Genomic DNA, 56,030 nt, shown 5'->3' with positions numbered 1-56,030 from the left:
GGCCGGCCGGGACCGGTCGACCGACCGGTCCCGGCCGGTTCCCCCGGGAATGGCACTGCCCGGGGGGACGGCGCCGAGACGGCGCCGGAACCCGGTACGCTAGTGCCCGTCGGCACGCGCGGTGCCTTCGAGGGGCATTAGCTCAGTTGGTAGAGCGCTGCCTTTGCAAGGCAGATGTCAGGAGTTCGAATCTCCTATGCTCCACAGCGCCGAAAGGGCGGCTGACCTGTAGAAGGTCAGCCGCCCTTTGTCGTTCGCGGGCCCGGTCAGCACCGTGCCGGCACGTCAGTGGGGGTCCGGCCGGTCGTCCTCGGTGCCTTCGGGAGCGGGTTCTACGACCTCGCCCTCGGGGCCGGAGCCGTTCACCGGGGCGGTGGCGGCGTGGGCGCCCACCGGGTGGGACTCCGGTGCGGCCGGGGGCTCGACCAGCCACTCCGGGTTGCTGTGCCGGCGCCACCGCTGCCAGGCCACGATGCCGCTGCCGATGGCCAGCAGGCCGGCCACGGCGAGACCGGTGGCCCAGCCGTTGCACCGCTTCCTCCTGGCGTTCCGGGCCGCGAGCTCGCTGATCTCGGCCGAACTGACGTTGCCCTGCAGGGCGGTCAGTGCGGCGGCGCCGCGGGCTTGGGCCTCCTGGGCGACCGGGGTGACGGCGGCGCGGGTGCCCTCGACGGCCTGGGCGACCCTGGGGCCGACCGTGGTCCGGGCCTGGTCGGCGGCGCGGGCGGCGGAGAGACGGGCCGCCAGGGCGGCCTCCTGGGCCCGGTGGAGGGCCCTCAGTGCGTTCTGCTGGGCTTCGGGGGGCAGGCTGGCGAAGGCCTGGCCGAACTGTGGGGCGAGGTGTTTGTCGTACTGGACGCGGAGATTGTGGGCGGCCTGGGCGGTTTTCGGCCCGAGGGCGTCCAGGGCGGGCCCGAGGCGCTGCAGGGCACCGTCCGCGATGTGCGTGGCGGTGTCCCGGGTCCTGGTGGCCGTCTCACGGGCTGAGTCCGAAAAGCTCACGAGTCTCTCCTCCTGGGTGGCGTCCTATATGCACATATCCACCTGAATGCTGATCATGCATCCTTATTTGTCCATTGGCACGCCGGGTGGGCCGTACGCGGGGCCCCGGTGAGGGGCGGGGCGTGTGGGGACGGGGGCGGAGGGGATGTGGGGGAGCGCGGCCGTCGGAGGGGGGTGCGGCAGTAGGCTGGCGGTTTCGGAGGACGCGTACGGGAAGGGGACACCGCTGATGCTCCCGGACGAGCCGCGGTCGCCGGCCGGACGGTCCCCGGAGGCCGGGCCGCCCGGCTGCTACCGGCACCCGCAGGCGCCCACCGGGATCTCCTGCGCCCGGTGCGAGCGGCCGATCTGCCCGCAGTGCATGGTGACCGCCTCGGTGGGCTTCCAGTGCCCCGAGTGCGTCGGCAACGGCCACGCCGGGCGGCGGGAGGCGACCACCCGGTTCGGCGGGGCCCTGAACGCCGACGGCGGCCTGGTCACCAGGGTGCTCATCGGGATCAACGTGGCGGTCTGGCTGCTGGCCGCCTACGTGCTCGCGCCGCGGCTGGGCCACACCTGGTCGCTGTTCAGCGCCGGGCGGGACATCCTCGGCGGCCCGGCCGGCATCGCCGACGGGCCGGACCAGTGGTACCGGCTGCTGACCGCCGTCTTCCTGCACCTGCAGTGGTGGCACGTCGGGCTGAACATGCTGGTCCTGTTCTGGCTCGGCCCGCCGCTGGAGGAGGCGCTCGGCCGGCTGCGCTTCCTGGCCCTCTACCTGGTCTCCGGCCTCGGCGGCAGCACGTTCGCCTTCCTGGTGGCCGGCAACCTGATGGACTCGGTGGGAGCCTCGGGGGCGATCTTCGGGCTGATCGGCTCCACGATCGTGGTGCAGCTGCGGAACAAGGGGCCGCTCGGGCCGGCGATGGCGTTCCTGGTCTTCAACCTGATCGTCACCTTCTCGCGCCCGGGGATCGACTGGCGGGCGCACCTCGGCGGCCTGGCGCTGGGCGCGCTGACCACGGCGGGCCTGGTGTACGCCCCGCGCGAGCGGCGCGGCCTGGTCCAGGGCCTGGCGGTGGCCGGGGCGCTGGCCCTGGAGGCGGCGATGCTGTTGGTCGGGATGGCCCTCTACGGGGCGTGACGCCTCGGGCATTTGTCCACAGCGGGTGCGGGGTTGTGCACAGGCTGTGCGCCGCCCCACTTGTGGACTGTTGTTCTACGCGTGTCCTGCTGTACGGATTTCCCGCTTGCGGGAAGTCGCGCCCGGCAGCGGACGGTTTCGGTGGCGATGGTTATCCACAGGCCGGGGAGACTTTTCCCCAGTGTGGATAACCATGTGGATAAGCCTGACAGTCGGATGGTGGGGATAGCCGACCGGATCCCCGCGTAGGCATGCCTGACCGCCGCCCCGGGACGTGCGATCCGAAGCGGCGGCAACCGGCCCGGCGGGGCCTCAGGACGAGCGGGTCGTCACTTCCACTGGGTGGAGACGCCGAACCCCGCGGCGATGAAGCCGAAGCCCACCAGGATGTTCCAGTTCCGCCAGCTCTCGATGGGGTAGGTCGCGCTGGTCACGTAGTACGTGACGATCCACACCAGGCCGATCAGGAACAGTGCCAGCATCAGCGGCGCGACCCAGCCGCGGCCCGAGCTGATCTTCACCGGGGCCGTGGTCGGCGGGGTGTAGTCGGACTTCTTGCGGAGTCGAGACTTCGGCACGAGGGGATCTCCTGTCGATGCGCTGTGAGACCGCGCAGCGGTGCAGCGGGTGAGTCGGACGGCAGCCTGCTGTGGAGAACGCCCTGGGGACCGCTCCGCACACGCCACCGGCGTCCGTTAGCGTAGTGGCTCGGCGGGCCTTGAGGAGATAAGGGTACGGTGACTAATTTGTCGATTCCCCCTGAGCCGGCCCGTACCCGCCCTTCGGGTATCCGAATTGTCGGACGTGTCCTGACCTGCGCCGTGTTCGCGCTCGCCGGCCTGCTCTTCTACATCAGCGCGCAGACCGCCCGCGGCACCGACCTGCGGACCGACAACTCGCTGCTGAGCCTCGGCGACGTGATCCGCCAGCGCAGCGCCCAGAACCAGCAGGCGCAGTCCCAGCTCGCCGACCTCCAGGCCCGCGCCCAGGACCTCACCGAGCAGCAGGGCCGCAGCCCCGCCGACGCGGCACGACTGGACGGCCTGCGGCTCGGCGCCGCTCTCGAGCCGCTGCAGGGCGGCGGCCTGACCGTCACCCTCAACGACGCCCCGCCGAACGCCACCGCGCGCATCCCGGGCGTCCCCGAGCCCGGCGTCAACGACCTGGTCATCCACCAGCAGGACATCCAGGCCGTGGTCAACGCGCTGTGGCGGGGCGGCGCCGAGGGCGTGCAGGTGATGGACCAGCGGCTGATCTCCACCAGCGCCGTCCGCTGCGTCGGTAACACCCTGCTGCTCCAGGGGCGGGTCTACTCCCCGCCGTACGTGGTCAAGGCGGTCGGGAAGACGGACGGGCTGCGCTCGGCCGTCGAGGCGGACCCCACGATCCGGAACTACCTGCAGTACGTCCAGGCGTACGGACTGGGCTGGAAGGTCCAGGAGAGCGGGGACCTGACCCTGCCCGGGTACTCCGGCACCACCGAGCTGCGGTCGGCGGGCGGGCAGCAGTAGCGGACCGGCCTCGCGGGCGTGGAAGGCGGGTCTACTCTTGACCCCAGTCCGCTGCGTCGAGGGAGCACCATGTACGGGTTCATCTGGCGTCACCTCCCGGGGAACATCCTGGTGAAGGCCGTCATCTCGGTGCTCCTCGTCCTGGGGATCGTCTACCTGCTCTTCACCTACGTCTTCCCGTGGGCGGAACCGTTGCTCCCCTTCGGTGACGTCACAGTGGACGGCGGCGACGGCGCCGCGGCCGGCTGAACCGGCGGGCCCGGCACTTCCACCCAGCACCGCCACCCGGCACCGCACCCCACGGAGACCACGCGCGCATGACCACCCAGTCGACCCCGCCCCGCATCCTGGTGGTGGACAACTACGACAGCTTCGTCTTCAACCTGGTCCAGTACCTGTACCAGCTCGGCGCCACCTGCGAGGTGGTGCGCAACGACGAGGTGACCGTCGAGCACGCCGTGCGCCGCGCCGGGGCCGAGGGCTTCGACGGAGTGCTGCTATCCCCCGGGCCGGGAGCGCCGGAGGAGGCCGGGGTCTGCATCGAGATGGTGCACCACTGCGCGCGGATCGGGCTGCCGGTCTTCGGCGTCTGCCTGGGCCTGCAGTCGATCGCGGCCGCGTACGGCGCGGTGGTCGGCCGGGCGCCGGAGCTGCTGCACGGCAAGACCTCGCCCGTCGAGCACGAGGACGGCGGGGTGTTCGAGGGCCTTCCCTCGCCGCTGACCGCGACCCGCTACCACTCGCTCGCGGTCGAACCGTCCACCGTGCCGGAGGAGTTGGTGGTCACCGCGTGGACCGGCAGCGGGATCGTCATGGGCCTGAGGCACCGTGAACTGCCCGTCGAGGGAGTGCAGTTCCACCCCGAGTCGGTGCTCACCGAGGGCGGTCACCGGATGCTCGCCAACTGGCTCGCGGAGTGCGGCTACCCGCAGGCCGTGGACAGGTCGGCCGGGCTCGCCCCGGTGATCGGCCGGGGCTGAGCGGCGTGACCGCGCTGCGTCCGGAGGGGCGTTACCAGCCGGAGGCGGCCCAGTACGGCGGGTCGCAGTACGGAAGCCCGGAGTACGGAGGCCCGGAGTACGGCGGGTCGCCGTATGACGGCTCGCAGTATGACGACGGGAGCCACGGCGGCCGCGAGGGCGCGTCGCACCGCCAGGAACACCCCGTCCAGACCGCGCCCGAGGACGCCTGGGGCGTCTACGAGCAGGCCGAGGCGCCCCTCGTGGGCGGCCCCAAGTACCCCTGGCTGCCCGACCAGACCCTCCAGTTGCGGCTGCCCGGCATCGGCGCACAGACCGCCGAGCCGGTCACGCCCACCGGCGGCCGGGCCGAGCGCCGCCGGGCCGCGCAGGGCCGCACCGCGATCCGTTCGGGCAGCGGCCGGCGGCGGGCGGGCAGCCGGGGGGCCGGGCGGGTGCGGCCCAAGGAGTCGGCGGTCGTGGTGGCCGCGCGGCTCGTCGGCGAGATGTGCATAACGCTCGGCCTGGTGATGCTGCTCTTCGTCGCGTACCAGCTCTGGTGGACCAACGTGCAGGCCGACGCGGCCGCCGACGGGGCTCGCAACCGGCTGGAGCAGCAGTTCGACGCGGCCCCGCCGCCCGCCCAGCCGGGGCAGCCGGGACAGCCGGCCCCGGACCCGAACAAGCCCGAGGTGTTCGAGCCGGGCAAGGGCTTCGCCATCATCTACCTGCCCAAGCTGGGGCTGAAGTTCCCCATCGCCGAAGGCACTTCCAAGCCGGCGGTGCTCGACAAGGGGCTGGTCGGCCACTACCCCGGCACCGGCATGCCCGGCGACAAGGCGGGCAACTTCGCGCTGGCCGCGCACCGCAACACCCACGGCGAGCCGTTCCGGTACATCAACCAGCTCTCCAAGGGCGACAAGGTCGTGGTGGAGACCGCCGCCGGGTACTACACCTACGAGATCACCGGGGGCATCCCGGAGACCTCCCCCACCAACGTGAGCGTGATCAAGCCGGTGCCGAACGGCGCCGGGTACGCCGGCCCCGGCCGCTACATCACGCTGACGACCTGCACCCCGGAGTTCACCTCCAAGTTCCGCCTCATCGTCTTTGGGAAGATGATCGAGGAACGGCCGCGCAGCCAAGGCAAGCCGGCCGCGATCACGGGCGGGTAGCCGCCCGGCCGCCGGGCCCGGAGGGGGAGCACCGCAGATGCAGGACGACGAGACCGCGCAGCCGGCCGAGCCGGGGCAGGAGGCCCTCCCGCCGCCCGGTCAGCCCGCCGGGGGCCGTCGACGGAGCCGGGCGCTGGCCGCGCTCGGCGTCCTCGGCGAACTGCTGATCACCATGGGACTGGTGCTCGGCCTGTTCGTGGCCTACTCGCTGTGGTGGACCAACGTGCAGGCCGACCGCTCGGCCTCGGCGGCCGCCGACCGGCTGCGCGGCGCCTGGACCGCCGGGCCGACCGCCACCCCCTCGACCGGGCCCGGCGGCACCCCCGTCCCCGGCGCCCCGCCCGCGCCGAAGCGGTTCGCGGTCGGGGACGACGTCGGCTTCCTGCACGTCCCGGCGATGGGCGGCGACTACCAGGTGCTGATCCGGATGGGCACCTCCACCGAGGTCCTGGACGAGGGCGTGGCCGGGGTCTACGAGCAGCCGTACCAGGCCGCGATGCCCTGGGACCAGGCGGGCAACTTCGCACTGGCCGCCCACCGGGACGGCCACGGCGCCAAGTTCCACGACCTGGACGCCGTGCACAGGGGCGACGCGGTCGTCGTCGAGACCAAGGACAAGTGGTACGTCTACCGGGTCGACAGCACCCTGCCGGAGACGACCAAGTTCGACACCGGCATCGTGGCGCCCGTCCCGGCGCGCTCCGGGTACACCGGCCCCGGCCGCTACATCACCCTGACCACCTGCACGCCGGTCTACACCTCGCGGTACCGGATGGCGGTCTGGGGGAGCCTGGTGCGGGTGGACGACGTGGACGCCAAGCGCACCCCGCCGCCGGAGCTGCGCCACTCCTGAGGCCGGGGGACGGGGCCGGCACGGCTTCGGACGGGACGGAACGCCCGAGGGCCCGCCGCATTCGCTGCGGCGGGCCCTCGGGCGTCGTCCTCCGGTACTACCGCCCTTCCGGCTCCTGGTTCACCGGTTCAGTTGAACCAGGGGAAGACCGGGGGCCTAGTGGTCCCCTTTGGCGGGTGGGGTGGTGGGGTCGCCCCCTTTGGGCGGCTCGGCTGCCTTCGTGAACAGCTGGACCTGGGTGTTCGGGTCCAGCATGGTGCCGGCGCCCGGGTTGCTCATCTGGACGATCGCGTTCGGGTCCTGCGGGCCGACCACGGTGTAGCCCAGGCCGGCCTTCGAGAGCTGGGAGATGGCGTCCGACAGCTTGACGTTCTGCAGCGGCGGGACCTGGGCCTTGTCCGGTGCCTTGTAGATCGTCAGCGCGACCTTCGTGTTGGGCGCGGCCTTGGTGTTGGGCTGGACCGACTGGGAGGCGACGGTGTTGATCTTGGTCGGGTCGTTGGTCGCCGTGGTCTTCGAGGAGTCGACCTGGAGGCCGAGGCCCGTCAGCGTGGCCTCCGCGGCCTCCTTCTGGGAGCCGACCACGTTCGGGACGGTCACCTTCGTCTTGCCCTGGGAGACCGTCAGCTTGATCGGGGCGGTCGGGTCCGCGGGCCCGTTGGCCGGCGGGTCCTGGGCGGTGACGGTGTCCTGCGGAGCGGTGTCGTCGTCCTTGTACTCAGGGGTGCCGACGTTGGTGAAGCCCGCCGCCGCCAGGGCCGCCAGCGCCTGGTCCTTGGGCTTGCCGACCACGTTCGGGACCTGGGCCTTGGCCGGGCCGGAGGAGACCTGCACCGTGATGGTGGCGGTCTCGGCGACCTGGCTGCCGGACGTCGGGTTCTGGGTGCAGACCTGGTCCTTCTTGACGGCGGCGTCCGGGCAGGCGACCTTCTCGCCCTCGGTCACCACGAGCTTGGGCCCGGCCGCGGCGGCGGCGGTCTTGGCGTCGGCCACGCTCTTGCCGACCAGGTTCGGCACGGTGACCTTCGCGGCGTCCTTCTTGCCCTTGTCGCTGAACATCGCCTGGGCCACGAAGAAGGTGCCGACCAGGACCAGCACGGCGGCGACCGCCAGCACGATCCAGGAGGTGTTGCTCTTCTTCGGCTGGTCCTCGCCGCGCCGGCCGCCGCGGCCGTGGCCGTCGTCGTAGCCGTCGTTGCCGCCGCCCGGGGCGCCGGCGTAGGTCTGGCCGTAGCCGTCGTCCTGGTAGCCGCCCTGCTGGCCGTAGCCGGGCTGTCCGGAGGCCTGTGGCAGGACGGTGGTCGGGCCGCCGCCGGGCTGCTGCGGCAGCACGTTGGTCTGGCCGTACGGGTCGTGCTGCTGCGGGTAGCCGTTCTGGTCGTAGCCGTAGCCGGCCGCGCCCATGCCGTACGCGGCCTGCTGGGCGGCGGCCACCGGCAGGCCGTCGAGGAAGCGCTCGATGTCGTCGCGCATCTCGTCGGCGCTCTGGTAGCGGTAGTCCCGGTCCTTGGCGAGCGCCTTCAGCACGATCGCGTCGATCTCGGGGCGCACCTCGGGGTCGAAGACCGACGGCGGCTGCGGCTCCTCCCGGACGTGCTGGTAAGCCACCGCGACCGGCGAGTCGCCGACGAACGGCGGGCGGACGGTCAGCAGCTCGTAGAGCAGGCAGCCGGTGGAGTACAGGTCGGACCGGGCGTCGACCTGCTCGCCCTTGGCCTGCTCGGGGGAGAGGTACTGGGCGGTGCCGATGACGGCCGAGGTCTGCGTCATGGTCATCCCGGCGTCACCCATCGCGCGGGCGATGCCGAAGTCCATCACCTTGACGTTGCCCTGCCGGGTCAGCATCACGTTGGCCGGCTTGATGTCGCGGTGCACGATGCCGGCCCGGTGCGAGTACTCCAGGGCCTGGAGGATGCCGATGGTCATCTCCAGCGCGCGCTCGGGCAGCAGCCGGCGGCCGGAGTGCAGCAGTTCGCGCAGCGTGGACCCCTCGACGTACTCCATCACGATGTACGGGATGGAGATGCCGTCGATGTAGTCCTCGCCGGTGTCGTACACGGCGACGATCGCGGGGTGGTTCAGGGACGCCGCCGACTGCGCCTCGCGGCGGAAGCGGGCCTGGAACGACGGATCCCGGGCCATGTCGGCCCGGAGCGTCTTCACTGCGACGGAACGGCCGAGCCGGGTGTCATGGCCGAGGTACACCTCTGCCATGCCGCCGCGTCCGAGGACGCCGCCGAGCTCGTACCTGCCGCCTAGGCGACGAGGCTCTTCCATAGTTCCGACCCTCTCCCTCACCCGCCGGTGAGGTTGTGACGTAGGTGTCCCCGCACGCTCTGGGTGACGCCGCGCGGTCCGCCGCCGGTTCTCCGGCCGGGCCGTTCGGTGCCTCGCGGGCGGCAACGGGCACACCCGCTGCTGGCGGATACGCTACCGGTCGCACCGGATCCGGCCGGAGTCAGCCGTCGGCCGATATCAGACCGGTATCCGGACGGGGGTGTCGATCGTGACGTTCCCCTCACTGCGCACCCGGCTCGCTACTTGCCGAGTGCGGCCTGCATCACCGCCTTGGCGATCGGGGCCGCGAGCCGGCCGCCGCTGATGCCGTCGCGGTTCTGGGAGCCGTCCTCGACCACCACCGCGACCGCGACCGACTGGCCGTCCGCGCCCTTGGCCCAGGAGGTGAACCAGGCGAAGGGCAGCCCGGCGTTGTCCTCGCCGTGTTGCGCGGTGCCGGTCTTGCCGCCGACCTGCAGGCCGGGGATCTTGGCGTTCTTGCCGGTGCCGTTCTCGACCACCGAGACCATCAGGTCCTGCATCTTCTGCGCGGTGGAGGGGCTCATGGCCTGGGAGAACTGCTTCTCGGTGTGCTTGGAGATGGTGGTCAGCGAGGCAGAGCGCTCCTGGTCGACCAGGTAGGGCTGCATCAGGCTGCCGTTGTTGCAGATCGCGGCGGAGACCATGGCCATCTGCAGCGGGGTGGCGCGGGTGTCGTGCTGGCCGATGGAGTCCTGGGCGGTGCCGTCCAGGCTGGGGCTGTCGGGGAAGACGCTCTTCTCGGAGCGGACCGGGATGTCGACCGTGCTGTTGAAGCCGAACTTCTCGGCCTGCGCCCGCATCTTCTCCTTGCCCAGGTCGGCGCCGATCTTGGCGAAGACCGTGTTGCAGGACTGGTCCATCCCGGACTTGACGGTGGCGTTCTCGCAGCGCTCGTCGGGGCTCTCGTTCCTCAGCTGCGTGGTGGTGCCGGGCAGGATGTAGGGCTCGGGCGTGGTCGTGGCGTCGTCGATGCCCCCCGGGAACATGCCGTTCTCGAACGCGGCGGTCGCGGTGACCAGCTTGAAGGTCGAGCCGGGGGGGTACGTCTCCTTGAGCGCCCGGTTGAGCAGCGGCTTGTTCGGGTCGGCGTTGAGGTCGTTCCAGGCCTTGGTCGAGGCGCCGTCGAAGCCGGAGAAGCTGCCCGGGTCGAAGGACGGTGTGGAGACCATGGCGAGGATGGCGCCGGTCTTCGGGTCGATCGCGACCGCGGCGCCCTTCTTGTTGCCCATGGCGTCCCAGGCGGCCTTCTGGACCTTGGCGTTGATCGTGGTGAGGACGTCGCCGCCGCGCTTCGGCTCGCCGGTCAGCATGTCCAGGGTGTTGCGGAAGAACAGCCGGTCGTCGCTGCCGGAGAGGACGCCGTCCTCCAGCGCCTCCAGGCCGACGCTCTGGAACTGGGTGGCGTAGCCGGTGACCGGCGCCCACATCGGGCCGTCGATCCAGGAGCGCTGGTACTTGAAGCGCAGGCCGTTGACGAAGTCGGACTTCGTGACCGGCTGGCCGCTCGCGATGATGTTGCCGCGCGGATGGGCGTACCGGTCGTACAGCTGGCGCTTGTTGTTCTTGTCGGTCGCCCAGGAGTCGGCCTGGACACCCTGCACCCAGTTGGTTCGCACCATCAGGGCGAGTATCAGCACGAGGCAGAAGATCGAGACCCGGCGGATCGGCTTGTTCATCGGGCGGGTCCTCCCGGGCCCTCGGTGGCGGGGGTCGGCTCGACGCCGGGGCGGCGGGCGCTGTCGCTGATCTTCAGCAGGATCGCGACCAGCGCCCAGTTGGCGACCACGGACGAACCGCCCTGCGCGAGGAACGGCATGGTCATACCGGTCAGCGGGATCAGCCCGGTCACACCACCGGCCACGACGAACACCTGCAGCGCCATCGCCGAGGCGAGGCCGACGGCGAACAGCTTGCCGAAGGGGTCGCGGGCGGCGATCGCGGTGCGCAGGCCGCGCTGGATCAGCAGCCCGTACAGCAGGAAGATCGCCATCAGGCCGGTCAGCCCGAGCTCCTCGCCGAAGGAGCCGAGGATGAAGTCGCTCTTGGCGGCGAAGTTGATCAGCCAGGAGCGGCCCTGGCCGAGGCCGGAGCCGGTGACGCCGCCGGAGCCGAGGGCCATCAGCGACTGGCCGATCTGCTCGGTGGCACCGGGCGGCGGCTTCGGGGCGAAGGCGGCCATCGGGTCGAGCCAGGCGTTGATGCGGACCTTCACGTGGTTGGCGGTCGAGGCGACCACGACCGCGCCGCCGACGGACATCAGCAGGCCGAACAGGATCCAGCTGGTCCGCTCGGTGGCGACGTAGAGCATCACCACGAACAGGCCGAAGAAGAGGAAGGAGGTGCCGAGGTCGTTCTCGAAGATCAGGATCAGCAGGCTCAGCAGCCAGATCACCACGATCGGGCCGAGGTCGCGGCCGCGCGGCAGGTACAGGCCCATGAAGCGGCGGCTGGCCAGCGCCAGGGCGTCCCGCTTGACCATCAGGTAGCCGGCGAAGAACACCGTCAAGATGATCTTGGCGAACTCGCCGGGCTGGATCGAGAAGCTGCCCACCCGGATCCAGATCTTGGCGCCGAAGTCCTCCGCCCGGGCCGGGAAGAAGGCCGGCGCGGCGAGCAGGACCAGGGCCAGCACCATCGAGATGTAGGTGTAGCGCTGGAGCACCCGGTGGTCCTTCAGGAGGACCATCACCGCGATGAAGCCCGCGATGCCGAGGCCCGACCACATCAGCTGGTTCTGGGCCGCCGGGAAGTTGCCGCTGAGCAGCTTGCCCGCCTTGTCCAGCCGCCAGATCATCACCACCCCGAGCCCGTTCAGCAGGGTGGCGATCGGCAGCATCAGCGGGTCCGCGTACGGCGCGAAGCGGCGCACCAGCAGGTGCGCGACCAGCGCCAGGGCGCCCATGCCGAGCCCGTAGCCGAGCATGCCGGCGGGCAGCTTGGAGTCCATCGCGAGGCCGACGTTGGCGTACGCCAGGACCGGCAGCAGCACCGCGAAGAGCAGCAGGGCCAGCTCGGTGTTGCGCCGGTTGGGCGCCTCCTGAGGCGAGATGGTGGTGTTGCCCCGCCGGCGGGGGACGGCGCGGCCGGCCGACGTGCGGCGCCGGACGGACCGGCCGGTGTCTTCGCTCAGCTCGTAACTGCTCACGTGGTGACCGCTCCCTGACGGCCGGCAAGCCCGCTCGGGGCGGGCCTATGTCGGATCACGGTGGTCACTGCTTCGGGCAGGAGTTGGCCCGGCTGAGTTCGTCGTCGGTCAGCTGGGGCTGGTCGCCCTGGGCGCCGGCCGCCGGAGGCGTGGCGTTCGGCGCCGGGGCGGACGCGCTCGGGGAGGCCGGGGCGGTCGGCGTCGGCGTGGTCTGGGGGGTCGTGGTCGGGGCCGCCGCGGCCGGGCCCCGGTTCTTCTCACCCGGGGTGGGCGTGGCGGCCAGGAACGCGGCGTGGGTGGCCTGCGTCGCCTGGGCGCCCTGCGCGGGGACCGTCGTCCTGGCGGCCTTCTGGCAGAGCTGGACCCAGCCGTCGAGTTCCTGGACGGTCGACTGGGCGTCCTTCAGGCTGCCGACCGAGATGGTCTTGCTCACGTGGGCGCGCTGGTCCTGCGGCAGCCACTTGAGCTGGACGCCGCTGTACGAGTCGTGCACCGAGGACAGGCTCAGGCCGGCCAGGTTCTGGTTGATGCCCTGGTAGACCGCGACGTGGTCGCCGTCCTCGCCGATGTAGTACTGGTCCTGGGTCCACTGGTAGCCGAAGTAGCCGGCGCCGCCGAGCAGGCCGAGCGCGACCAGGACCGCCACCGAGATGGTCATGCCCCGGCGCCTGCGCTTCGGGGCGGGCTCCTCGTCGAAGTCCTCGGTGCCGTACACCGAGGGCTCGGCGGAGCCGTAGCCGTGCTCGCCCTCGTAGCCCTCGGCCGGGCCGAAGCCGCCCGGTCCGCCCTCGTAGCCCTCGGCGGGGCCGAAGGCGCCCTGCGGGCCGCGGCCGAGGCCGGCGGCGCGGCCGGCCGGGGTGTCCGCGATCGAGCGGTCGGCGGCGGCCGAGGACGGCGGGGCGTCGGCGACCGCGCCGACGACCACCGGGACGTCGCTGAACCGGCCGCTCGTGGTGTCCGTGGCGCCGACGTCGATGACGTCCGCCACGATGCAGGTGATGTTGTCCGGACCGCCGCCGCGCAGGGCGAGCTGGATCAGCTCCTGCACGGTCTGCTCGGGCGCGTAGAAGCTGCCGAGGGTGTCCTGGAGGGTCTGGTGGCTGACCGGGCCGGAGAGGCCGTCGGAGCAGATCATGTAGCGGTCGCCGGCCCGGACCTCGCGGATCGACAGGTCGGGCTCGACCTGGCCGCGGCCGTCCAGCGCCCGCATCAGCAGCGAGCGCTGGGGGTGGGTCTCGGCCTCCTCGGGCGTGATCCGGCCCTCGTCGACCAGGCGCTGCACCCAGGTGTGGTCCTGGGTGATCTGCACCAGCGCACCGTCGCGCAGCAGGTACGCGCGGGAGTCGCCGACGTGGACCATGCCCATCCGCTGGCCGGTCCAGAGCATGGCGGTGAGGGTGCAGCCCATGCCCTCCAGCTGCGGATCCTCCTCGACCATCTGCCGGAGCCGGTCGTTGGCGCCCTGGACGGCGTCGCCCAGCAGGGTCAGCAGGTCGGCGCCCGGCACGTCCTCGTCCAGCCGGACGATCGAGCCGAGCACCTCGGAGGAAGCGACCTCGCCGGCCGCGGCGCCACCCATGCCGTCGGCCACGGCAAGCAGCCGCGGCCCGGCGTAGCCGGAGTCCTCGTTCCCCTCCCGGATCAGTCCCTTGTGGGAGCCGGCGGCGAAGCGCAGCACCAGGGTCATGCGACCTGTGCCCCCCTCTGGGTCATGGACGGGATGCTGTCCCTCATGCGCTACTACTTCCGCAGTTCGATGACGGTCCTGCCGATACGGATCGGCGTGCCCGGCTGGAGCGGGGTGGGCGCGGTCAGGCGCTGCCGGTCCAGATAGGTGCCGTTGGTGGAGCCTAGATCCTCGACCGTCCACTGCCCAGTCTGATCCGGATAGATCCTGGCATGCCGGGAGGACGCGTAGTCGTCGTCCAGCACGATGGTGGAGTCGTGCGCACGGCCGAGCGTGATGGTCTGCCCCTGCAGTGCCACGGTGGTCCCGGCCAGCGAGCCCTGCACCACGACGAGCTGGGTCGGGGCGCCGCGACGGCGTCCGCCGCCGCCCTGGGTCTGGCCCGTCGCCGTCGTCGCCGCGGCCGTGGCCGGGGAAGGCGCGGGGCGGCCCGTGGCCGCGGGAGCCGCGCCGCCGCCGGCCGTGGCGCCCGCGCCGCGACGGGAGGAGCGCGGGTTCACCTTGGTGCCGAAGAGGTCGCTGCGGATCACCTGGATCGCGACGATGACGAACAGCCACAGCACGGCCAGGAAGCCCAGCCGCATGACCGTGAGGGTCAGTTCTGACATGGCCGTCCCGCCAGTCGGTGCGCGAGGCGCGCGAACAATTCGGTCACTACCCTTCGACCTGCCGGTAGACGATGGTGGTGGAACCCACGACGATTCGCGAGCCGTCGCGGAGCGTAGCGCGCTGGGTGTGCTGCCCGTCCACCACGATGCCGTTGGTGGAGCCCAGGTCGAGCACCATCGAAGGGGTTCCGGGCCGGATCTCGGCGTGCTTGCGGGAGACCCCGGGGTCGTCGATCCGCACGTCCGCCTCGGTCGAGCGGCCGAGCACGCAGGCCGAACCGGTGATCTGGTGCCGGGCGCCGTTCACCTCGATCCAGCGGCGGAGCGAGGCACCGCCGTGGCCGGCGCCGGGGAAGGCCCGGACGTTGCCGCCGGCGGGCGCGGGCGGGCCCGGGGGCATCGCGGGGGGCGCGGCCGGCGGCGGGGGCGCGTTGTACGGGCCGGCGCCGGCCTGCTGCCACGGTGCGCCGGGGGCAGGGGCGGCCGGCGGGCGGTCGTAGCCGGGCTGCTGCGGCGGGGCGTACTGCTGGGGCTCCTCGGCGGCGAGGGTGCGGCTGCGCACCCGGTACAGACCGGTGTCCAGGTCGTCGGCCTTCTCCAGGTTCACCTGGAGCGGGCCCATGAAGGAGTACCGCTGGGCCTCCGCGTACTCGCGGACCATGCCGGCGAGCTCGGTGCCGAGCTGCCCGGAGTAGGGGCTGAGGCGCTCGTGGTCGTGGGGGCTCAGCTCGACGATGAAGTCGTTCGGCACGACGGTGCGGTCGCGGTTCCAGATGCTCGCGTTGTTGTCGCACTCGCGCTGCAGCGCACCGGCGATCTCCACGGGCTGGACCTCGGACTTGAACACCTTGGCGAAGGTGCCGTTGACGAGACCCTCGAGCCGCTGCTCGAACTTCTTCAGCACTCCCATGGGGCACCCCCTTCCAGGGTTCGTTCGCCTGCCTGCCGGCCGGATCCCGGTGGGGAGACGGTCGCGCCTACTTGCGGTACTTCCGTACTGATCGTATCCACGCCGGGCCCTTCCGTACGGTTCCCGGAGCGTGTGGTGCCCGGGGGTGGGCTCGGACACACAGGGTGACGCATCCCGGGTGCGGGACGCCAGGTGTGCCCGTCGGAGCGCTGCCCGCCCTTCGCGCACGCGTTCGTCGAGCGCCCGTTCGGATGCGGTCGGTCCCGCCCGACCACGGATTCGGAGCTGCCCTCCCGGCCGTGCTAATGTTTTCCACGTCGGAAGGGCCGCCCGGAAGGGAGGCCGGTCCAAGGAAACGCGAAGGCCTCACGGTACCGAGCGGTTCCGGAGATCGGTCGGCAACGAGGACAACACCCATGCGCGGGTGGCGGAATAGGCAGACGCGCTGGATTCAGGTTCCAGTGCCCGAAAGGGCGTGGGGGTTCAACTCCCCCCTCGCGCACAGCGAAGCCCCGCAGATCTACGGATCTGCGGGGCTTTCTCGTTGTTCCCTGACCCCTTGTCCTGCGCCTCCTCGCCGGGGTCGGGGGCGGTCAGGAGGGGGTGGCGGGCAGGTCGGCGCGGACCTCGAAGCCGCCGTCCTGGGTCGGGCCGGCGGTGAGGGAGCCGCCCAGCAGCTGGGCGCGCTCGCGCAGGCCGACCAGGCCGTGGCCGCCGCCCGGGAGGGTCTCGGCCGGGTGGCCCGGCGGAGCCTCGTTGCGCACCTCGACCCGCAGCCGGCGCCCCTTCGCCCGGACCTTCACGTGCACCGCCGCCGCCGGGGCGTACTTGGTGATGTTGGTGAGAGCCTCCTGCACCGTGCGGTAGGCGGCCCGCTCCACCGCCTCCGGCCACGGGCGGTCGCCGGGGCTCAGCTCGGCGTCGGCGGCCAGGCCGCTCTCCGCGATCAACCGGGGCAGGTCGGCCAGCCGGGGCTGCGGGGCGAGCGGGGCGTCCGGCGGCCCGCCGGTGGTGCCGCGCAGCACCCCGACCATCTGGCGCAGCTCGTCCAGGGTCCGGACGGACAGCTCGCGGATGGTGCGGGCGGTGGTCACCGCGGCCGGGTCGGCCGTGCTGACCTGGAGCGCGCCGGCCTGGATGCTGATCAGGCTGACCTGGTGCGAGACCACGTCGTGCATCTCCCGGGCCAGTCGGCCGCGCTCGCTGATCAGCACCCGCTCGGCCAGCAGCCGGCTCTCCCGCTCCTGGCCGCGGGTCAGTTCGTCCAGGCGGGCGGCCAGCTCCCGGCGGGTGCGGGAGAGCAGGCCGGTGGCGGCCGGGCCGGCGGCCAGCATCACGTCCTGGATGGCGTCCAGCGCGGTGTTCCGGCTGAGGTCGACGACCGGGGACGGCAGCGGCCAGTGGAAGAAGGTGACCAGGGTGAACAGGGTCGCGCAGGGGAACAGCACCCTGGCGCCGGCCCGTTCGGTGGCCAACGTGTAGACGGCGGTGATCGGGGCCAGCCAGATCGCCTCCACCCAGGTGCCGGGCATGGTGACCAACAGCACCGTCACCGGGAAGCGGCGGCGCCAGAACAGCGCGACGGCGGCCAGCGTGGAGAGCGTCATCTGCCACCAGGTGGCGTCCCGGGCCACCAGCGCGGCGTCCACCAGGGAGTAGAGGACGGGCAGCAGCAGCATCAGCCAGGGGGCGGTGCACCAGGCCGGCAGCCGCCGGGACAGCAGGCGGTCGGTGGCCGTCATGCCCCGTCGCCGGGCTTGGGTCGGACCAGGCCGGCCCGGTGGGCGAGGACCGCGGCCTGCACCCGGTTGGCGGCGCCCAGCTTGCCCAGGATCGCGCTGATGTGGTCCTTGACCGTGCCGGTGCCGAGGAAGAGCCGGTCGGCGATCTCGGCGTTGGACAGGCCCTCGCCGAGCAGCGCCAGGACGTCGAGCTCCCGGCCGGTGAGGGTGCGGGCGAGCGCGGTGGCCTCGGCGTCCGGGCCGCCGCCGTCCACGTAGCCGCCGATCACCGTGCGGGTGACGGTCGGGGAGAGGATGTTGCCGCCCGCCGCGAGCACCCGGACGGCGTGCACCAGCTGTTCGGGGGCGGTGTCCTTGAGCAGGAAGCCGGTCGCTCCGGCGCGCAGTGCGGTGCCGATGAACTCGTCGGTGTCGAAGGTGGTGAGCATCGCCACGGCGGGCGGGTCGGGCAGGGCGCGCAGGCGGCGCAGCACGGAGATGCCGTCGAGGTCCGGCATCCGGATGTCGAGCAGCACCACGTGCGGGCGCAGCCGCTGGACGTGCTCCTCGGCCTGCCCGCCGGAGCAGTCGCCGACCACCTCCAGGTCGGGGGCGGAGCCGACGATCAGGCCGAGGCCGGAGCGGACCAGGATCTCGTCGTCGACGATCAGCACGCGGGTGGTGGTGATGGTGCCTCCTCGGTTCGGGGCGGCCGGGTGGGGGCGGTCCGCGTGGGTCGTTTCGAGGGTAGGGGTAGCCGGGGCGGGGCGCCGAACGCCCGGGGGCCCGGCAACCCCGCCGTTCGGCGGGGGTGGGAATCCGCTACCCGGTTCACGCAATTCTCAGGCTTGGTGGGGAACCATGGAGTTGGCTGACTCTTTCCGGCCCGGCCGCCACCTGGGCGGACGTCCGAGCGGGAGTCGCCGGTCAGTCCGTCGGGCCCGTGCGGGCGCTCGGCGCCGGGCCGTTCGCGGATGCGCCCCACCATCTGATCGTTTGGAATTGAGCTGTGTCGTCCACTGTGAAGTCGGAGCCGTCCGCCACGTCCAGCGGGCCCCGGCCCGTCGGCGTGCTCGACCGCTGGCGTCCGCGGGCCGCCGTGGCCTCCGTCTGGTACCTGCGGCTGATCGCGCTGCTGAATGTGGCCACCGTGCTGCTGGTGCCCTTCCGTGACCAGGTCAGCGAGCACAACGAGGGTGAGTACTTCACCCCGTACCTGATGACCTCGGGCTTGGCCAGCGCCGTGCTGTCGGTCTTCCTCGCCGTCGCGATGCGGCGGCGCAAGCGGGCCGCGTGGATCTTCAACGCGGCGCTCGGCGGGGCGTTCGCGCTGCTCTACCTGGCGGGCATGCTGGTGCCGGACGAGCGGTTCAACAAGCACCCGCTCAACTACATCTCCACCGTCCTGACCTGCCTGTTCGTGCTGGCGCTGCTGATCGGGCGCAAGGAGTTCACGTCCAAGGGCGACAGCTCCAACCCGAAGACCGCGGCGGCCACCTTCGTCGGCGGCCTGGTGTTCGGCGGCGGCGTCGGCGCGCTGCTCGTCTGGGCGACCAACGAGCTGTCCGGCGCGGGCTTCTGGGACCTCTTCCGGTACTCGGTCGGCCGGATGATCACCATCACCCCGTCCGTGCACCTGCGCTCCGTGATCAACGCGCCGACCTGGGTGAACGCCGCGATCAACGCGATGGGCGCGGCGCTCTTCCTGCTGGTGCTGTACGTGGCCTTCCGCAGCCCCCGGGGCAAGGAACTGCTCAACCCGGAGGACGAGGCCAAACTGCGCGGGCTGCTGGACAAGCAGGGCGAGCGGGACTCGCTGGGCTACTTCGCGCTGCGCCGGGACAAGGCGGTGATCTTCTCGCCGAGCGGCAAGGCGGCGGTCACCTACCGGGTGATCGGCGGGGTCTCGCTCGCCTCGGGCGACCCGATCGGCGACCCGGAGGCCTGGCCGGGCGCGATCGACGCCTGGCTGTCCGAGACGCGTGAGCACGCCTGGGCGCCGGCCGTGATGGGCGCCTCCGAGGAGGCCGGCGTGATCTACGCCCGGCACGGCCTGGACGCGCTGGAGCTGGGCGACGAGGCGATCGTCGAGCTGGACGAGTTCTCGCTGGACGGCCGCGCGATGCGGGTGGTCCGGCAGGCGTACAACCGGGTCAAGCGGGCCGGGTACACGGTGCGGATCCGCCGCCACGAGAACATCTCCGAGGCGGAGATGGCCGCGCTGGTGGCCAAGGCCGACGAGTGGCGCGACGGGGCGACCGAGCGCGGCTTCTCGATGGCGCTCGGCCGGCTCGGCGACCCGGGCGACGGCCGCTGCGTGATGCTCGAGTGCAGCGACGGGGAGGGCGAGCTCAAGGCACTGCTGAGCTTCGTCCCGTGGGGCCCCGACGGGCTCTCGCTGGACCTGATGCGCCGGGCCCGGGACACCGAGAACGGCCTGATGGAGTTCATGGTGATCGAGCTCCTGCAGCGCGCCGAGGAAGTGGGACTGAAGCGGGTGTCGTTGAACTTCGCGATGTTCCGATCCGTTTTCGAGCGCGGTTCGCGGCTGGGGGCCGGCCCGGTGCTGCGGCTGTGGCGTTCCGTCCTCGGATTCTTCTCGCGCTGGTGGCAGATCGAGTCGCTGTACCGCGCCAATGCCAAGTACCGGCCGATCTGGGAGCCGCGGTACCTGCTGTTCGAGAAGAGCAGCGAGATCCCGCGGATCGGCATCGCGAGCGCGCGCGCCGAGGGTTTCATCGTCGCGCCGAGCCTTCCCGCCCTGTTCCGACGCCGGCACGCCCGGGCCGCCGTGGTGGCGCCCCGGGTGCCGGTGGCGGCCCGGGACGGGAAGGGGTAGCCCTCCGTCGGGGGGCGGAGGGGGCCGACGGCCGGATGGGGGTCCGGTGGGGGATCTTTCTCCCCCCTGAGGATGACCCTTATCCCCATCCATGCCGATGTGCCCTTTGTTAAGAGGCTTCTAATGTTGGAGTAGACGAAAGTTCGGGGATTCAGGAGAAAACGGTTGTGATTCACAGGACCCACGCGGGGGGCGTGCGAAAGGGGCCGCTGGCGGTAGCCAGAACGGCCGCTCTCGCCGAGTGGGGAACGTTGTTCGCGACGGTCCGCGAAACGGTGGTGCGAAAGAAGTTCGCCGCCGCTCCGCTGGCCACGCTGGCGACGTCTCTGATCCTGCTGTTCAGCATCGTCCAGCACGTGCCGGGCGGTGAGCGTTTCGTCAGTCACATCGGGGTGGTGCGGGCGGCGTTGCCGTTGGAGGTCTCGCTGCTGCGGACCCCGCTGTCGCTGTACGTCCCGGCGCTGGACCTGCCGGTCTGGGGGGCGCTGGCCCAGGTGTTCGTGGTCTTCGCGATCGCCGAGATCGTGCTCGGCCGGCGGCTGACCCTGGTGGTGGCCTACGCCTGCACCCTGGCGGGCACGATGTTCGCCCGGTTCGGGGTGGCGATGGGGCCGGGCCACCTGTTCGGCTTCCCGAAGTGGGTCGCCTACGTGCGGGACACCGGGCCGTCGGCCGCGGTGGTGGCGCTGGCGATCTGCATCGCGTTCCGCTGCCGGGCCTGGTTCACCGCCGGCCTGGTGGTGACCCTGATGATCGGCGAGGCGGTCGTGCTGCCGAACCTGGCCGGCCTGGAGCACGTGGTCGCGGTGATCACCGCGCTGCTGATCGCCGTCTCGGTCGAGGTCTTCGGGGACTTCTGGCCGCGGGTGCTGGCCGGGGTCGGCGCCGCCACCTCGGTGGCCACGGCCGCCTCCCGGGAGGTCGCGGTGGAGGCCCGGCGGCGCCGGTCGGCGGGGGCCGTCATCCCCTGAGGGGCACCGGATCCGGCCTGACGGCCGGGGTACGGGCAGCCGCCCGTACCCCGGCCGTCACGCGTGCGGGAGGGGGAGCTCGAACCAGACGACCTTCCCCACCGCCTTGCGGGCGGTGCCCCAGCGCTCGGCGAGCTTGGTGACCAGGGTGAGGCCGCGGCCGGTCTCGCCGAGCTGCTCGGCCGGCTCCAGCGAGGGCAGGTTGTGGTTGTCGTCGCTGACCTCGACCAGCAGCTTGTCCACCCGGATCAGCTGGAGGCGGACCCGGTCTCGAGCGACCCGGACGGCGTTCGTCACCAGCTCGCTCACCAGGAGCTCGGTGGTGTCGCTGAGCGCCTCCAGGTGCCAGCCGGCCAGCTGCTCGCGGACCAGCGCGCGGGCCCGGCGGACCTCGCGGTGGTCCACGGTGAGGTCCCAGGTGGCGACCTCGGAGGGTGCGACCCCGTCGAAGCGGGCCACCAGCAGGGCGACGTCGTCCTTGCGGTCGTCCGTGTGCAGCCGCCGCAGCACCTCGTCGCAGGCCTGCTCGGGGCTCTGCTGCGGATCGATCAGGTTGCCGCAGAGCGCGGCCAGGCCCGCCCCTATGTCCCCGCCCCGGACCTCGACCAGGCCGTCGGTGCACAGCACCAGCATCGAGCCGTCCGAGACGTCGATGGTCTTGGCGACGAACGGCACCCCGCCGACGCCGATCGGGGCGCCGGCCGGGATCTCCAGCAGCTCGCCGGTGCCGTCCGGGTGCACCAGGACGGGCGGGACGTGGCCGGCGCTGGCCAGCTCGCAGGTCCGGTTGATCGGGTCGTAGACCGCGTACAGGCAGGTCGCGAGGTGGTCGTCGCCGAGCTTGTGGGCCAGGTTGTCCAGGTGGCGCAGCAGCTGGCCGGGCGGCAGGTCCAGGGCGGCGAGGGTCTGCATCGCGGTGCGGAAGCGGCCCATCGCGGCCGCCGAGTGCAGGCCGTGGCCCATCACGTCGCCGACCACCAGGGCGACCCGGCTGCCGGGCAGCTGGATGGCGTCGAACCAGTCGCCGCCGACCTCGGCCTTGGGGTCACCGGGCAGGTAGCGGTGGGCGATCTGCACGCCGGGGATCTGCGGCGGGCGGGTCGGGATCATCGAGCGCTGCAGGGTGGTGGCGACCCTCGCCTCGGCGCGGTGCAGCCGGGCGTTGTCCAGCGACAGCGCGGCGCGGACGGCCAGCTCCTTGAGCGTCGCGGCGTCGCTCTCGTCGAACGGGGCGCGGTCGGGCAGCCGGAGCAGCTTGAGGATGCCCAGCACGGTGCCGCGGGCGGAGAGCGGGACGACCAGCATCGAGCGGCCGGAGACCACCGGGGCCAGCCGGACGCCGCCGAGCGCGATCGCGTAGTCGACCGCGACGTCCGCGCTGATCACCGGGACCAGCACCGGCTGGTTCAGCTGCAGGGCCATCCCGGGCGGAGTGCGGCGGGGCATGCTGACCAGCGAGCCCTCGGCGAGCACGTGGTCCCAGGCGCCGCCGGTCTCGTTGCAGACCAGGGCGACCCGGCGCAGCATGGTGTCGTCGTCGGGGCGGGAGACCGGCAGCTCGGAGTCCGAGATCAGCCCGTCCACCAGGTCCACGCAGGCGAAGTCGGCGACCCGGGGGACCAGCACCTGGCACAGCTCGTGGGCGGTGAAGCCGAGGTCCAGGGTGGTGCCGACCTTGCCGCCGACCTCGTTCAGCAGGGCCAGCTGCTCGCCGGCCTGGCCGTTGGTGAGGAACGGGCTGAGCCGGCCGGGCGGCGGGGCCCCGGGGCCCGCGGGGGCGGGGACGGGCAGGGGGCCGGGCGGGGCCTGGTCGGCACGCGGCGGGTGGCCATCGGCGGACGACTCGATGGCGGCTCGGTCGATGGCGGCTCCTCCTGTGGTGGGTGGGGGCACGTCCCGGCCGGAGGCCGGGGGAGGGACGGACGGGCCGCCGGCCGCCGCGGCGCCGCTGACGGCGGCGACGGGCCGGGCGGTGGGCCGGGCGGCCGACGGGGCGCCGCTGACCGTGGCGGACAGGGCGGCGGCCTGGACAGCGGATTGGGCGGTGGCCGGGGGAACTGGCCGCTCGGCGGCCTCGCGCGGGCCTGGCAGCGGGGCGGCCGGGCGGCGGCCGGGAGCGGTCTGGGCGGGCTGCGGCGGCGGGCCGACCCGGGCGGCGCGCTGCTGGGGCGTCGGGTAGCGGCGGCCGAGGCCGGCGGCCGCGTGCGCCGTCCCGCCCTGGGCGTCGGCGGGCAGCACCGGCAGCACGGTGACGGCGTCGAGCCGGAGGGCGGGCAGCCCGCCGTGTTCGACCGCCGCCAGCAGCGGCGCGCGCAGGGCGGCGGGGAGCAGCCGGGCCAGCGGCTCGGGGAGCCGGCCGGCGGGCGCGGTGAGCGTCGCGGTCAGCCCGTGGAAGCCGCCCCGGGCGGCGGAGGCGGCGGCGAAGGGCAGCAGCCGCTCGCCGAGCGCCAGCCGGGGGCCGGTGGTGCGCAGCGGGCGCGCGTCGGCGGCCAGCGCGAGCAGCCCGCCGGACGGGCCGGACAGCGGGTACGCCCACCAGAGGACGTCGCGCTGGTGCTCCTCGCGGTCGGTGACGGTCAGCCGGCCGGCCCAGGGGCGGCCGGCCGAGGTCAGTTCGGCGAGGGTGTCGAAGGCGTCGCAGGGGCGGCGGACGGAGCAGCGGCCGAGCGCCCGCGACTCCACGGCGGGCAGCAGGCCGGAGGCCGGGCGGTCGTGGGCGACCTCGGCGCGGTGCCCGAACAGCTCCTCGGCGGCCCGGCTCCACTGCGCGATCCGGCCGGACCGGTCGACCAGGACGAGGGCGAGCCGGACGAGGGCGGCCACCCCCGTCGGATGGTCGCCCGGTGCGGCCCCGTCGGCCGCCGGACGCGGTGTGGAGTTGGACTCGGCCACCATGGATTCGGTCTGCTCCCGCCTGGCCGCCGCGCCTCGGGGCGGCCGTCGCTCCGGAGGAAGGGACGCTGTGCGGATACCAGCGAAGCACGGACGGGGGCGGGCTCGTCACCGAAACGGGGAGATTCCTCAGTATCGGTTGCGTGTCGCGCGGTGCGCGCCGGTCGACGCCCCCGGTTCACCCGGTCGGGGCTTTCGCGCACGGCGGTAGGGTGGCAGGCCGGGCCGCCCGTACGGGGCCCGCAGGACGCAGCCGGCCGGACGAGACAGAGGCGACAAGTGAGCGCGCAGAGCCCCGCCCGCTGGACGGACCCGGAACGGCAGGAGCTGGAGGAGCGGGTCGCCGCCGCCGAGCTCGCCTGGCTCAGCATGGACGTGGACGTGCAGACGCTGCGGGTCGAGATCGACAACTTCGCCCTGATCCACCACCAGCTGCTCGGCCCGCTCTACGCCCGGCTGGATGAGCTGGACGCGCTGGTCGCCGAGGCCGTCGCGGCCCGCACCGGCCGCCCCGAGGACCTGCGCCGGGCCGCCGAGGCGCGCCGGCAGGTCGAGGAACTGCCGGACCTGGACGCGCTGTTCGACTCCGTACGGGAGCAGTCCGGGCAGGGGCAGGAGGCGGCCCCGCCGCCCGCCGCACCGACCAGGGTGCGGCCCGGCAAGGACGCCCAGCGGGTCTACCGCGAGCTGGTCCGCCGCGCCCACCCCGACCTCACCACCGACCCGGGCGAGCAGCGGCGCCGGGCCGCCTTCCTGGTCCGGGTCAACGAGGCCTACGCGTACGGGGACGCCGCCGCGCTGGAGGGCCTGGCCGCCGAGTGGTCCACCGCGCCGGAGGCCGCGCCCGCCGTCGACTCCCCCGACCGGTCGGACTGGCTGCGCCGCCGGCTGGACTGGCTGACCGCCAAGATCGCCGAGACCGCCACCGAGCAGGTCCGGCTGGAACAGACCCCGATGGGCGAACTGCTCGCCCTCGCCCCGCAGGACCCGGACCGGCTGCTGGAGCAGCTCGCCGAGGAACTGCTGGCCAAGGCCGCCGAACGGCAGGCCGAGCTGGAGCGGCTGCTCGGCGGCCACGCGCCGGCCGACGGCCGGGTGTCCGCGGACGGCCGCGCACCGGCGTCGGTGGGCGACAATGGCACGGACCCGAACCTCCCCCAGCCTCCGGCCGGGAGGCACCCCGATGCCCAGGAGAGCCACACGATGTTCGCGCAGATCCCCACCGCCGACGCCGCCGCCGTGCCCGCCGACGCCGCCCTGCTGGACGTGCGCGAGCAGGACGAGTGGGACGCCGGCCACGTGGACGGCGCGCTGCACATCCCGCTGGGCGAGGTGATCGCCCGGCTCGGTGAGCTGCCCGACGACAAGCTGTACGTGCTCTGCCGGGTCGGCGGCCGCTCCGCACAGGTCGTCCAGTACCTGGTCCAGCAGGGCCGGGACGCGGTGAACGTGGACGGCGGGATGTACGCCTGGCAGAGCGCCGGCCGTCCGATGGTGAGCAGCACCGGCCAGGAGGCCTTCGTCCTCTAGCGGCGGCCCCGGGTAGCGGCGGACCCTCCCCCGGGGCGGATCCGCCCAGGCCACCGGCCTGGGACGGAAGGGCCCGCGGCGCCCGCCGCCCGGTAGGGCAGGATGGGCGCGCGCGAGCGCGCCGGTACCGGGCCGGCCCCAGCCCGCGCGCCGGGCTGGGGGAGGCCATGACGGAGACCACGGACCGGTCGGACCCGGGGCGGGTCTGGTCGGGGCCCGCGCGGCTCGTCCTCGGCCTCGCCGGGGTGGTGCTGGTCGGGGGCACCGGGCTGTTCCTGGGCGCCGTGTTCCTGCACGTCGCGCCCGCCAACTCGCTGTCCCGGCAGTACCGCGCCGAGATCGACGGCATCGTCTACCCGGAGTTCGAGCAGAACTGGAAGCTGTTCGCGCCCAATCCGCTGCAGCAGAACGTCAGCCTGGACGCCCAGGTGCGCACCGTCGCGCCCGGCGGGGCCACCCGGACCCACGACTGGACCGGGCTGACCGCGCGGGACATCGCGGCGATACGGGGCAACCCGGCGCCCAGCCACGTCGACCAGAACCTGCTGCGCCGCGCCTGGGACCTCTACGACGGCTCGCACGACCCGCAGGACGAGGCGTCGGCCACCCCGCGCGGCAAGCTGGCCGAGCAGTACCTCAAACGGATCGCCCTGCAGCGGATCGGCCGGACGGCGGACGCCGAGCGGATCCTGGAGATCCGGTTCCGGGTGACCACGGCCACCGTCCCGCCGCCGGCCTGGAGCGGTGAGGCCGCGCCGCTGGAGCCCAGGGTGCGGGAGCTGCCGTGGTGGCCGGTGTCGGACGAGGACTACCGGGGGCTGCTCGGATGAGCGGGGTGTCGGAGCAGGCCCCGGGGCCGGACGGGGCGCTGCTCCCGGACGGCGTCCCCCGGCAGGCCGGGGCCGGGCAGCCGCCCGTACCCGGGCCGCCCGTCCCGGGGCCGCGGCGGGCGGGGGCGGCGGGACTGTTCGGGCAGGCCGCGGCGGTCTTCACCGGGCGGGTGCTCGGGCGTCACCAGGCCGCGGTGGTGCGGGTCGGGTTCGGGCTCGTCTGGCTCGTCTACCTGCTCCGCGAGTGGCCCAACCGGCGGGTGCTGTACGGCGACCGCTCCCCGCTGTCGATGGAGCTCGCCGAACGGCTGCTGGGCGACGACGGCGCGTTCACCGTGCTGCCGTGGTTCGGCGGGCGCCTCTGGTTCGAGCTGGTCTACCACCTGGCGGTGCTGGCGGCGCTCGCCGTGCTGCTGGGCTGGCGGACCAGGGCGAGCACGGTGCTGTTCCTGGTCACCGTGCTGTCGCTGCAGAACCGCGACGTCTTCCTCGGCGACGGCGGCGACAACGTCGTCCACCTGATGGCGGTCTACCTGGTCTTCACCCGCTGCGCCCGGGTGTGGTCGCTGGACGCCCGGCGGGCCCGGCTCGGGCGGACCGGGTGGACCCGGTGGACGGGATGGACCCAGTGGACGGGGGTGGCGCTCTGGGCCGTCCTCGGGGCCGCCCTGGCCGTCAGCCAGGCCGGCGACTTCTCCGGACACAGCCTCACCTGGACCGGCCGGACCTTCCCGTACCTCGGCTGGGCGCCGCTGTTCTGGGGGCTCTGGGCGGTGGCCGCGCTCTGGTGGGTGCTCGGGCGGCTGCGGCCGGACGGCGAGCCGCGGGCGGTACTCGACGCGCTGGCGACCATGGTGCACAACTGCGCGATGCTGGTGATCGCCGTCGAGGTGGTGCTGATCTACGCCACGGCCGGCTGGTACAAGGTGCAGGGCACCCGCTGGCAGGACGGCACCGCGCTGTACTACCCGCTGCACCTGGACTACTTCACCCCCTGGCCCGGGCTGTCCGCGCTGGTCGGCTCGGCGCTGCTGCCGGTCTTCCTGGTCTCCTACGGCACGGTGGTCGTGCAGGTGGCCTTCCCGTTCACCCTGCTGAACCGGCGGGTCAAGAACGTGCTGCTGGCCGTCATGATGCTGGAACACGCGGCGATCGCGGTGGTGCTCGGGCTGCCGGTGTTCTCGCTCGCGATGATCGCGGCGGACGCGGTGTTCCTGCCGACCGGCGCCCTGCTGTGGCCGGCGGCGCGAGTGCGCCGGATCGTTGCCCGCCCGACCCGGCGCAGGCCCGCACCCTAGGATGTCGATATGTCCTGGTTCGACGCGCTTCGTGACACCGCGCGGACCGGACTCACCCTCGACCGGGCGCTCACCGACCCCAAACGGGCCGCGCGCGGAGCGGTCGCCGTGGCGCTCGTGCTCTTCCCGACGCTCGCACTCAGCGGGGTCGCACTCGCCACCTCCGCCGCGATGGGCGCCTTCATCGCAGGCTCCGCCACCTTCCAGCGCAGCTTCCGGCCCCGGGCCAGCCTCGCCGTCGCGGCCGGGACCGGACTCGGGATCAGTACCTTCCTCGGCTACCTGGCCGCCGGCGTGCCCGGCCTGTTCCCGGTGCTGCTCGCGGTGTGGGCGTTCGGCGCCGGCCTCGCCTGGGCGATCGGGCCCACCGCCGGGGTGGTCGCGACCAACACCGTCTCGGTGATGCTGATCGTCGTCCAGCTGCCCGTCAGCGCGACCGCCGCGCTCGGCCACGGACTGGTCGCCGCCCTCGGCGGCGTCGCCCAAGCCGTCGTCATCACCGTCTGGCCGATCGGGAGCTGGACCGCCCAGCGGGACGCCCTCGCCGACACCTACGCCGAACTCGCCGACTACGCCCGCCGGTTGCGGCAGGACCCGACCGCGCACGTCGACCCGGCGCCGTTCATGACCGCCCGGCACGCCGCCGCGCTCACCCCCTGGCAGGACCGACACCGGCCCCCCGAACTGCGCGGCCTGCGCGGCCTCGCCGAACGGATCCGGCCCACCCTCGCCGCCCTCGCCGACCCCAGGATCGGCGCCCCCGAGGAAGGCCCGGAACGCGACCGGGCCCGGGAGGTGCTGGCCGCCGCCGCCGAGGTCATGGACGCCCTCGCCCGGGCGATCCGCACCGGCGACCCCGTCCGGCTCCCCCGGTCCGCCCCCTCGCTCACCCTGGTGCGGCCGGACGACGACGGCCCCCGGCTGCAGGGCGCCGCCAGGCGCTCCGCCCGGCGGCTCGGCGGCCTGCTGCGCAAGGCCGCGGACGCCCTGGACCGCGGCGACGAGGACACCATCACCACGCCCGTGGTCGGAGCCGGCGGAGCGCTGCACAAGCCGTCGATCGTCCGGATGCTGCCCGTCGCGCTGCGGACCGTACGACGCCAGCTGCAGCCGCGGTCGGCCGTCTTCCAGCACGCCGTCCGGCTCACCGCCGTGGTCACCGTCGCCTATCTGCTGGCCCGGATCGCCGGGTTCCACCACGGGTACTGGGCGCCGATGACCGCCGCGATGGTGATGCGGCCGGACTTCGCGCAGACGTACAGCCGGGGTGTCGCCCGGCTGACCGGGACGGTCGTCGGGGTCGCCGTCTCGACGCTGGTGGTGCAGCTGGCCCACCCCGGGGAGTGGGTGCTGGCAGGGCTCGCGGTGGCCTGCATCGGCGGGTCGTACCTGGCGTTCCGGACCGGGTACGCGCTGACCACGGTCGGGATCTCCACCTACGTGGTGTTCCTGCTCGGACTGCAGGAGGGCAACCCGCTGGTGACCGCCGTCGAACGGGTCGGGCTCACGCTGCTCGGCGGGTCGATCGCGCTCGTCACGTACGCGCTGTTCCCGACCTGGCAGACCGCCAGGCTCGGGGAACGGCTCGCCGAATGGCTGGCCGCGGCCGGGCGGTACGCGGCGGCCGTGGTCGCCTGCTACGAGCAGCCGGCGGCGCCCCGCGACCGGGCCGTGCGGAGCGCGCTGCTGGACTCGCGGGAGGCGCGCTCCGAGCTCATCCAGGCCATGCAGCGCGCCGACGCCGAACCGGGGCGGCACGCGTCCGGGCTGGCCGGGGTGAGCCGGCGCCAGATCGACCGGGCCCGGGCGGCAGTCGGCCACCTCGGACGGGCGGCGGTCCTGCTGGAGGCCCACCTGCCGGCGGCGGACGCCGAACCGGTGCCCGGGACGGGCGAGTACGCGGAGGAGCTGCGGCTGGCCACGGCGCTCGCGGGCGCCGCCCTGCTGACCGGACAGCCGGTGGAGTTCGGGGCGGTGCGGGACGCCCAGGCGCGGTTGGAGGAACGGCTGGCGAAGGCGCCGCCGGGGGTGCAGCGGGACGTGGTGCGGGCGGGCACGCGGCTGATCGAGCAGGCGTTGCGGGACCTGGAGCGGGCGCTGCGGGGGAGCGCGGAGGGGCCGCCGCCGGGGAGGGTGGGAGAGTGAACGCCATGGACGACACCGTGGACGGGCCCGTGGACAGGCTCGTGGACAGGCTCGTGGACGAGGACGAGGTGGTGCGGGCGTGGCGGGCCGCCGAGCGGCAGCCGGGGGCGGTGCTGCTGGACGGCTTCCACGCGCTGAAGCACGCGCTGCGCTTCGGCGGTGACGTCCGGCGGGTGCTGACCGCCGACCGGGCCGCCCTGCGGGCGCTGGCCGCCGAGCTGGCCGGGGACGTCGCCCCGGCGGTGGACGCGCTCGCCGTGGAGCTGCCGGAGGCGGTGCTGCGGACCCTGGCACCCCGGCTGCACCCGACCGGGGTGATCGCGCTCGCCGTCCGGCCCACCCCCGAAGCCAACCTGGCCGCGCTGGCCGGGCGGCCGCGCCGGGCTCCGGTGGTGCTGCTGGAGAACCCGCGCAACCTGGGCAACGTCGGGGCGGTGATCCGGCTGGCGGCCGGGTTCGGCGCCACCGGGGTGGTCACCACCGGCGACCTGGACCCGTGGCACCCCACCGTGCTGCGCGGCAGCGCGGGCCTGCACTTCGCCACCGCCGTGGAGCGGCTGACCCTGCCGCGGCTGCCCGCCGGGCCGCTGTACGTGCTCGACCCGGAGGGCGCCGACATCCGGGACCTGCCGTTCCCGGACGACGCGCTGCTCGCCTTCGGCACCGAGCGGCACGGCGTCTCGGCGGAGCTCAAGGCACGCGCCGACCGGCTGGTGGCGGTGCCGATGCAGCCGGGGGTGTCCAGCTTCAACCTGGCGACCAGCGTGGCGATGGGCCTCTTCCACTGGATGTCCGGCAAGCGCTGAGGCCCGCCCGGGCGCCGGGGCGCCGTGCCCCGGGCGGGCCGGGGGCGTCAGCCGAAGAGCCGGCGCCAGGTGTCCTTGCCGGGGATGCCGTCGGCCTCGCTGCCGCGCCAGCCCTGGGCGAGCTGGAAGGCCTGGACGGCCCGGCGGTCGCTCTCCGTCCAGCGCGGGCCGGGCCCGACGCCGTACGGGGCGCCGAAGCCCTTGCGGACCAGCTGCTCGCCGAGCTGCCGGACGTGGTCGTCGTCCCGGCCCGGGCCGAAGTACTGCGCCCCCGGGAAGTCGGGGGCGGCGGGCGGCGGCGGGGCCGGCGCGGCGCCGGCGTCGATGTCGCGGCCCTTGCCGTTGACCAGGTAGTCCCAGGTGCCTTTGCCGGGGATGCCGTCGGCCTCGCTGCCGCGCCAGCCCTGGGCGAGCTGGAAGGCCTGGGTGGCCTTGCGGTCGGCCTCGCCCCAGCGCGGGCCGGGGCCCTCGGAGTAGAAGCGGGCGCCGCCGCGCTTCACCAGCATCTGGCCGAGCTTGGTGACGTACGCGTTGTCGGCGCCCGGGCCGAACTTGTCGGCGCCGGGGAAGGCCGTCGAGGAGGCGCCGCCGTCGTTGCTCGCGGCGGACAGGCCGGTGTAGCGGTACGGGACGTAGGAGCCGGAGTTGTTCCAGTACGCGTACGGGGTGGAGCGCTTCTTGGCGCCGGGGGAGGTCTGCTCGTAGGCGACGTACCGGGTGCGGGAGGAGTCCGTCCAGCCGCCGAAGAGCGTCACGTGTGAACCGCCCTGCGGGTTGGCCGGGTTGTTGTAGATCAGCACGTCGCCGGGCTGGAGGTCGGTCTTGCCGATCCGCTCGGCGACGTCCGGCAGGGTCCAGGTGGTCTGGTTGCTGTCCAGGCCCCAGGCCATCGAGACGAAGCCGGAGCAGTCCTGGCGGTAGCCGTCCGACCAGTAGCGGCTCATGCTGTAGGGCACGCGCTGGTCGACCCAGCCCTGCGCACGCCGGATGATCTGCGCCCGGGTGACCGGCTGGGCGGTGGCGTGCGGGGCGGCGAAGGTGCGGGCCCCGGGGGCCTCGCCGTAGAGGTCGCCGGCCTCGCCCTGTGGGGTCTCCGACGGCTGCGCGGTGCTGCTGCCGCCCGGGGTGGGGCTGGGCGCGGTGACCGCGACGGCCGTACCGGCGGCGCCGGCGGCGGCCGTCCCGCCGCCCACCGCGGTGCCCACGGCGGCCACCAGCACGGCGGCCCGGCGGCGGATGCTGCGGGCCGCGGCGTGGCCGCCCTCGTGGACCGGCGCGGCCCGCAGCCGGGCGTGGCGGCGGGCACGGCAGCCCCCGCATATGCAGTCGTCCGCCGGTTCGACGTCGTCGAACTCCATCAGCGGCGACAGGGGGTCGGTCAGGGTCATGCTCCGCCTCTTTCCTGCGGTCTCTCCGGGTCACGGCCTGACGGCGTGACAGGACCGGCCTTTCCGGGCCGGCTCCGCGGGTCATCGGGACCAAAGTCCCAAAGCGGGCGGAGTGCGGCGCGGCGGATTGAGCCGGGAGGGTGACGACCGTTCGGCTCGTGGGCGTGGCGCGGGCGGGCCGGAGCAGTTAGTGCGGACCCGTCCGGACCTGACCCCCGATCAGCGCGGGATGGCGGGCGAGTACTCGGGATCGGTCCAGGTCAGAGGGGTTGCGTCGGCGAGTTCGACCACGCCGGTGACGGCCAGTTCGACCATCCGCTCGGCGCCCGGGACGGCCTGCCGGGCCTGCTCGGACCAGTCGGTGCGGGCCTCGCCGGTGACCAGCAGCGCCCCGCCGGTCTCCCAGTCGGGCAGCAGCAGTCCGGCCCGCGGGTCCAGCTCCAGGTTGCCGAGGGTCATGAACATGCTGTTGCCGGGGTACTCCGGCCAGCGCAGCCGGTCCGGCGCCACCGCCTCCAGGACGCCGGGGAAACCGCCGCGGTGGGAGGCGTCCACGCTGCCGTCCGGCCCGGCGGTGGCGATGAAGAAGGTGTCCGCGGTGGCCGCGGCCAGGCGCTGCGCGGTGGTCAGCCGCGGCCCCGCGGCGACCGTACGGGCGGGGCCGGCGGCCGGGCGGTCCAGCGGGGTGCGGCGCTGGATGTACTTCGGGCAGTTGGCGACCACCTCGTCGGCGCTGATCAGCAGCCCGCCCCGGCCGTCCGGGGCGCAGCCGCCGTTGAGCCGCATCCGGCGCCGGCCGGCCGGGTCCAGGGCGATGGTGCCGACCCGGGCCGGGCGGTCCAGCGCCTCGGCCAGCGGGTCGGCCGTGGCCGGGCGGGCGGCGACCGCCATGGTCCGCTCGTCCGCGGCCCGCAGGAAGCCGGCCGGTCCGGCCAGCTGGGTGGCCCAGAGCCGGCCGTCCGGGTCGGCGGCGCCGACGACCAGCATCCGGCGCTCGGCCAGGAAGCGGGCGGCGACCGCGGGGATGGTGTCGCGGATCGACCGGCCGGCGTGGTCGGCCCGCTCGGTCCGGCCGGCCCGGGCCTGGGCGGCCCGCTCGCCGGCGTGGTACGGCGTGCTGACGGTGGTCATGGGCGGCTCCCCCTTCCGGGGCTGGTCGGACTCGGTCGGCCGGATCCGGTCGGATTCGGCCGACCGGTCTCTCGGTATCGGCGGGGGTGCGGCCGGTCGGGGCCGGCCGGGTTGCGGCGACGGTCGGGCAGAGGCCTAGAAGAAGCCGCAGGTCGGGGCGCCGACGGTGGGCGCGGCGGCCTCGGTCTCGTCCAGGCCGCTGCGGGTGTAGATCTCCAGCCGGATGCCGTCCGGGTCGGTGAAGAAGATGCCGCCGGAGGCGGAGCCCTCTCTGTGCGGGACGACGCCGTCGTGGGCGAAGCCGGCGCCCAGTTCGCGCAGCAGCCGTTCGGCGGCGCGGATCTCGTCGAGGCTCTCGACCTCGAAGGAGAGGTGGTGCAGGCCGGGGTTCGCGGTGGGGAAGGTGCCGGTGCTCTGCTGCCAGAGGGTCACCACCAGGCGGCCGTCGCGGCCGAGGAGGGCGTAGCGGCGCTCGGGGTCGGTGCCCTCCTGGGTGACCTGGAGGCCGAGGACGGCGCGGTAGAAGTCGATCGAGCGGGCCAGGTCGGTGACGTTCAGGCCGACGTGGCCGGTCTGCAGGGTGCGGAGCAGGGTGGTGTCGGACATGCCTGGTCACTCCTGGGGCTGGGGCGTCCGGCCGGGCTTCTGCCTAACCGATACTCATGAGAGTAGGAGTTAGGTGATGCAGCGTCAACCACTATGTGCGGGCGAAGCGGTTAGGTGCTCGGGCGGGAACGCGCGCCGACCGGGAACGCGACGGCCCCGCCGGACCGGACGGTCCGACGGGGCTCGGTGGGGACGCGCGTGGGTGGGAGCCGGGGGCTACGCCCACTCCCAGCGGATGCCGATGTGGCCCGGCTGCTGGTCCGGGGCCAGGACGTGTGCGCTGGCCGAGGCGCCGATCCACAGCTGCTCGCGGCGGTGGTCGACGTCGGCGCCGGGCTCGCGGTCGTAGCGCTCGCAGTGCGCCGGGACGGACGCCGGGTCGAAGTGCACCTGGAGCACGTACTCGCGCACCGGGGTGGCGAAGCGGCGGCTGTACTCCATCGTGGGGCCGCCGGGCGGGATCTCCACCTCGTACTCGAAGACCGTGCTGTCGCCGAGCGCCAGCGGGCGGTCCAGCATCAGCTCGCCGACGGTCAGGCCGACCTCCGGGCGGCGGCGCACCCGTCCCAGCCGGCCGTGCCGCACCGCGGTGATCTCCGGGCAGCCGGTGGCCTCCTCGTCGGCCTTGTGCACGACCAGGCAGCGGCTGACGCCGCCGACGGTGGCGCGCACCACCTGGCGCATCCGCAGCAGGTTGGCGCGCCGCTCGGCGTCCACGTAGTAGGAGTCGTGGATGCTCAGGCGCTCCAGCTCGCCGGCCGGCGGGGCGTCCAGCTCGGCGAAGATCGAGGCGATCTCCTGCTCGCCCGGCCAGACGTCCTCCAGCCCGAGGTGGCAGGTGTTGGCGGCGGCGGCCCAGCGGCCGCGCGGGCGGGGCGGGCCGAGCAGCGAGGAGAGCGCGCTGTGCGGCAGGCCGAGCAGTTCCTCCAGCAGGTGGACGGCGCGCAGCGAGCTGGCGCGTTCGGGCTGGCTGCGGCCGCGACGCCAGTAACTCAGCGTCGTGACACTGACCCTGACGCCCCGTTGGGCGAGGGCGGCGCGGATCCGGTCCAGGCTGAGGCCGCTGGCCTCGATGGCCAGGTGGAGGGTGTCCGCGAAGCCGCCGACCGGGGCGAGCCGGGCGGCGGGTGATGCCGGGGTCGGTGCCGGACCGGGCGCGGGCGGCCCGGGACGCTCCGGGTGCGCTCCGACCAGCCGCAGCCGCGCGGCGTCCTGAGGCTGCTGTGCGACCATGCGATGACCCTCCCCACCAGGTGAGTTCGGTGGGACCGGACCGACTCCGGGGCGCGCCGCGAGCGGCTTCACCGAGCTTTGGGGAACCCTATGCACGGTCGAGAGGCTACGTCATCAGTCGTGCGTATGACAGTGGTCACGGCAGGTCGACCGGATGGTTATCGATCTTGAAACAGTCCGGAAACACGGGGCTCGTCCGGGCCCCCGGATCCGGGGGCGGTCCGCCGGACGCGACACCGCCGGGGCGGGCCATGACGGCGCCGCCCCGGCGGGGGTATCGGTGGTGCTGCCGGGTGCTACCCGGTGCTACCGGCCCGGTGGTCAGCCGACGTTCACCGCGACGTCGTCGATCACGAAGCTGGTCTGCTGCGACGAGTCCTCGGTGCCGGTGAACTTGATGGTCACGGTCTGGCCGGCGAAGGAGGTCAGGTCCAGGGTCCGCTGCACGTAGCCGGGGGCGGCGTTCACGTTGGAGTAGGTCGCCAGCGTGGTGCTGTTGGCCTGGACGGTCAGCTTGTCGTACGCGGTGGTGCCGCTCTCCGCGGTGTCGATGTGCAGCCAGAAGGTCAGCTTGGCGGAGGTGCAGCCGGCCGGGATGGAGACGGACTGCGACATGGTGTCGGTGTGGGCCGAGCCGTAGCCGTCCATCCAGGCCTTCCAGCTGCCCGTGTGGGCGGCCTGGGAGGAGCTGTTGTCGACGATGCCGCTGGAGGCGGTCCACGGCGAGGCGGAGCCGGTCTCGAAGCCGCCGTTGTTGACCAGCTGGGCGGCGGTGCAGCCGCCGGGGGGCGGGGTGGTGCTGCCGCCGCCGAGCAGGGCGGTGGTCAGCGCGTCGGCGACCGGGGAGCCCCAGCCGGTGACCTGGTCGTAGCCGGCCTTGGCGGAGAAGTCCTGGTTTGCGCCGGTGGTCACGTCGTGGAAGGTGCTGCCGTAGCTGCTGCTGTTCGCGACCGAGTACAGCCGCGGGCTCGCCTCGCCGAGGGCCGGCTGCCCGGCGGCCTTGGCCTTCTGGTTGAACTGGGCCGCGTAGCCGGACCACAGCGGCGCGGCCGCGCTGGTGCCGCCGTAGACCTGCCAGCCGCCGGCCGTGTAGATCGCGAAGCCGCTCTGCGGGTCGGCGTTGGAGGCGACGTCCGGGACGGTGCGCATGGTGCCGTTGACGCCGGTGCCGGTCTGCCAGCTCGGCTTGCTGAACACGGTGGAGACGCCGCCGCCGGCGGTGCTCCAGGCGCTCTCCGAGGAGTAGCCGTTGCCGCTGCCGACCTTCAGGTTGGTGCCGCCGACACCGGTCTGGTGCGGGCTGGAGGCCGGGAAGTCGACGGCCTTGACGGTCGAGCCGCTGGTGGAGCGGGTGCAGTCGCGCGAGCCGTCGTCACCGGAGGCGGAGAAGATCGAGATGCCCTGGGCGGCGGCCTGCTTGAAGGCGTTGTCGACGGCCGTCATCGAGGCGGCGGTGGTGTCGGGCTCGCAGGAGCCCCAGGAGATCGAGATGACCGAGGCCCGGTTGTCGGCCACGATCTTGTTGGCCATGTCGATCTCGCCCTGGTCGCTGTTCGGGGCCTCGTAGACCAGCTGGGTGGCCTTGGGCGCCGCGCCGCGGACGATCTCGCTGTCCAGCTCGACCTCGCCCTGGCCCTGGCCGGGGGCGGAGTCGTAGCCGGCGCCGTCCACCGAGACGGTGGAGACGGCCGGGCCGGTCAGGCCGTACTGCGAGTCGTAGGTGGTCAGGTTCGAGGACTGGTAGCCGTCGAACTCCCACAGCGCGACGGTGGTGCCGGTGCCGTCCGCGCCGGTCTTGTTCAGGTTGTACGCGCCGGTGTACTGGGCCGGGGCCATGCCGCTCGGGCTGGCGGTGGCGGCGTTCGGGGCGATCGAGCCGGGGGCGGCGGCGGGCTGGGCCAGGCGGTTCTTGCGCACCGCGTGGTTGTCCAGGCCGCTGACGCCCTGGACCACGGCGGCCAGGTCGGACGGGATCGAGGCGGCGGCGTCGTTCGCGAAGAAGGCGCGCTGCAGCTGCGGGTCGACGTAGGAGCTCTCGTGGGTGCCGAAGGCCTGCGAGATCTGGGCGGCGGTGCCGCGGGCGTTGACGACCTGGCGGTTGGCGCTGACGTCGGAGACGGTCAGGCCCTGCTGGGCCAGGTAGGTCCTGACCTGGTCGACGTCGGCCTGGGTCGGCCCGAACCGGGCGGTGAACTGCTCCGGCGTCAGGTAGCGGCCGTACTCGGGGGCGCCGGGGGTGGTCACCGCGGCGAGGAAGCGGTCCAGGGCGTCGGCGTTGCGCAGCTTCAGGTTGACGGACACCGAGATCTGCTGCTCGGAGGGGACGTCACCCTTCTTCTCCGAGTGGGACACCGCGGGGTTCACGGTGTTCGGCAGGGAGACGCGCGGGGTGGCGTTCGGGGCGGCGGCCTGTGCGGTGGAGACGCCGAGCGAGACGGCGGTCAGCGGCAGCACGGCTATCGCCGCGGCGAGAGCGAGGGAACGGGGGCGCACGGGATCCTCCTCCGGCCGGCTGTGGGGGCCGGCAAGGGGCCAGGCGTTCCGGGGTCGAGAACGCTGGCTAGAACATGACAGAACCCGTGTGCGAAGTGGCTCATGGCCAGGCAATTCGTTGCTAAAAAACAGTCAACTGTGGAGGCCGGGAAACTCCCGGATTCCATACAGTGAATGAACGGAATTCGGGGGCCGGTCCATACCAATCGGCGCTGCCGGACGCGGACGTAGAATCGGGTGGAGCCGAGGGAGAACGATGACTGACGTGATGCCAGACCCGAGGGATCCACGACCGCTGACCGGCGAACCACTCGCGCTCGACCTGCTCAACACGCGCTGGGCCGGGACGCCCGTCAACGACCTGCTCACCGGAGTCGACGGGTACCGCGTCTGGCTCTCCTCCGCCGGGCTGGGCGGGCGCTGCGCGGCCGACGAGGCGGGGCTGGCGGCCATCCGGCAGGCCCGCGAGGCGATCCACCTGGCGGCCCAGGACGCCCGCGAGCAGGGCGAGTTGGGCGCTGCGGCGCGGGACGGACTGGACGCGGTGCTGGCGCACGGTCGGATCCGCCGGACGGCTGGGCCGGGCGGCCCCGAGGACCTGGCCGAGGCCGACCAGCCGCAGTGGCTGGCGCCCTGGCTGGCCGCGGACGACTTCCTCACGCTGCTCGGACAGGGCGCGCAGCGGGTCAAGCAGTGCGCGCACGAGGCGTGCATCCTGCATTTCTTCGACGCCTCGCAGAACGGGCGCCGGCGGTGGTGCCGGATGGCGGTGTGCGGGAATCGCGCGAAGGCGGCGCGGCACTACGTGAAGGCGCGGGGTTAACCGACGACCGAACGATGGTTCGGTGCTTCGGTGTTCGAACCGCGAGGTCCGGGCGGGTGCGCCGGTGAGGGCACGCCCGCCCGGAACGACGGTCAGGCGGGGGTGCCGAGCCAGCTGGTGAGGGCGGCGCGGAGTTCGCCCTGGCCGGGGTCGACGGCGGCCCAGGCGACGTAGCCGTCCGGGCGGATCAGCAGGACGGTGTCGCGCAGCTTGCCGTGCGGATCGGCCGGGGCGGCGGAGACCATCCGGTCGGCCCAGGGCGCGGCGGCGGCCAGTTCGTCGTTGCTGACGAGGACGAACCTCCCGGCGCGCAGCGCCTCGTAGAGCCGCGCGGGGGCGGGCGGAGCGCCCTCGGCGGGCTTGCTCAGGGCGGTCAGCCGCAGGTCCGGGACGCGCTTGCCGACCTGCGGGTGGGCCTCCTTGGGCGCCGGGTAGGAGATGCCGATGCCGGAGACCAGCCGGGCGCCGCGCTCGCTGACCACGTCGAGGTGGCTGCCCAGCGCGGTGAGCGCCCCGCGCAGGGCGCGGGTGGGGGCGGACTCGGCGAGGGCGAGCCGGATCAGTGCACCCGAGGTGCGCAGGACCGTCTTCCCGACCGGGTGCCGCTCCGTCTGGTAGGTGTCCAGTAGCGCGTCGGTGGCCCGGCCGCGCACGGTGGCGGCGAGCTTCCAGGAGAGGTTGGCGGCGTCCTGCAGGCCGGTGTTCATGCCCTGGCCGCCGGCCGGGGAGTGGCAGTGGGCGGCGTCGCCGGCCAGGAAGACCCGGCCGGAGCGGTAGTTGGGCGCCTGGCGCTCGTCGCTGTGGAAGGTGGAGCTCCACCGCACCTCGTGCAGGCCGTAGTCCTCGTCGAGGACGGACCGCAGGAGGGCGGTGAGCTGCTCGGGCGTCGGGGCGGTGCCGTCCGGGAAGCGCTCGTTGCGGTCCCAGGCGATGACCCGGTACCAGCCGTCGCCGAACGGGGCGATGAAGGCGAAACCGGTCCCGCCCGCGCCGACGGTGATCGCCTCGGCGGGCTCGCGCTCCAGCCGGACGTCGGCCAGCACCACGGAGTCGACCACCGACTCGCCGGGGAACGGGATGCCGAGCAGGTCGCGGACGGCGGAGCGGACGCCGTCGGTGCCGACCGCGTAGGCGGCGCGGTGGGTGCGCCCGTCGGCGGTCTCCAGCGTCACGCCCTCGGCGTCCTGGCGCAGCCCGGTCACCTCGGCGCCGCGCACCAGGGTCGCGCCGGCCTTCTCCGCGCGTTCCAGGAGCAGCCGTTCGACGTTGTACTGCGGCGTGATCAGGACGAACGGGAAGCGGGTGGGCAGCGAGCCGAGGTCGACGGCGAAGCGGTCGAACATCCTCAGCGCGGCGAGCGGCCGGCCGGTGGCGATCAACTCGTCGGCCAGGCCCCGGGCGTCCAGCAGCTCCAGGCTGCGGGCGTGCACGGCGAAGGCCCGGGTGAGGTTGGACTCGGCGGCCCGCTTCTCCAGGACGGTGACGCCGACCCCGGCGGCGGCGAGGTCGCCGGCCAGCAGCAGCCCGGTCGGTCCGGCACCGACGATCAGGACGTCGGTTTCGGTCGTCGGCTTCACGGTCATGTATCAGCTCCCGTTGTTCGGAGGGTGGTCGGACGCCGTTCCCGGCGTTCTCCCAGCCTCCATCATCGCGGGCCCGGTGGGAGCTGTGAACCGCCGGGCCCCGGCGGTGGGTGACCGCCGGGGCCCGGGGTGTCGCTGCGCGGGCTCGGCCGGGCCGGTTCGCGGGCTCGGCCGGCGCCGGGGACGGGGGCTCAGCCGTGCCGGCGGACCTCCACCGTACGGAACCGGTTGGCGACGAACGCGCCGTCGCAATAGGCCGAGTTGGCAGCCGGGTTGGCGCCGGTGCCGTGCAGGTCCGAGAAGGCGGCGGTCTGGTTCGGGTAGACGCCGCCGGTCAGGTTGAGGGAGAGCGAGACGCCGGAGTCCAGCGCGGCCTCGACCAGCAGCGCCTCCACCTCGGGCGAGGTGGTGTAGCCGGAGGCCGTCATGGCGCCCTTCTCGCGGACCGTGGTGCGCAGCAACTCGATGCCGGCGGCGGTGGATTCGACGGCGACGGCGAAGGAGACCGGGCCGAAGCACTCGCTGCGGAAGACGGCGCGGTCGTCCGGCTTGTCGGCGTCCAGTTTGACCAGGGCGGGGGTGCGGACGGTCGCGCCGGGGAAGTCCGGCGAGGTCACCGCGCGCGGGGCGAGGACGAGTTCGCCGTACTCGCCGCCGGCCGCGGCGGCGGAGCGCTGCAGCACGCCGGGGTTGACGACGGCGCCGAGGATGGCGGCGGCGCGGGCGTCGTCGGAGAGCAGGCCCTGGATCGCGCCGGCGAGGTCGCCGACCACCTCGTCGAAGGACTTGTCGCCCTGGTCGGTGGCGATGCCGCCGCGCGGGATCAGGACGTTCTGCGGGGTGGTGCACATCTGGCCGCTGTAGAGCGAGAGCGCGAAGGCCAGGTTGCCCAGCATGCCCCGGTAGTCGTCGGTGGAGTCGATGACGACGGCGTTGACGCCGGCCTTCTCGGTGTAGACCTGCGCCTGCTTGGCGTTCTCCTCCAGCCAGTCGCCGAAGGCGGTGGAGCCGGTGTAGTCGATCATCTTGATCTCGGGGCGGACGGCGAGGGTCTGGGCGACGGTGCCGCCCTCGTGCTCGGCGGCCAGGCAGACCAGGTTGGCGTCGAAGCCGGCCTCGGCCAGCACCTCGCGGGCGGTCCGGACGGTCAGCGCGAGCGGCAGCACGGCCCGCGGGTGCGGCTTGACCAGCACCGGGTTGCCGGTGGCCAGGGAGGCGAACAGGCCGGGGTAGCCGTTCCAGGTGGGGAAGGTGTTGCAGCCGATCAGCAGCGCGAGGCCGCGCGGGACGACGGTGAACTCCTTGGTCATCACCAGCGGCTCGCGCTTGCCCTGCGGCTTGGTCCAGCCGGCCCGCCGCGGCAGGCGGGTCTGCTCGGCGTACGCGTAGGCGACGGCCTCCAGGCCGCGGTCCTGGGCGTGCGGGCCGCCGGCCTGGAAGGCCATGCCGTAGGCCTGGCCGGTGGTGTGCATGACGGCCTGGGCGAACTCGTGGGAGCGGGCGTTGATCCGGTGCAGGATCTCCAGGCAGACGGCGGCGCGCTCGAGCGGGGAGGCGGCGGCCCAGCCGGGGCGGGCGGCGGTGAGCGCGGCGATCAGGGCGTCCGGGTCGGCGTGCGGGTAGGTGATGCCCAGCTCGACGCCGTACGGGGAGGCCTCGCCGCCGACCTGGTCGCCGTCGGTGGGCTGGCCCGGCAGGGCGAAGGGCGCACCGAGCAGGGCGTCGAAGGCGGCCTTGCCGTCCGCCGGGCCGTTCTCGCCGTAGGCCTTCGGGAACTCGGGGTAGGGCGACCAGTAGTCGCGCTTGGCGGCGGCGTCTAGCGCGGCGTCCAGGGTGGCCTGGTGGCGTTCGACCAGCTCGCTGACGAGGGGGTGGGTGACCGCTGCGGACATCTGTGCGCTCCTCAGAGGGGAGGACGGGACACGTCACAGAGTAACCGAACGATCGGTCGGCTCAAGAGGGTGCGGCGGGGGGATCGCGCCGGAACGGACGGAGGGCGCGTCCGCGGCGGACGCGCCCTCCGGGGCTCGGGTGCTCCGGGTCTACGGCACGCCCAGCTCGAACAGCACGTACCCGGCGTACCAGCCGGAGGCGACCGCGCCGGTGCCCAGCACCGCGGCCAGCACCGGCCAGCTCAGCTTGCGCATCCCGACCGCGAGCGCGATCAGCAGGGGGAACGCGGGCAGCAGGTAGCGCGAGGTGTTGCCGAAGATGCCGAGGCTGCCGAGCACCGACACGATCGTGGCCAGCGTGTACGCGGTCAGCACCAGCGGCGGCCGCAGCCGGACCATCAGCACGATCAGCACCGGCAGGGAGAGCACGATCAGGGTGGCGAGGAGATCCGGCACCAGGAAGGCGAACGGGTAGTCGCTGCGGCCCAGCAGCACACCGCGGATCGCGTGCCAGGTGCCCTGGCCTCCGTCGAAGTAGTGCAGCCAGGCGTCGTGCTGCAGCCGGAAGTAGCCGCCCCACTCGCCGGTGCGCCAGCCCACCCAGCCGACGTAGCCGAGCAGGCCCAGCGGGGCCGTCACCATCGCGGCGAGCGGGCGCAGCACGCCGCTCTCCCGGCGGTACAGCTCGACCAGCGCGGCCAGGCCCACCGCGCCGATCAGCGCCGCCGCCGTCGGCCGGTTCAGCCCGGCGACCAGGGTGATCACCCCGGCCGCGACCCACTGCCTGGTCATCACGCAGTAGCAGGCCCAGGCGGCCAGCGCGACGAAGGTGGAGTCCGAGTAGACCGCCCACTCGGCGCCCGAGCCCGGGGCGATCGCCCAGATCCCGGCCGCGATCACACCGGCCCGCACGTCCCCCGACAGCTTCTCCACCACGGCGTAGATCCCGGCGGCGGCGAACAGCGAGGCCACCACCGAGACCAGCATCCCGGCGCCGTACAGGCCGAGGCCGGTGACGTTCGAGGTCAGCCGCATCAGGCCCGGGTAGAGCGGGAAGAAGGCGGCCGAGTTCTGCTCGATGTTGAAGCCCTCCGGCCCCGCGATCGGGACCAGCGCCGGGTGGTAGCCGAACTGGGCCACCTGCTGGTACCACCAGCCGTCCCAGCTGCCCAGCACGTCCCACGGGTTGGCGCCGCCGCCGAACCGGGCCGGCTTCTTCGCGTAGCCGCCGGCGAAGGAGAGCAGCTTCATGAAGACGGTGAAGCCGACCAGCTTCAGCACGGCGTAGCACCACACGGCCGGGCCGAACCGGACCACCAGCGCGCGGGCCCGCTCCTTCCGGCTGGGCGAGGCGCCCTCCGGATCCCCGCCAAGCCGGTCGGGCACGTCGGAGGCGACTGCCGGTATTGCGTTCATCAGCCGTGGACCCCAGCCTGCTGGACGTGGACGGATCGTCCGCAGATTCTAGGGCCCGTCTTCAAACTCCCGCCTGCGGGGCGACGCCGGGAATTTGAAGACGGGCCCAAGGGCCTGCACCCCACGGCCGGGGTGGGCCGGCCGGACCCGACCGCGTACCGCGCGGGGCGGGCGGGGATACTCAGGGGATGGCCGATCACACCACGCGCACCGCCTACACCGTGGAGTCACTGCTCGCGGTGACCGTCGACGTGTTCAACGAGCGCGGCTACGACGGCACCTCGATGGAGGACCTGTCCCGGGCCGCCGGGATCTCCAAGTCCTCCATCTACCACCACGTGCGCGGCAAGGAGGAACTCCTCCGGCTGGCCGTGGGGCGGGCACTGGACGGGCTGTTCGCGATCCTGGCCGAGCCGGCCGCCGTCGAGGGCCCGGCGGTGGAGCGGCTGGAGCACGTGGTGCGGCGCACCGCCGAGGTGCTGCTCGCGGAACTGCCGTACGTCACGCTGCTGCTGCGGGTGCGCGGCAACACGGCCACCGAGCAGTGGGCGCTGGAGCGCCGGCGGGACTTCGACCACCAGGTCGCCGAGCTGCTGCGGGCGGCGGTCGCGGACGGCGCGCTGCGCGTGGACGTGGAGCCGCGGCTGGCGACCCGGCTGCTGTTCGGGATGATCAACTCGATCGTGGAGTGGTACCGGCCGGGGCTCAGGGGCGCCGACGGCGTCGCGGACGCGGTGGTGCACCTGGCCTTCGACGGGCTGCGGGCGCGGTAGCCGGTAGTCGTTCGCTGGTCGCCGTCGGGGGCCGGCGGCGCTCTGGCAGGGCGGCAGGGGCCCGTCAGTCCGGGGGGACCTGGTCGGTCTCCTCGAAGACCAGCATGGTGCGGGTGCCGAGCACCTGGGGGATGGACTGGATGCGGTTGAGCACGAGCTCCCGCAGCACCCGGTTGTCGGCGGTGTGCACCAGCAGCAGGACGTCGAAGTCCCCGCCGACCAGGGCGATGTGCGCGACCCCCGGCAGCTCCAGCAGCTGCTCGCGGACCGTGCGCCAGGAGTTCTGGACGATCTTCAGGGTGATGTACGCGGACGCGGTCTGACCGGCCCGTTCGTGGTCCACCCGGGCGGTGAAGCCGCGGATGATGCCGTCCTCGACCATCCTGGAGATCCGGGCGTACGCGTTGGCCCGGGACACGTGCACCCGCTCGGCCACCGAGCGGATGGAGGCGCGGCCGTCCTGCTGCAGCAGCCGCAGGATCGACCGGTCGACCCGGTCGAGTCTGGACACCTGTTCAGCCGACATGACCCCCCACCCTCAGCGATTGGACGTACTGCCACCAGTCGACCGCCACTCGGACCGAATGTCCACCACCTTGTCACGCTTCTGGTCAAGATGAACAGACGACCGAACAATCGGTAGGGAGCCCCCGCAACCCCTGGAGGTGCCCCGAGATGACCGTTCTCGACCACAGACACCACACGGGCGTGCCAGGTTGGCTGCCCGGGGCCACCGCCCCGCGCACCGACCCCGCCCCCCTGCTCCCGGACCCCTCCCCCGTCCGGGTGCTCGGCACCCCCGCGCTGGAGAAGTACGACCCCGCGCTGCTGCGCGAGCTCTACCGCCGCCTGGTGGTCGGCCGCCGCTACAACCAGCAGGCGACCACCCTGACCAAGCAGGGCCGCCTCGCCGTCTACCCCGCGTCCACCGGCCAGGAGGCCTGCCAGATCGCCGCCGCCCTGGTGCTCGGCGAACACGACTGGCTGTTCCCCAGCTACCGCGACACCCTCGCCGTGGTCTCCCGGGGCATCGACCCCCTGGAGGCGCTGACCCTGCTGCGCGGCAACGCCCACACCGGCTACGACCCACGCGCCGGCCGCACCGCCCCGCTCTGCACCCCGCTCGCCACCCAGGCCCCGCACGCCGTCGGGCTCGCCCACGCCGCCCGGCTCAGCGGCGATCCGACGGTCGCCCTGGCGCTGCTCGGCGACGGCGGCACCAGCGAGGGCGACTTCCACGAGGCGCTCAACTTCGCGGCCGTCCTCAACGCGCCGGTGGTCTTCCTCGTGCAGAACAACGGCTACGCGATCTCCGTCCCGCTCAGCGCCCAGTCCGCCGCGCCCAGCCTGGCCCACAAGGCCGTCGGCTACGGCATGCCGGGCCGGCTCGTCGACGGCAACGACGCGCCCGCCGTGCACTCGGTGCTCACCGAAGCGGTCGAGCGGGCCCGCGGCGGCGGCGGCCCCACCCTGGTCGAGGCGCTGACCTACCGGATCGAGGCGCACACCAACGCCGACGACGCCACCCGCTACCGCACCGAACCCGAGGTGGACGCCTGGCGCGACCACGACCCGGTCCTGCTGATGGAACGCGCACTGCGCGAACTCGGCGTGCTCGACGACCGGCTGGTGCAGGACGCGGCGGACGAGGCGGAGGCGCTGGCCGCCCGGATGCGCGCCGAGTTCCACACCGAACCGGACCTCGACCCGATGACGCTGTTCGCCCACGTCTACGCCGAACCCACCCCGCAACTGCGGGAACAGGCCGCCCAGTTGTCCGCCGAGCTGGCCGCCGAGGCCGAGGTGCAGCACTGATGCCCACGGTAGTCTCCCCCCGTACCGCCTCCATGGCGCAGGCGCTCAACTCCGCGCTGCGGGACGCCATGCGCGAGGACCCGGCGGTGCACGTCCTCGGCGAGGACGTCGGCGCGCTCGGCGGCGTCTTCCGGATCACCGACGGCCTGACCGCCGACTTCGGCCCGGACCGCTGCCTGGACACCCCGCTCGCCGAGGCCGGCATCCTGGGCACCGCGATCGGCATGGCGATGTACGGGCTGCGCCCGGTCGTCGAGATGCAGTTCGACGCGTTCGCGTACCCGGCGCTGGAACAGCTGTTCTCGCACGTCGCCAAGATGCGCAACCGCACGGCGGGCCGGCTCCCGCTGCCGATCACCGTGCGCATCCCCTACGGCGGCGGCATCGGCGGGGTCGAACACCACAGCGACGCCTCCGAGGCGTACTACACCAGCACCCCCGGCCTGCACGTCGTCACCCCGGCGACGGTGGCCGACGCGTACGGGCTGCTGCGCGCCTCGATCGCCTCCGACGACCCGGTGGTCTTCCTCGAGCCCAAGCGGCTCTACTGGGGCAAGGCCGAGTTCGACCCGGCGGCGCCCGTCGAGCCGATCGGCAAGGCGGTGCTGCGGCGCACCGGGACGTCCGCCGTCCTGATCACCTACGGCCCCTCGCTGCCGGTCTGCCTGGAGGCGGCCGAGACGGCCAAGGCCGAAGGCTGGGACCTCGCCGTGCTGGACCTGCGCACCCTCGTGCCGTTCGACGACGAGACGGTCTGCCGGGTGGTGCGCTCGCTCGGCCGGGCCGTCGTGGTGCACGAGGCGAGCGGCTTCGGCGGCACCGGCGCGGAGATCGCCGCCCGGGTCACCGAGCGCTGCTTCCACCACCTGGCCGCGCCCGTCCTGCGGGTCACCGGCTTCGACGTCCCGTACCCGCCGCCGATGCTGGAACACCACCACCTGCCCGGGGTGGACCGGATCCTGGACGCCGTCGCCCGGCTGCAGTGGGAGGACCGAGCGTGATGCCCGTCGTGCGGGAGTTCCGGCTGCCCGACCTCGGTGAGGGACTCACCGGGGCGGAAGTGGTGCGCTGGATGGTCGAGGTCGGCGACGTGATCGCGGTCGACCAGCCGGTGGTGGAGGTCGAGACCGCCAAGGCCGTGGTGGAGGTGCCCTGCCCGTACGGCGGGGTGGTCACCGCGCGGTACGGCGAGGAGGGCGAGGAGATCGCCGTGGGCGCGCCGCTGGTCACGGTCGCGGTGGCGCCGGCGGAGGGGTTCTCGGGAGGGCTCCCGGACGGGATCTCGGACGGTCTTTCGGACGGGCGCTCGTCCGCGGTGGGCGAGACCGTCGAACGGCCGCTGGTCGGGTACGGCGTCGCGGAGACCGGGAAGGGCGGGCGGCGGCGCCGGGTCGGGGCGGGTGCTTCGGGTGCCGCGGGTTCTTCGGCTGCGGGCGCTTCAGGTGCTTCGGCGGTGGGCGCTCCGGTCGCGGTCGTGTCGGTGGCCGCCGGGCCGGCGGTGGTGCCGGTGATCTCGCCGCTGGTGCGGCGGCTGGCCCGGGAACAGGGCGTCGACCTGGCCGCGCTGGCCGGCAGCGGGCCGGACGGGCTGATCATGCGGGCGGACGTCGAACGGGCGGTCGCGGCGAAGGTGGCCGCGCCGGTGGCGCCGGTGGCGCCCGCGGCGGTCCGGCCGCCGGCCGTGCAGGAGGGCGTCGTTCCGCTGCGCGGGCTGCGCAAGGCGGTGGCCGAGAAGCTCAGCCGCAGCCACCGGGAGATCCCGGCGGCGACCTGCTGGGTGGACGCCGACGCCACCGAACTGATGGCGCTGCGACGGCAGTTGAACGCCACACCGGGCCCGAAGGTGAGCGTGCTGGCGCTGCTGTCGCGGATCTGCACGGTCGCGCTGGCACGCTTCCCCGAGCTCAACTCCTCGGTGACCGAGGACGGTTCCGGGATCGTCCGGCACTCGGCGGTGCACCTGGGCTTCGCGGCGCAGGGCGAGCGCGGGCTGGTCGTCCCGGTGGTGCGGGACGCGCAGGCCCGCAGCACCGAGCAGCTCGGCGAGGAGCTGGGCAGGTTGACCGAGGCAGCACGCAGTGGCGCGCTCACGCCGGCCGAACTGACCGGCGGCACCTTCACGTTGAACAACTACGGGGTGTTCGGAGTGGACGGTTCCACCCCGATCCTCAACCACCCGGAGGCGGCGATGCTCGGGGTCGGCCGGATCGTCGCCAAACCGTGGGTGCACGACGGGCAGTTGGCGGTGCGCGAGGTGACGCAGCTGTCGTTCACCTTCGACCACCGGGTGTGCGACGGCGGGACGGCGGGCGGCTTCCTGCGGTTCGTCGCGGACTGCGTGGAGCAGCCGGGCATGCTGCTGCGGCAGCTCTGAGCGAACCCGCCGTGAGCAGGACGCGGTTGCCCTGAGTGGACGGGGGGCCACCCAGGGCGACCGCGATCGAGTGAGAGTAGCGCGTTACCGGGCCGGGTGTCCGGGCTTCGCGTGATTTGTCGGATGAGCAGTTCGGCCGTGCCACGCTGCCTAGGCGTCAGCAGAGACAAGCCAGGTGGTGGCGCAGGGCGGTCGGAGGCGAAACGATTCTCTTGGGTACTCGAAACGTAGCGGTGAAGTCCCGCAGAACACTTCTGGTCCGCACCGGGCACGGCTCGGCGGGGGCCACCTCCGTCCCGGGGCTGCCGGAGCTCCCGCCGACGGCTCCGGCGGACGCGGCAGATGCGGCGGAGCTCCCGCCGACGGCGGCTCCGCCGTCGGTGCCCGACGCGGCCGGGGCTCCTGGCGCGGCGCCCGCCCGTCCGGTGATCCCGGCCATGCCGTCGGAGCCGCCGGCCGTCCCGGCGCCGAGCTACCCGGAGGCGGCCCATCCGGAGGCGGTCTCGACCACCGGCACCTCACCCGCCTTCCGGCCGCTGTTCACCGACGCTCCCGGTCTCAACTGGTCCGGGCCCGGGGACAGTTGGAGCGAGGCCTGGGCCGCGCAGACGCCCGCCGGGCAGCACCCGGCCGCCCTGCCGCCCGCCCTGCCGCCCGCCCTGCCGCCCGCCCTGCCGCCCGCACCGCCGTCGGCGCCGCCGAGCATGCCGCCGCCCACCGGGCAGGCCGTACCCGACGCCGAACTCCCCCTCACCGCACGGGACGTCGAGCTGATCCGGGCCAGCCTCGCCGCCGTCGAGCCGGTCGCCGACCGGGCCACCGCGCACTTCTACGCGCTGCTCTTCCTGCACCACCCCGAGGTCCGCTCGCTCTTCCCGGCCGCCATGGACGTCCAGCGCGACCGGCTGTTCCGCACCCTGCTGTCCGCCGCGCGCGGCGCCGAGGACCCGGTGGCCCTGCGCGCCGGGCTGAGCGCGCTCGGCCGCGGCCACCGCCGGTACGGCACGCTGACCGGCCACTACGCCCCGGTGGGGGAGTGCCTGGTGCAGGCGCTGGCCCGGTACGCGGGCGGCCGCTGGGACGCCGACACCGAACTGGCCTGGCGCCGCGCCTACCGGCTGATCTCCTCGACCATGATCGAAGCCTCCGAGGAGGCCGCCCGCACCTCGCCGCCCTGGTGGCAGGGCGAGGTCGTCCGGCACGAGCGCCGCACCCGGGACGTCGCGGTGATCACCGTCCGGCCGGACCAGGCGTACCCGTTCCGGGCCGGGCAGTACACCAGCCTGGAGACGCCCTGGTGGCCGCGGGTCTGGCGGCACTACTCCTTCGCCTCCGCGCCCCGCCCCGACGGGCTGCTGACCTTCCACGTCAAGGCCGTGCCGGCGGGCTGGGTGAGCAACGCGCTGGTCCACCGGGCCGCGCCCGGGGACGTGCTGCGGCTGGGCCCGGCAGCCGGCGCGATGACCGTCGACCACACCGGCGGCCCGGACCTGCTCTGCCTCGGCGGCGGCACCGGCATCGCGCCGATCCACGCACTGGTCGAGGAAGCCGCCGGACACGGCGCGCCCGGCCGCCGCGTCGAGGTGTTCTACGGCGCCCGCCGCGCCGCCGACCTGTACGCGCTGGACGGCCTGCGCGAGCTGGCCCGCCGCCACCCCTGGCTGACGGTGCGGCCGGTGCTGTCCGGCACCGGCCCCGCCGAAGGCGCCCTGACCGGCGAACTCCCCGAGGTGGTCGGCCGGTTCGGCCCGTGGGCGGGGCGTGAGGCGGTGCTCAGCGGACCGCCCGCGATGGTGCGCCGCGGCGTCGGGGTGCTGTTGCGGTCGGGCGTGCCGGCCGAGCGGATCCGGCACGACCTGGTCGGCGACCTGGCCGCCGGATGATCACCCGAGATCGGGCGCGAGCAGCGCCCGGATGCCCTCGATGTTGGCCGCCAGGTACGCCCGCAGCCGTGGCGGTACGACGTTGACCGAGGTGACGCCCTCGCGGGTGAACGGCAGCCGCACCACCTCGTACTCGCCGTTGGGCTCCGTCACCTCGGGCCCGTGCCGTCGGCTGAGGTCCATCGAGGCGAGCCGGCAGACGAAGAAGTGCTGCACCTTGACGCCGTGCGGGTGCAGCGGGGTGCCGTCGTCGTGGAAGGGGTGGCTGATGGTGTCGACGAAGGCGGGCACCACGTCCACGACCTTGCCGCCCAACTCCTCGTCCACCTCGCGGTGCAACGCCTCGACCACCGTCCGGTCGCCGCGCTCGACCCCGCCGCCGGGCGTGATCCAGTACGGGTGCGGCGCGCCCGGCCGGACCCGGCGGATCAGCACGATCGAGGCCGGGCCGTACGGATCGTCCGGGTCCAGCTCCAGCAGGATCGCCCGCGCGGTGCGCTTGACCACCGGGCGCGGTGGCGGGATTCGGTTCTCGGGGCCCATGGCCACCTCCGGGGCTGGCGCGTTGTGCGGGAGTCTCCCGCGCGGAGAAAGGGTCGAAACACGGGAAATGGACCGAAACGCCGACCTGGTCGGCCACGTCCGCCCGGGGTCTCGCCGTGCGCGACGAAGACCCGGGCAGAAAGAGAGGTACTGGCGCCATGCAGCACACCACCGTCCAGAGCCACCTGGTGATGAGCCTCGTGGTCTCGCACGAGCTCTCCTTCCGCATCCTGGCGGACCTGACGTACCAGGCCGACGACCCGTACGCCGTCCGGCTCACCTTCCACGTGCCCGGCGACGCCCCGGTCACCTGGTACTTCGCGCGGGAACTGCTGGTCGACGGGATCAGCGGGCCCGCCGGCGAGGGTGACGTCCACATCCACCCGGCCGGCGAGGACCCCTCGGAAATCCGCGTCATGCTGCGCGCCCCCGACGGCGACGCCCTGCTGCAGGCCTCCTCGACGCCGCTGACCGCCTTCCTGGCCCGCACCGAGCAGCTGCTGCCGATGGGGCAGGAACTCGCCGCGCGGGAACTCGACGCCCAGCTCGCGGACATCCTCAGCGGGCGCGAGAACGCGGGGTGATCGGCCGGCTTTCGAAGGAGGCTTCCGAGCGCGGCCTCCGAACGCAGCTTGCGGAGCACGACGAAGGCCCGCACCCGGACGTTCCACCGGGTACGGGCCTCGCGCGCGGGCGGGCACGACAGCCGTCAGTCGTCGTCCAGGGCCAGGTGCAGGCCCCACGCCACCAGGCTGATGATCAGCGAACCGATCAGTGCCGAAACGAAGTTGGTCACATGGAAGTCCAACTCCAGCCGCCCCGACGCCCATGAGGTCAGCAGCAGCATCAGGGCGTTGATCACGAAGGTGATCAGGCCCAGCGTGAGGATGAACAGCGGGAACGAGAACAGCTTGACCACCGGCTTGATCAGCCAGTTGACGACGCCGAAGACGACGGCGACGCCGAGCACCGTGAGTGCCTTGTGCTGCCAGTCGGCGTTCCCCTGGGCGAGCTGGATGCCGCTGACGATCCAGGCGGCGACCCAGATGGCCGCCGCGTTGATCAGTGTCTTGATGACGAAACCCTTCATGGCGCCCAAGCCTGGCAGCACCACAGCCCCGGGGGAACCACCACACGGCGGGTTGGTGTTGAATGCCCCTGGTCCCGGAGGCGGACGGATGGGGAAGGACGGCGGCGGTGAAGCTCTTCCGGCTGGACGAACTGGACACCGAGCGCGCGGCCAACGACGGCGCGTACCTGCGGTTCCTGCGCGAACCGCGGATGTCCGCCGGACTGTACGCGCTCTCCCCCGGCGACACCGACCCGCAGACCGCGCACCACCAGGACGAGATCTACCAGGTGATCAGCGGCCGGGCCGAACTCACCGTCGGCGCCGAGACCGCGACCGTCGGACGCGGCACCGTCGTGTACGTCCCGGCCGGCACCCCGCACCGGTTCCACCACGTCACCGAGGAACTGCGCGTCCTGGTGGTCTTCTCCCCGCCGGAGGACTGACCGCAAAGGCGGGGGTTCGAGGACGGGCCTTAGGGTCGTCCGCATGACCCGCAGCCTCACCGAAGAACTCTGGGCCTCGATCGAGCCGATCTACGGCGAGATCCTCGCCCACCCCTTCCTCGCCGGCCTCACCGACGGCACCCTGCCGCGCGAGGCCTTCCGCCACTTCGTCGTCCAGGACTCGCACTACCTGCGCGACTACGCCCGCGCCCTCGCCGTCTGCGCCGCCAAGGCCCCCGGCGAGGACGACGTCCGCGCCTTCGCCGACGACGCGGTCGGCGCGCTGGCCGCCGAGCAGGGCATGCACGCCGAGTTCCTGACCGCCTTCGGCGGCACCGCCGAACAGGCCGCCGCCGAACCGGTCCTGCCCACCACCCGCGCCTACACCAGCTACCTGCTGGCCACCGTCTACGGCGGCTCCTTCGCCGAGGCGGTCGGCGCCGTCCTGCCCTGCTACTGGATCTACGCCCGGGTCGGCGGGGCACTGCTCGCCCAGGGCTCCCCCGACCCGCTCTACGCCAAGTGGATCGCCACCTACGGCGACGAGGCGTTCCAGTCCGTGGTGCGCCGGGTGCTCGCCCTCACCGACCGGCTCGGCGAGGAGATCTCCCCCGCCGAACGCCGCAAGGTGGTCGAGCACTTCGGCACCACCTCGCGGTACGAGTGGATGTTCTGGGACGCCGCCTGGCGCGGCGAACGCTGGCCGGTCTGACCGGCCGCGGACCGCTCACGGACCGGCTGGCGGGCGGCTTCTCAGGGGGCTCCCCGCAGATCCGCAGGGGGTCTTCCCGAGGGTCGGGCTCCGGGTGATCTCGGGGTTCTCTCCGGGCCGTTGGCCCTCGTTCCGGCACTCGGGCCCCCGTACGATCGACATATCGAAAGCAAGCGGGATGCGGCACCGGACGGCGGCCGGCCCTTGGGGAGAAGAGGAACGGACATGGCTGAGCTCTGGAAGTCACTGCCCTCGTGGGTGCGCAACATCGTCATCCCGGTGCTGGTCCTGGTGCTGGCCTGGAACGTCGTCGCCTTCGTCTTCGGCGTCGTCGGCGCACTGCTGGGAATCGCGATCAAGCTGCTGGTGGTGGTCGGCATCGCCGCCGCCGTGGTGATCCTGGTGAAGAAGGCCGCCAAGAGCTGACCGCGCACCGAACCGCCGTCCTGAGGCCCGGCCCCCCACGAAGGGGGAGCCGGGCCTCGGCCGTGCCCGGACCGCGATGTGTCCCGGTCGGGGAGACGGTCTGGACCTGCGGGGATCGGCTCGCTACGGTGTTGGGCGTCATGTGCAGGCAACACCGCCTGTGACGCGGGAGCTCGGAGCACCGGGCTGAGAGGGCGCTGACCGGGACGTCGACGGACGGACCGACGGCTGCGTCGACCGCAGGAACCTGGACCGGGTAATGCCGGCGTAGGGAGTAGAGGTCAGATGACCACGTTCGAAGCACAGCCGCAGTCTGCCCGGAGCACCCCCAGCAGCGAGCGCAGCGGATATCCGACGCCCGCCTGGCGCAAGGCCTACCGCGAGGGATCGCGCCCCGACCTGCGCGTCCCGTACCGCGAGGTGCAGCTCACCAACGGCCGGACCGTGCCGCTGTACGACACCGCCGGCCCGTACACCGACCCGTCGTACGAGCCCGACGTGCGGCGCGGCCTGCCCGCGATGCGCGACCCCTGGATCCGGCAGCGCGGCGACGTCGAGGAGTACGACGGCCGCGAGCCGCGGCCCGAGGACGACGGGATCAAGCACACCTCGCCGCGCGGCGGCAACCTGCGCAACCTGGACGCCGTCTTCCCCGGCCGCCCGCGTCGCCCGCTGCGCGGCCGCGGCGGCGCGGCCGTCAGCCAACTCGCTTACGCCAAGCGGGGCGTGGTGACGCCGGAGATGGAGTTCGTGGCGCTCCGCGAGGGCCTGGCGCCCGAGTTCGTGCGTGCCGAGGTGGCCCGCGGCCGGGCGGTCATCCCGGTCAACGTGAACCACCCGGAGGTGGAGCCGGCCGTCATCGGCACCAACTTCCTGGTGAAGATCAACGCCAACATCGGCAACTCGGCGGTCACCTCCTCGATCGAGGAGGAGGTGGAGAAGATGACCTGGGCCACCCGCTGGGGCGCCGACACCGTCATGGACCTCTCCACCGGCCGCAACATCCACACCACCCGCGAGTGGATCCTGCGCAACTCCCCCGTGCCGATCGGCACCGTGCCGCTCTACCAGGCCCTGGAGAAGGTGGACGGCAAGGCCGAGGAGCTGAGCTGGGAGGTCTACCGGGACACCGTCATCGAGCAGTGCGAGCAGGGCGTCGACTACATGACAGTCCACGCCGGCGTGCTGCTGCGCTACGTACCGCTCACCGCCCGCCGCAAGACCGGCATCGTCTCGCGCGGCGGTTCGATCATGGCCGCCTGGTGCCTGGCGCACCACCAGGAGAACTTCCTCTACACCAACTTCGAGGAACTGTGCGACATCCTGGCCTCCTACGACGTCACCTTCTCGCTCGGTGACGGCCTGCGTCCCGGCTCGATCGCGGACGCCAACGACGAGGCGCAGTTCGCCGAACTGCAGACCCTGGGGGAGCTCGGCCGGATCGCCCGCGAGCGCGACGTCCAGGTGATGATCGAGGGCCCGGGCCACGTTCCGATGCACAAGATCAAGGAGAACATGGACCTCCAGAAGGAGATCTGCGACGAGGCGCCGTTCTACACCCTCGGCCCGCTCACCACGGACGTCGCGCCCGGCTACGACCACATCACCTCGGGCATCGGCGCCGCGATGATCGCCTGGTGGGGCACCGCGATGCTCTGCTACGTCACGCCCAAGGAGCACCTGGGCCTGCCCAACCGGGACGACGTCAAGACCGGCGTGATCACCTACAAGATCGCCGCCCACGCCGCCGACCTGGCCAAGGGCCACCCCGGCGCCCAGGCCTGGGACGACGCCCTGTCCGACGCCCGCTTCGAGTTCCGCTGGGAGGACCAGTTCAACCTGGCCCTCGACCCGGAGACCGCCCGGGAGTTCCACGACGAGACCCTCCCCGCCGAGCCCGCCAAGACGGCGCACTTCTGCTCCATGTGCGGGCCGAAGTTCTGCTCGATGAAGATCAGCAAAAGCATCAATGAGAAGTTCGGCCAGGGCGCATCCTCGCCGGAGTACGACGAGGCCGCTGTCGAGGGTATGAAGGCCATGTCCGACGAGTTCAAGGCCCAGGGCAACAAGGTCTACCTGCCGATGGCGGACTGACCGTACGCACTGTTCTCGGTGGGGCCAGGAGCACCATTCAGCTCCTGGCCCCCCGAGCTGCGTCACCTGTCCTGGGAGGTGGAGGGGGCTTCCCAGGGCAGGCCTCCTGGCGACGCCTCGCCACGGATCGCGGCAGGGCTGGTCTGAAGGACTCAACCGCCGTAGAGGTAGAAGCCGGCCATCTCGTCCTTCCTGTCCGTCATCTCGCGGATGCCCGTGTCGGCAGCGTCGAACAGTCTGGCAACACCCACCATCACGTTGTGGAAGTGACGGATGTGGATGCGGTCGATGCCATCAAGAGTCGGATCACCGCTGTTGCGGACTGGGTAGCGGAAGTGCTCGGAACTGGGGTCCATGCCATGCAGCTGGAGGAGCACACGCTCTGTGTTGACCAGCTCCGCTTGATCGTCGCCAGGGAACGAGCGTTCCAGAAGCGGCCGAGCCCTGCGCCACAGGACCTCGATGCTGTGACTCCGCATCAGCTCGTGCGGCTCATCGAGGTAGACGCTCGCTAGCTCGATCAAGGTCTTGAGATGAAGCTCGACGTAGTGCCGCCAGCACATCACGAACGGATAGATCAACGTGTCTTGATCCCGTCCGCTGGACACAACCTGGTCTGCGATGATCTCGGCGGCATTCGCGTAACCGCGGAGGTAGCCAAGCCAGCGGTCCTGACCGAAGTCGAGACAGGCAACCGCCTGCCAGTCGGGCTCCTCACGTAGGAGATCAGCCTCCGCGTGAGGCCATGCTGGCGGATCCGTGAAGGTCATCATCTCGTCAGGCTCGTCCATGCGTGTGAGTCTCCTCGGACCCCAAGAACGGCGCACCCGATTTCACGGCCGATCTGCCGCAGTGAGGTGCCGCTTGGGAACAACGCTCGCACGCCCGAGAGCCCTTCACGGTAGGCACCACTAGATGACTGATGCCAAGGGCTCGCCGCCGCGCATGACATGAAGCGAGGGAGTCCAAAGATCGGTTGTGACGCCTGATCTGGACTCCCTCGCGA

Annotated in this window: 47 protein-coding genes and 2 tRNA genes; 26 read left to right on the top strand and 23 right to left on the bottom strand. The window is 73.2% G+C overall.

All coding sequences use genetic code 11. The annotated features are described in order from the left end of the window. Window positions 1-131 precede the first annotated feature (131 nt). Window positions 132-204, top strand: a tRNA-Ala gene (locus AC0B61_RS31175). An 81-nt stretch (window positions 205-285) separates the two neighbouring features. Here AC0B61_RS31175 and AC0B61_RS31170 read toward each other — a convergent pair. Further along, a complete protein-coding gene (locus AC0B61_RS31170) occupies window positions 286-1,002 on the bottom strand; it encodes a DUF5324 family protein (protein WP_471744893.1) in 717 nt (238 codons plus the stop codon). 229 nt (window positions 1,003-1,231) lie between these two features. Between AC0B61_RS31170 and AC0B61_RS31165 the strand changes: the two genes are divergently transcribed. Beyond that, entirely contained in the window at window positions 1,232-2,125 is an 894-nt protein-coding gene (locus tag AC0B61_RS31165) for a rhomboid family intramembrane serine protease (protein WP_471744891.1), read from the top strand. A 329-nt stretch (window positions 2,126-2,454) separates the two neighbouring features. Here AC0B61_RS31165 and crgA read toward each other — a convergent pair whose 3' ends face one another. Then, a complete protein-coding gene (gene crgA, locus AC0B61_RS31160) occupies window positions 2,455-2,703 on the bottom strand; it encodes a cell division protein CrgA (RefSeq protein WP_471744890.1) in 249 nt (82 codons plus the stop codon). 174 nt (window positions 2,704-2,877) lie between these two features. Here crgA and AC0B61_RS31155 point away from each other — a divergent pair, with 174 nt between their 5' ends. The 5 genes from AC0B61_RS31155 (at window position 2,878) to AC0B61_RS31135 (ending at window position 6,623) form a co-directional block, all read left to right on the top strand. Beyond that, window positions 2,878-3,636 carry a DUF881 domain-containing protein gene (locus AC0B61_RS31155; RefSeq protein ID WP_471744922.1) on the top strand — a complete coding sequence of 253 codons (759 nt, stop codon included), beginning with the start codon at window positions 2,878-2,880 and terminating at the stop codon, window positions 3,634-3,636. Between the two features lie 69 nt (window positions 3,637-3,705). Continuing rightward, the gene (locus AC0B61_RS31150; protein ID WP_471744888.1) at window positions 3,706-3,885 is read left to right on the top strand and encodes a hypothetical protein; all 180 of its coding nucleotides are present in this window, start codon (window positions 3,706-3,708) and stop codon (window positions 3,883-3,885) included. A 68-nt stretch (window positions 3,886-3,953) separates the two neighbouring features. Continuing rightward, window positions 3,954-4,616 carry an aminodeoxychorismate/anthranilate synthase component II gene (locus AC0B61_RS31145; protein ID WP_471744886.1) on the top strand — a complete coding sequence of 221 codons (663 nt, stop codon included), beginning with the start codon at window positions 3,954-3,956 and terminating at the stop codon, window positions 4,614-4,616. A gap of 5 nt (window positions 4,617-4,621) precedes the next feature. After that, window positions 4,622-5,770, top strand: coding sequence for a class E sortase (locus tag AC0B61_RS31140; RefSeq protein WP_471744884.1), 1,149 nt, complete (start codon window positions 4,622-4,624; stop codon window positions 5,768-5,770). Between the two features lie 37 nt (window positions 5,771-5,807). Continuing rightward, window positions 5,808-6,623: a class E sortase gene (locus tag AC0B61_RS31135; protein WP_471744883.1), complete on the top strand. Its 816-nt coding sequence runs from the start codon at window positions 5,808-5,810 to the stop codon at window positions 6,621-6,623. Window positions 6,624-6,779: 156 nt separating this feature from the next. Here AC0B61_RS31135 and pknB read toward each other — a convergent pair whose 3' ends face one another. The 6 genes from pknB to AC0B61_RS31105 all read right to left on the bottom strand — a co-directional run bounded on the left by pknB (window position 6,780) and on the right by AC0B61_RS31105 (window position 15,292). Beyond that, window positions 6,780-8,900: a Stk1 family PASTA domain-containing Ser/Thr kinase gene (pknB, locus tag AC0B61_RS31130; RefSeq protein WP_471744881.1), complete on the bottom strand. Its 2,121-nt coding sequence runs from the start codon at window positions 8,898-8,900 to the stop codon at window positions 6,780-6,782. Window positions 8,901-9,160: 260 nt separating this feature from the next. Next, window positions 9,161-10,618 (bottom strand): peptidoglycan D,D-transpeptidase FtsI family protein, encoded by a 1,458-nt coding sequence (locus AC0B61_RS31125; protein WP_471744879.1) that lies wholly within the window; start codon window positions 10,616-10,618, stop codon window positions 9,161-9,163. Beyond that, window positions 10,615-11,991, bottom strand: coding sequence for an FtsW/RodA/SpoVE family cell cycle protein (locus tag AC0B61_RS31120; protein WP_471744920.1), 1,377 nt, complete (start codon window positions 11,989-11,991; stop codon window positions 10,615-10,617). Before AC0B61_RS31120 ends, AC0B61_RS31125 begins: the two co-directional genes overlap by 4 nt. Before the next feature lie 160 nt (window positions 11,992-12,151). Beyond that, window positions 12,152-13,774, bottom strand: a complete 1,623-nt coding sequence (locus tag AC0B61_RS31115) for a PP2C family protein-serine/threonine phosphatase (RefSeq protein ID WP_471744877.1) — start codon at window positions 13,772-13,774, stop codon at window positions 12,152-12,154. A gap of 53 nt (window positions 13,775-13,827) precedes the next feature. After that, a complete protein-coding gene (locus tag AC0B61_RS31110; protein WP_471744875.1) occupies window positions 13,828-14,382 on the bottom strand; it encodes an FHA domain-containing protein FhaB/FipA in 555 nt (184 codons plus the stop codon). Between the two features lie 46 nt (window positions 14,383-14,428). Further along, window positions 14,429-15,292 carry an FhaA domain-containing protein gene (locus tag AC0B61_RS31105; RefSeq protein WP_471744873.1) on the bottom strand — a complete coding sequence of 288 codons (864 nt, stop codon included), beginning with the start codon at window positions 15,290-15,292 and terminating at the stop codon, window positions 14,429-14,431. A 418-nt stretch (window positions 15,293-15,710) separates the two neighbouring features. On the opposite strand from AC0B61_RS31105, the gene AC0B61_RS31100 reads away from it, so the two are divergent. After that, a tRNA-Leu gene (locus AC0B61_RS31100) sits at window positions 15,711-15,794 on the top strand. Window positions 15,795-15,885: 91 nt separating this feature from the next. Here AC0B61_RS31100 and AC0B61_RS31095 read toward each other — a convergent pair. After that, window positions 15,886-17,034, bottom strand: coding sequence for a sensor histidine kinase (locus tag AC0B61_RS31095; RefSeq protein WP_471744871.1), 1,149 nt, complete (start codon window positions 17,032-17,034; stop codon window positions 15,886-15,888). Next, on the bottom strand, window positions 17,031-17,681 hold the full coding sequence (locus AC0B61_RS31090) for a response regulator (protein ID WP_471744918.1): 651 nt from the start codon (window positions 17,679-17,681) through the stop codon (window positions 17,031-17,033). The genes AC0B61_RS31095 and AC0B61_RS31090 overlap by 4 nt, the downstream gene beginning before the upstream one ends. A gap of 341 nt (window positions 17,682-18,022) precedes the next feature. On the opposite strand from AC0B61_RS31090, the gene AC0B61_RS31085 reads away from it, so the two are divergent. Continuing rightward, window positions 18,023-19,852 (top strand): phosphatidylglycerol lysyltransferase domain-containing protein, encoded by a 1,830-nt coding sequence (locus AC0B61_RS31085; RefSeq protein ID WP_471744869.1) that lies wholly within the window; start codon window positions 18,023-18,025, stop codon window positions 19,850-19,852. A 275-nt stretch (window positions 19,853-20,127) separates the two neighbouring features. Beyond that, on the top strand, window positions 20,128-20,823 hold the full coding sequence (locus AC0B61_RS31080) for a hypothetical protein (protein ID WP_471744867.1): 696 nt from the start codon (window positions 20,128-20,130) through the stop codon (window positions 20,821-20,823). A gap of 57 nt (window positions 20,824-20,880) precedes the next feature. Here the strand turns inward: AC0B61_RS31080 and AC0B61_RS31075 are convergent, their stop codons facing one another. Beyond that, complete coding sequence (locus AC0B61_RS31075) at window positions 20,881-23,718, bottom strand: SpoIIE family protein phosphatase (RefSeq protein WP_471744865.1); 2,838 nt, start codon at window positions 23,716-23,718, stop codon at window positions 20,881-20,883. Between the two features lie 276 nt (window positions 23,719-23,994). Here AC0B61_RS31075 and AC0B61_RS31070 point away from each other — a divergent pair, with 276 nt between their 5' ends. From AC0B61_RS31070 to AC0B61_RS31050, 5 genes are all read left to right on the top strand, one after another. Continuing rightward, a complete protein-coding gene (locus AC0B61_RS31070; protein ID WP_471744863.1) occupies window positions 23,995-25,245 on the top strand; it encodes a rhodanese-like domain-containing protein in 1,251 nt (416 codons plus the stop codon). 167 nt (window positions 25,246-25,412) lie between these two features. Further along, window positions 25,413-26,075, top strand: a complete 663-nt coding sequence (locus AC0B61_RS31065; protein ID WP_471744861.1) for a DUF5819 family protein — start codon at window positions 25,413-25,415, stop codon at window positions 26,073-26,075. After that, window positions 26,072-27,373 (top strand): HTTM domain-containing protein, encoded by a 1,302-nt coding sequence (locus AC0B61_RS31060; protein WP_471744860.1) that lies wholly within the window; start codon window positions 26,072-26,074, stop codon window positions 27,371-27,373. Before AC0B61_RS31065 ends, AC0B61_RS31060 begins: the two co-directional genes overlap by 4 nt. 9 nt (window positions 27,374-27,382) lie before the next feature. Further along, window positions 27,383-29,518, top strand: coding sequence for an FUSC family protein (locus tag AC0B61_RS31055; protein WP_471744858.1), 2,136 nt, complete (start codon window positions 27,383-27,385; stop codon window positions 29,516-29,518). A gap of 5 nt (window positions 29,519-29,523) precedes the next feature. Continuing rightward, on the top strand, window positions 29,524-30,324 hold the full coding sequence (locus AC0B61_RS31050; RefSeq protein WP_471744856.1) for a TrmH family RNA methyltransferase: 801 nt from the start codon (window positions 29,524-29,526) through the stop codon (window positions 30,322-30,324). 47 nt (window positions 30,325-30,371) lie between these two features. Here the strand turns inward: AC0B61_RS31050 and AC0B61_RS31045 are convergent, their stop codons facing one another. From AC0B61_RS31045 to AC0B61_RS31025, 5 genes are all read right to left on the bottom strand, one after another. Next, a complete protein-coding gene (locus AC0B61_RS31045) occupies window positions 30,372-31,712 on the bottom strand; it encodes a peptidoglycan-binding protein (protein ID WP_471744854.1) in 1,341 nt (446 codons plus the stop codon). Between the two features lie 219 nt (window positions 31,713-31,931). Continuing rightward, entirely contained in the window at window positions 31,932-32,843 is a 912-nt protein-coding gene (locus tag AC0B61_RS31040; protein ID WP_471744852.1) for a pyridoxamine 5'-phosphate oxidase family protein, read from the bottom strand. A 135-nt stretch (window positions 32,844-32,978) separates the two neighbouring features. After that, a complete protein-coding gene (locus AC0B61_RS31035) occupies window positions 32,979-33,449 on the bottom strand; it encodes a VOC family protein (RefSeq protein WP_471744850.1) in 471 nt (156 codons plus the stop codon). 216 nt (window positions 33,450-33,665) lie between these two features. Beyond that, complete coding sequence (locus AC0B61_RS31030; RefSeq protein WP_471744848.1) at window positions 33,666-34,682, bottom strand: XRE family transcriptional regulator; 1,017 nt, start codon at window positions 34,680-34,682, stop codon at window positions 33,666-33,668. A 321-nt stretch (window positions 34,683-35,003) separates the two neighbouring features. After that, a complete protein-coding gene (locus AC0B61_RS31025; protein WP_471744847.1) occupies window positions 35,004-37,175 on the bottom strand; it encodes a S53 family peptidase in 2,172 nt (723 codons plus the stop codon). A 256-nt stretch (window positions 37,176-37,431) separates the two neighbouring features. On the opposite strand from AC0B61_RS31025, the gene AC0B61_RS31020 reads away from it, so the two are divergent. Beyond that, window positions 37,432-37,998 carry a CGNR zinc finger domain-containing protein gene (locus tag AC0B61_RS31020; RefSeq protein WP_471744845.1) on the top strand — a complete coding sequence of 189 codons (567 nt, stop codon included), beginning with the start codon at window positions 37,432-37,434 and terminating at the stop codon, window positions 37,996-37,998. 92 nt (window positions 37,999-38,090) lie between these two features. Here AC0B61_RS31020 and AC0B61_RS31015 read toward each other — a convergent pair whose 3' ends face one another. The 3 genes from AC0B61_RS31015 to AC0B61_RS31005 form a co-directional block, all read right to left on the bottom strand. Continuing rightward, entirely contained in the window at window positions 38,091-39,581 is a 1,491-nt protein-coding gene (locus tag AC0B61_RS31015; protein ID WP_471744843.1) for an FAD-dependent monooxygenase, read from the bottom strand. 191 nt (window positions 39,582-39,772) lie between these two features. Beyond that, complete coding sequence (gene paaN, locus AC0B61_RS31010; protein WP_471744841.1) at window positions 39,773-41,473, bottom strand: phenylacetic acid degradation protein PaaN; 1,701 nt, start codon at window positions 41,471-41,473, stop codon at window positions 39,773-39,775. Between the two features lie 150 nt (window positions 41,474-41,623). Continuing rightward, window positions 41,624-42,889: a hypothetical protein gene (locus AC0B61_RS31005; RefSeq protein ID WP_471744839.1), complete on the bottom strand. Its 1,266-nt coding sequence runs from the start codon at window positions 42,887-42,889 to the stop codon at window positions 41,624-41,626. A gap of 188 nt (window positions 42,890-43,077) precedes the next feature. Here AC0B61_RS31005 and AC0B61_RS31000 point away from each other — a divergent pair, with 188 nt between their 5' ends. Then, window positions 43,078-43,662 (top strand): TetR/AcrR family transcriptional regulator, encoded by a 585-nt coding sequence (locus AC0B61_RS31000; protein WP_471744837.1) that lies wholly within the window; start codon window positions 43,078-43,080, stop codon window positions 43,660-43,662. Window positions 43,663-43,726: 64 nt separating this feature from the next. Here AC0B61_RS31000 and AC0B61_RS30995 read toward each other — a convergent pair whose 3' ends face one another. Next, entirely contained in the window at window positions 43,727-44,188 is a 462-nt protein-coding gene (locus AC0B61_RS30995) for an Lrp/AsnC family transcriptional regulator (protein ID WP_471744835.1), read from the bottom strand. A gap of 149 nt (window positions 44,189-44,337) precedes the next feature. Here AC0B61_RS30995 and AC0B61_RS30990 point away from each other — a divergent pair, with 149 nt between their 5' ends. The 4 genes from AC0B61_RS30990 to AC0B61_RS30975 all read left to right on the top strand — a co-directional run bounded on the left by AC0B61_RS30990 (window position 44,338) and on the right by AC0B61_RS30975 (window position 49,734). Then, window positions 44,338-45,477, top strand: a complete 1,140-nt coding sequence (locus AC0B61_RS30990) for a thiamine pyrophosphate-dependent dehydrogenase E1 component subunit alpha (RefSeq protein ID WP_471744833.1) — start codon at window positions 44,338-44,340, stop codon at window positions 45,475-45,477. Then, on the top strand, window positions 45,477-46,478 hold the full coding sequence (locus AC0B61_RS30985) for an alpha-ketoacid dehydrogenase subunit beta (protein ID WP_471744831.1): 1,002 nt from the start codon (window positions 45,477-45,479) through the stop codon (window positions 46,476-46,478). Before AC0B61_RS30990 ends, AC0B61_RS30985 begins: the two co-directional genes overlap by 1 nt. Then, on the top strand, window positions 46,478-47,851 hold the full coding sequence (locus AC0B61_RS30980; RefSeq protein WP_471744829.1) for a dihydrolipoamide acetyltransferase family protein: 1,374 nt from the start codon (window positions 46,478-46,480) through the stop codon (window positions 47,849-47,851). Before AC0B61_RS30985 ends, AC0B61_RS30980 begins: the two co-directional genes overlap by 1 nt. A 437-nt stretch (window positions 47,852-48,288) precedes the next feature. After that, on the top strand, window positions 48,289-49,734 hold the full coding sequence (locus tag AC0B61_RS30975) for a globin domain-containing protein (RefSeq protein WP_471744827.1): 1,446 nt from the start codon (window positions 48,289-48,291) through the stop codon (window positions 49,732-49,734). Here AC0B61_RS30975 and AC0B61_RS30970 read toward each other — a convergent pair whose 3' ends face one another. Further along, entirely contained in the window at window positions 49,735-50,277 is a 543-nt protein-coding gene (locus AC0B61_RS30970; RefSeq protein ID WP_471744825.1) for an NUDIX domain-containing protein, read from the bottom strand. It abuts the gene before it with no gap. Between the two features lie 158 nt (window positions 50,278-50,435). On the opposite strand from AC0B61_RS30970, the gene AC0B61_RS30965 reads away from it, so the two are divergent. Further along, entirely contained in the window at window positions 50,436-50,861 is a 426-nt protein-coding gene (locus AC0B61_RS30965) for an SsgA family sporulation/cell division regulator (protein WP_471744823.1), read from the top strand. Between the two features lie 125 nt (window positions 50,862-50,986). Here the strand turns inward: AC0B61_RS30965 and AC0B61_RS30960 are convergent, their stop codons facing one another. Next, window positions 50,987-51,367: a phage holin family protein gene (locus AC0B61_RS30960; RefSeq protein WP_471744821.1), complete on the bottom strand. Its 381-nt coding sequence runs from the start codon at window positions 51,365-51,367 to the stop codon at window positions 50,987-50,989. Window positions 51,368-51,474: 107 nt separating this feature from the next. Here AC0B61_RS30960 and AC0B61_RS30955 point away from each other — a divergent pair, with 107 nt between their 5' ends. The 4 genes from AC0B61_RS30955 (at window position 51,475) to thiC (ending at window position 55,024) form a co-directional block, all read left to right on the top strand. Further along, window positions 51,475-51,792, top strand: a complete 318-nt coding sequence (locus tag AC0B61_RS30955; RefSeq protein ID WP_471744819.1) for a cupin domain-containing protein — start codon at window positions 51,475-51,477, stop codon at window positions 51,790-51,792. Between the two features lie 43 nt (window positions 51,793-51,835). Then, entirely contained in the window at window positions 51,836-52,504 is a 669-nt protein-coding gene (gene tenA / locus AC0B61_RS30950; RefSeq protein ID WP_471744817.1) for a thiaminase II, read from the top strand. A gap of 225 nt (window positions 52,505-52,729) precedes the next feature. Then, entirely contained in the window at window positions 52,730-52,930 is a 201-nt protein-coding gene (locus AC0B61_RS30945) for a DUF5326 family protein (protein WP_471744815.1), read from the top strand. 285 nt (window positions 52,931-53,215) lie between these two features. After that, complete coding sequence (gene thiC / locus AC0B61_RS30940; protein WP_471744813.1) at window positions 53,216-55,024, top strand: phosphomethylpyrimidine synthase ThiC; 1,809 nt, start codon at window positions 53,216-53,218, stop codon at window positions 55,022-55,024. 152 nt (window positions 55,025-55,176) lie between these two features. Here thiC and AC0B61_RS30935 read toward each other — a convergent pair whose 3' ends face one another. After that, window positions 55,177-55,815: a hypothetical protein gene (locus AC0B61_RS30935; protein ID WP_471744812.1), complete on the bottom strand. Its 639-nt coding sequence runs from the start codon at window positions 55,813-55,815 to the stop codon at window positions 55,177-55,179. Between the last annotated feature and the right edge of the window lie 215 nt (window positions 55,816-56,030).

The organism is Kitasatospora sp. NPDC023385 (genome assembly GCF_055664045.1).
This window is presented reverse-complemented; position numbering and strand designations above follow the sequence as displayed.

Excerpts from the sequence above, each read along its gene's own strand:
- AC0B61_RS31165 (WP_471744891.1), top strand. The coding sequence starts at position 1,232 with ATGCTCCCGGACGAGCCGCGGTCGCCGGCCGGACGGTCCCCGGAGGCC.
- AC0B61_RS31150 (WP_471744888.1), top strand. The coding sequence starts at position 3,706 with ATGTACGGGTTCATCTGGCGTCACCTCCCGGGGAACATCCTGGTGAAG.
- AC0B61_RS31145 (WP_471744886.1), top strand. The coding sequence starts at position 3,954 with ATGACCACCCAGTCGACCCCGCCCCGCATCCTGGTGGTGGACAACTAC.
- AC0B61_RS31135 (WP_471744883.1), top strand. The coding sequence starts at position 5,808 with ATGCAGGACGACGAGACCGCGCAGCCGGCCGAGCCGGGGCAGGAGGCC.
- pknB (WP_471744881.1), bottom strand. The coding sequence starts at position 8,900 with ATGGAAGAGCCTCGTCGCCTAGGCGGCAGGTACGAGCTCGGCGGCGTC.
- AC0B61_RS31125 (WP_471744879.1), bottom strand. The coding sequence starts at position 10,618 with ATGAACAAGCCGATCCGCCGGGTCTCGATCTTCTGCCTCGTGCTGATA.
- AC0B61_RS31115 (WP_471744877.1), bottom strand. The coding sequence starts at position 13,774 with ATGACCCTGGTGCTGCGCTTCGCCGCCGGCTCCCACAAGGGACTGATC.
- AC0B61_RS31110 (WP_471744875.1), bottom strand. The coding sequence starts at position 14,382 with ATGTCAGAACTGACCCTCACGGTCATGCGGCTGGGCTTCCTGGCCGTG.
- AC0B61_RS31105 (WP_471744873.1), bottom strand. The coding sequence starts at position 15,292 with ATGGGAGTGCTGAAGAAGTTCGAGCAGCGGCTCGAGGGTCTCGTCAAC.
- AC0B61_RS31095 (WP_471744871.1), bottom strand. The coding sequence starts at position 17,034 with ATGACGGCCACCGACCGCCTGCTGTCCCGGCGGCTGCCGGCCTGGTGC.
- AC0B61_RS31075 (WP_471744865.1), bottom strand. The coding sequence starts at position 23,718 with ATGGTGGCCGAGTCCAACTCCACACCGCGTCCGGCGGCCGACGGGGCC.
- AC0B61_RS31065 (WP_471744861.1), top strand. The coding sequence starts at position 25,413 with ATGACGGAGACCACGGACCGGTCGGACCCGGGGCGGGTCTGGTCGGGG.
- AC0B61_RS31060 (WP_471744860.1), top strand. The coding sequence starts at position 26,072 with ATGAGCGGGGTGTCGGAGCAGGCCCCGGGGCCGGACGGGGCGCTGCTC.
- AC0B61_RS31055 (WP_471744858.1), top strand. The coding sequence starts at position 27,383 with ATGTCCTGGTTCGACGCGCTTCGTGACACCGCGCGGACCGGACTCACC.
- AC0B61_RS31050 (WP_471744856.1), top strand. The coding sequence starts at position 29,524 with ATGGACGACACCGTGGACGGGCCCGTGGACAGGCTCGTGGACAGGCTC.
- AC0B61_RS31045 (WP_471744854.1), bottom strand. The coding sequence starts at position 31,712 with ATGACCCTGACCGACCCCCTGTCGCCGCTGATGGAGTTCGACGACGTC.
- AC0B61_RS31040 (WP_471744852.1), bottom strand. The coding sequence starts at position 32,843 with ATGACCACCGTCAGCACGCCGTACCACGCCGGCGAGCGGGCCGCCCAG.
- AC0B61_RS31035 (WP_471744850.1), bottom strand. The coding sequence starts at position 33,449 with ATGTCCGACACCACCCTGCTCCGCACCCTGCAGACCGGCCACGTCGGC.
- AC0B61_RS31030 (WP_471744848.1), bottom strand. The coding sequence starts at position 34,682 with ATGGTCGCACAGCAGCCTCAGGACGCCGCGCGGCTGCGGCTGGTCGGA.
- AC0B61_RS31020 (WP_471744845.1), top strand. The coding sequence starts at position 37,432 with ATGACTGACGTGATGCCAGACCCGAGGGATCCACGACCGCTGACCGGC.
- AC0B61_RS31015 (WP_471744843.1), bottom strand. The coding sequence starts at position 39,581 with ATGACCGTGAAGCCGACGACCGAAACCGACGTCCTGATCGTCGGTGCC.
- paaN (WP_471744841.1), bottom strand. The coding sequence starts at position 41,473 with ATGTCCGCAGCGGTCACCCACCCCCTCGTCAGCGAGCTGGTCGAACGC.
- AC0B61_RS31005 (WP_471744839.1), bottom strand. The coding sequence starts at position 42,889 with ATGAACGCAATACCGGCAGTCGCCTCCGACGTGCCCGACCGGCTTGGC.
- AC0B61_RS31000 (WP_471744837.1), top strand. The coding sequence starts at position 43,078 with ATGGCCGATCACACCACGCGCACCGCCTACACCGTGGAGTCACTGCTC.
- AC0B61_RS30995 (WP_471744835.1), bottom strand. The coding sequence starts at position 44,188 with ATGTCGGCTGAACAGGTGTCCAGACTCGACCGGGTCGACCGGTCGATC.
- AC0B61_RS30990 (WP_471744833.1), top strand. The coding sequence starts at position 44,338 with ATGACCGTTCTCGACCACAGACACCACACGGGCGTGCCAGGTTGGCTG.
- AC0B61_RS30985 (WP_471744831.1), top strand. The coding sequence starts at position 45,477 with ATGCCCACGGTAGTCTCCCCCCGTACCGCCTCCATGGCGCAGGCGCTC.
- AC0B61_RS30980 (WP_471744829.1), top strand. The coding sequence starts at position 46,478 with ATGCCCGTCGTGCGGGAGTTCCGGCTGCCCGACCTCGGTGAGGGACTC.
- AC0B61_RS30975 (WP_471744827.1), top strand. The coding sequence starts at position 48,289 with ATGCCGTCGGAGCCGCCGGCCGTCCCGGCGCCGAGCTACCCGGAGGCG.
- AC0B61_RS30970 (WP_471744825.1), bottom strand. The coding sequence starts at position 50,277 with ATGGGCCCCGAGAACCGAATCCCGCCACCGCGCCCGGTGGTCAAGCGC.
- AC0B61_RS30965 (WP_471744823.1), top strand. The coding sequence starts at position 50,436 with ATGCAGCACACCACCGTCCAGAGCCACCTGGTGATGAGCCTCGTGGTC.
- AC0B61_RS30960 (WP_471744821.1), bottom strand. The coding sequence starts at position 51,367 with ATGAAGGGTTTCGTCATCAAGACACTGATCAACGCGGCGGCCATCTGG.
- tenA (WP_471744817.1), top strand. The coding sequence starts at position 51,836 with ATGACCCGCAGCCTCACCGAAGAACTCTGGGCCTCGATCGAGCCGATC.
- AC0B61_RS30945 (WP_471744815.1), top strand. The coding sequence starts at position 52,730 with ATGGCTGAGCTCTGGAAGTCACTGCCCTCGTGGGTGCGCAACATCGTC.
- thiC (WP_471744813.1), top strand. The coding sequence starts at position 53,216 with ATGACCACGTTCGAAGCACAGCCGCAGTCTGCCCGGAGCACCCCCAGC.
- AC0B61_RS30935 (WP_471744812.1), bottom strand. The coding sequence starts at position 55,815 with ATGGACGAGCCTGACGAGATGATGACCTTCACGGATCCGCCAGCATGG.